The organism is Synechococcus sp. H55.8 (genome assembly GCF_047462375.1).
GTDB lineage: Bacteria > Cyanobacteriota > Cyanobacteriia > Thermostichales > Thermostichaceae > Thermostichus.
Genome location: NZ_JANSJC010000010.1, coordinates 1 through 56,143, shown reverse-complemented (window position 1 = coordinate 56,143; position 56,143 = coordinate 1). Strand labels below are relative to the sequence as shown.

Sequence of the window (56,143 nt, the reverse complement as noted above, 5' to 3'; positions counted from 1 at the left end):
TGGAAGGGGCGGTGGTAGCCGTCTCGGTGGTGGGCAAGCTGTTGGGGGCAACGCCTTTCAACTTGGCCGGCGGAGCCAGCAGCCCCACTGCCCAGCCCCATCCCCTCTTGGCTGATCCGGTGCAGGGGATCACGGCCCAGTTGCTGCGCAACATCGGCCACTCCCTAGACATTCGCGAGCTGTGCCAGCAGACGGTGGAGCAGTTGGGGCAATTGTTTGGGGTGGATCGCTGCCTGCTGGCCCTCTACGAAGTGGGGCAGGATTCCCTCACGGTTAACGCCGAGTACCGCCGCAACCCAGGGGATCCCTCGCTGCTGAACCAGACCTTGCGACTGGCGGATTATCCCCATCTGCTGCAGGCCCTGAGGCAGGAAGAGCCGGTGCTGATGGAGCGCCGTCTGGCCATTGCCATGTCCTATCGCGGCTATGCCAACAGCCTGCTCTGGTTGGAAGTGCTGCCGCCCAACGGCGTTCCCGTTTGGCAGGCCGGCCACCTCCAGGTGCTGCAGAGCATTGCCACCTATCTGGGCACGGCGATTGCCCACGCCATCTTGCTGGATCAAAGCCGCCAACTGGCCACCCGCCTGCAGTTGGCCAACCAGACACTGCGCCAGAAAAACAAAGAGCTGGAGCAGGCCCGTGCCCAAGCGGAATCGGCCAACCAACTGAAAAGTCAGTTCTTGGCCAATACTTCCCATGAGCTGCGCACCCCTCTCAATGGGATCATCGGCTTTATCAAGCTGGTGCTGGACGGGATGGCCGAAAGCCGCGAAGAGGAGCTGGACTTTTTGCAGGAGGCCTATCGCTCGGCCCTGCACCTGTTGGCCTTGATCAACGACGTGCTGGACATCGCCAAGATCGAGGCGGGCAAAATGCAGTTGGAGTTTCAGCCCTGCGACCTGCAAGCTTTGTTTAAGGATGTGGCAGCCAAAACCAGCCTGCAGGCCAGCCAAAAGGGCCTACAACTGAGCTTTCAGTTGCCCAACACCTCAGATCAGATTTTGCTCTTGGGCGATTACCAACGCCTGTTGCAGGTGATGCTTAATTTGGTGGGCAATGCCATCAAGTTCACCCCCAAAGGCTCGGTGACCGTGCGGGCGGATATCCTTCCCGGCAACCCGGGTTTGGCCCGCATCCGCGTCATCGACACCGGCATCGGGGTGTCGCTGGAAAAGCAGCAAAAGCTGTTTCAGGCTTTTACCCAGGTGGATGGTTCCACCACCCGCCAATATGGGGGAACGGGCTTGGGCCTGGCCATCAGCCAGCGGCTGGTGGAGGCGATGGGGGGGGAGATCAATTTCTACAGCTTGGGCGAAGGGCTGGGATCCACCGTTACCTTTACGGTACCCCTCTACCGCCGGCCGCTGCTGGGCGGGGATGCAAGCCCAGAGACAATTGCCGCCGGATCAACCCAAGATAGACCTGAGGATACCGATCCCACCTTGATTTCTGTTCCCCACCCGGCCCAGCGATGATCCGTCCGGCCATTTCTTCTCGATCATTCGCCTAACTATGCCCCATCCTCGCAAACGGTTTGGTCAGCATTGGCTCAAGGATCCCGCTGTCCACGCAGCCATTGTGCGGGCTGCCCACCTGGATGGCTCTCAGGCAGGCGCAGATCCCATTTGGGTGCTGGAGATCGGCCCCGGCACCGGGCAGTTGACGCAGCGATTGCTGGCCCAGGGCGTCCAGGTGGTGGCGGTGGAGATCGACCGGGATCTGTGCCGGCTGCTGCAAAAACGGTTTGCCGACCAGCCGCGTTTTCACCTGGTGGAAGGAGATTTTCTTCGCCTGCCGCTCCCGCCTCAGCCCCGCCTGCTGGTGGCCAACATCCCCTACAACCTCACCGGCCCGATTCTGGAGAAAGTGCTGGGATCCCCGGCCCAGCCGGTCAGACAGTTCGAGCGCATCGTCCTCTTGGTGCAAAAAGAGCTGGCCGAGCGCCTTCAGGCTGGCCCCGGCAGCAAAGCCTACGGTGCCCTGAGCCTGCGGACGCGCTATCTGGCCGATTGCGAGCTGATCTGTAAAGTGCCTCCCACCGCTTTCCAGCCGGCCCCCAAGGTGGAATCCGCTGTGATTCGCCTCACCCCCCGCCCCGCCCCCACCCCTGCTCGGGATCCCCGCTGGTTTCACCAACTCCTTCGCCAAGGGTTCTCCACCCGCCGCAAGAAGCTCACCAATGCCCTGGGGAGCTTGGTGGAGCGAGAGGCGGTCGCAGCAGCGTTGGCTCAGCTCCGCCTCAGCCCCGATGCCCGCGCCGAAGAGCTGGATCTGCCCCACTGGCTGGCCTTGAGCGACCTACTGCTGGAGAAAGCGCCCAAGGCTGCCCCTCAAGAGGAATAAGAATCGCGGTAGGGTGGGAAAAGACGGTGGCTGGATGCCCAGCGCTTTTTGGCTTGAGGAAAGGCTTTTTAAGGGCGAACCTATGCTCGACAACCAAGGCAAACAGATTCTTGTAACCGGTGGCACCGGCGGGCTGGGGTTGGGGGTGGTTCCCGTAGTGCTGGCCAGCGGGGCAGAGCTGACCCTGACCTACCGACAGGAGGAGGAGCTAGCCGTGCTGCGGCAGCGCCTGCCGGCCAGTGCTCTGGATCGGGTGCGCTTTGTGCAAGTGGATTTGTTGGACGAGGCGGCGGTTGCCCGCGCCATTGCCGACCTGCCCCGCGTAGATGGGCTGATCCACTTGGTGGGCGGCTTTGCCATGGGCCCCACCCACGAGTACAGCTTGGCAGACTGGCGGCGCGACTTTGACCTCAACCTCACCACCACTTTCCTAGCTTGCAAGCACAGCCTGCGCAAGATGTGGCAGCAGGGCTATGGGCGGATTGTAACGGTGGGATCCCGCGGCGCAGTGGAGCCGGGCTCGCAATTGGCGGCCTACTGCGCTTCCAAAGCAGGGGTGGTGGCTCTGACCCGCACCATTGCCGCCGAGACCCAAGGCACCGACATCACCGCCAACGTCATTCTGCCCAGCATCATCGACACGCCGGCCAACCGCGCCGCCATGGGATCCGCGCAAGCCGAGCGGTGGGTAAAGCCGGAGTCCATTGGGCAGGTGATCGCTTTTTTGGTCTCGGAAGCGGCGCGGGATCTGAGGGGCGCGGTGATCCCGGTGTATGGCAGCGTCTAAGCGACCGGTTGACCGGGCCACGAGCCGCCATTCATGATACAAATATGTACTTATCCCAATCCAGTTCTTGTCTATGCTGAAGCGATTATTCTGGGGTGGTTTGCGTCGGCAAATTGGTCGCATCGAGGTGGCAGGGGCCATTGATGGCAAAGCCCGCGAGCGCGTTCTCAAAGCCCTAAAAGAGGTGGAAGAAAAACAGCTCCCTGCTCTAGTGCTCCGCATCGATAGCCCCGGCGGAACAGTGGCCGACTCCCAAGAAATCTACAGTGCTCTCTTGCGTTTGCGGGAACAAAAAGGCACCCGCATTGTTGCCAGCTTTGGCAACATTGCCGCCTCTGGGGGGGTTTATATCGCCATGGGAGCGGAAAAAATCGTCGCCAACCCAGGAACGATCACCGGCAGCATCGGCGTGATCATTCGAGGCAATAATATCGAGCGTCTTTTGGATAAAGTGGGGATTTCATTTAAAGTGATCAAGTCTGGCCCCTACAAAGATATTCTCTCGTTTGATCGCGAGCTGACCCCAGAAGAGCGAAACATCTTGCAAGAGTTGATCGATATCACCTACGGTCAGTTTGTGCAGACGGTTGCTGCTGCCCGCAAGTTGAGTTTGAATGTGGTCAGGACTTTTGCCGATGGCCGCATTTTCAGTGGAGAGCAGGCCCTCCACCTAGGCGTGGTGGATCGCTTGGGCACGGAAGAGGATGCTCGCCTCTTGGCGGCAGAGCTGGCGGGGTTGCCGACAGATGCCAAATTCTACGATCTGCTCCCCCGGCGCAGAGGCTGGTCTCGGTTTCTGCCGGCAGCAGAAGCTCTGGCGCGTTTGCAGTTTGAAGTGAGCACCTCGGGCTTGCCCCTATGGCTCTACACCGGTTCTTGAGTCGGAAAAAACTGTATAGTCGTTTCAAGAAGATTGAGGCGCTTCAGCCCCTCTCCCAAAAGAGGAGAGAGGAGCCGGGGATCAGCCAGCAAGCTGTTCTATCACGGCTGGCCACAGGTTAAGCCTGTACCTTGCCGGGCTCGTAGAAGACTTTGGGCAGGGGTCGAGCAAACTTCGAGAAATCGGTCTCCGGCCTAGGCGAACCATAGCCTGCCTTCAAGTTAGAACGATTGAAAGTACTTTTCCCTCTGGCAGGCTCGTAGAAGATCCACCTTCTGAGGGTGTAGTTCACTTCATAGAGAGTTTGCCGAACACCGTTGATCAGCGATGGAGAGCTGAAGCTGCGGGCTCTGGGCGGCTGATACCAGTAGACATCCCCCGGAGATACAGATAAAGGCTCTGGATCGGCAAAGGGAGGATCGTAAAAAATTGCAAAGTTGGGCTGAGGTCGGCACTGAAATTGAACCTGATATACCCCTTGAGAGGTCATTTCCTGCCGGCCCTGTTGCCACGACTGCAGCATTTTGCCAACATCAAAGCCCATAGCTCGCTGAAAATGCCACAGGGATCCCTGGAGGAAAAAGAAGGCCAAATAGAAGTGGGCATTGGCCAGCCAAACCCTCGAGGAATAGTTCCACGCTCCGGTTTGATTTGGATCGAAGTAGTAAGGGGTGAACGCGGATTTCAGCTCTAGGGTGGGGCCGTAAAACTCCACCGGGTAGGCCAGCGAGTTAAACCCACAATAATAAGAGGCCGCAAAGCCGGCCAGAGCAATGCCAAATAGAGAGTAGGAGAGGATCCCGTCTGCCGAGAAAAGAAAGCGAGCTTTAACCCACTCAAACGGCGGAACCAAAATGTGCCACACCCCTCCCAGCAAGAGAAGAGCTGCCACATAAATATGGCCCCCCACCAAGTCTTCCAAATTGTTGACATCGAACAAATGGGTGCGGTAGTCCCAAAGGGTGGCAAAATCCAAAGTTGGAGCCGTAACCAGGCGTACCTGATCGCTATTGGCATCGTACAGCCCCCCAAATAGCATTGCCTTGGCCACCAACAACAGGGATCCCAAGCCCAAAACTAGCAGGTGGTGCCCCAAAATTACCCCCAATGTTTTGGCATCATCCCAAGCAAAGTGAAACTTGGCGGCCCTGCCAAATTCCATATCTAAGCTGGGGGGAAGTCGGGTTTGGTGGAAGTAGGCCCCCCAAGCCAACACGCCCGCAGCCACCAGGTGAATGGCAGCAATGGCCACGTAGGGAAAGGTATTGACAATCTGGCCGCCGCTGCCGACCCCCCATCCCAACGTGGCCAGGTGGGGCAGCAAAATCAGCCCTTGCTCGTATAGGGGCCGCTCTGGCGAGAACTTGGCCAGCTCAAACAGGGTGAAGACCCCTGCCCAAGCCATGATCAAAGCCGCATGAGCCACATGTGCCACAATAAAAGTATTGGAGAGGTTCATCAAGCGAGCATTACCCGACCACCAGGGATAGCCTGATGGGTGCGTCCTTCTGGTGTTCATGGATCGTTCCTCAGTCAGCTACAGGCAGGTTTAGCTCAAACCGGCGATGATATGGTCAAGATAAACGGCCATTTCTTGACCTGCCTCTGTGCCAAGACTTTCCGTCAGCACCTCCTTCATGGCATTCAGGGCTTGAATGACGCGATCGATGGGAACGCCGAGGGTGATGTAAGTTTCTTTCAAACCCTGCAACACCCGCTCATCCAAAATAGAAGTATCGGCAGCCAACATGGCGTAGGTGGCATAGCGCAGAAAATAGGTCAGATCCCGCAGGCAGGCCGCGTAGCGCCGGGTGGGGTACATATTGCCCCCTGGCAGGGTGATATCCCCATAGAGCAAGCTTTTGGCAACGGTTTGGCTGATAATGCTGCTGGCGCTGGAGCTGATGGTTTTAGCCGCCTTGACGCGCATGTTGCCACTCTGGAAATAGCGATTTAACTGTTCCAGAGCTGCGGCATCTAAGTAGGAGCCTTTCTCATCGGCAGGGTTAATCAGGGAAGTAATGGTGTCTTTCATGGCTTTTCCTCCAAGCACTGATATGGACTATTTTTTTGAGGCAATTGGACAAATTCTGCTTGCGTTAGCGGGACGGGATCCTTGCACCGCTTGCTCAGGCATTGCCTATGAGAACTTTTATTGAGTTGCAGCTTAAGACATCAGAGCCTGCAAGCAAGCTTAAACCTCAAACTCGCAAATCTTAAGGGCAACACAACTCAAGTCCTCAACAAAATCGGGCAACCGCGCAGCAAAGTGTCTACTAACTTATCCATTCAAAAAGCGCGAATCAGTCGATCGAAGTAGGGGGCTGCCAAAGCCATTTCCTCCGAAGAAAGAATACCGGCGGCTACTTCTTTTAGACAGCTCATGGCCACCCGCAGGTTCGGCAGCGGCACGCCCAAAGATGTATACATTTCGCGCATTCCGTTCAGGCCGATGTCCTCTAGCGGCTTATCGTTTCCCGCCAAGATGCAATAGCTAACCAAGCGGATGTACCAGCCTTGATCCCGCTGACAGAGGGCTGTCTTTTGAGGATTGCCTTTATTGCTGGGGGTGTTGGGGCATTTGGCCCAAAAACGTTTGCTGCCTTCCTGGACAATTTTTTGCTCGTTCTCCGCTAATTTTTTGGCGGCTCGGATACGCACTTGACCCTTGCTGAAGAAATCTTCTAGCTTGGCAATCTCGGCACTGCTGAGGAAGCGATCAGCCGCATCCGACTGCGCGATGACTTGGGCAACAATGCTCATAGGTTTTTGGCAAGGAACGCTCTACAGGTAACAAAGTAAGCTATATCCTCAAGAATCGAAATCACTTATTAAGAAAAAGTTGTGAATTGAAACTTACTCGCAACAAACCCTCTCTGCCCCGTGTTTTCAGCACCGTGACCAGATCGAGAGGGCTGGGTTGGCGGCCAATCGGGATCCCGGATACAAACGCGACTCACAGGGATCCGCTCAGCACCCCAGTTCCTCGCCGGCGAAGCTTTTGGGCAGTTGGAGGAATGGTGCTGGGCACGAGCCGAGGGGGTTTGCAGGTGCAACTTCCCTTGGGATCCCCTTCGAGTCAGGTGCCCTCTTACCTGGCTGGATCCTTCTCAGCAAGGGAAGCACGAGAGTTTGGGTTCTGTATCAAAGTTGGGGCAGATGGGGCAGGTGAAGCGTAAAGGTCGCCCAGCCGGCAGCGCTGCTCACCTCGATGGATCCGCGCAACTGATCCACCATCTGTTTCACCAAAGCTAAGCCCAGCCCCGTGCCCCCTTCCTTCCAGGGATCCTTGCTGGGAATGCGGTAAAAGCGCCCAAAGATGCGCGTCAGCTCCTCGGCAGGGATCTCTTGGCTGTTGCTGACCTGGATGCGGCTTTGACGATTTTCCGTTTCAATTTGCAAGCGGATGGATCCCTGGGCCGGCGTGTATTTCACGGCATTGTGCAAAAGCTCGCGCAGGATCCTGCTCAACAGCAAGGGATCCGTCGTGAGGCTGCTTTCTAGGGGGACGCTGGCTTGAAAGCTCTGCCCCTTGGCGTGGGCCCGCTCCTCGGTAACGGTCAGCAGATCCCCCAGCAGCTCCCGCCAGGTGAGGGCTTGCACCTGCAGAGCATAGGCCCCCGCCTGCAGGCGCTGCAGATCCAGCAGGTCGTTGATGAGCTCGATTTCCCGCTGGCATTCTCGCTCGGCAATGCTTAGATATTGAGCTCGTTTTTCGGTTGAGGGAGCCATCTGCAGCATCTTCAGAGCCATCTTCAAGCTGGTCAGGGGGGTGCGCAGCTCGTGGCTGACGGTGCTGATAAAGTCATCTTTAAGACGGTTAAGCCGCTCCAGGGCTTGCACCTGCTCTTGGGCAGCTTGGAACAGGCGCGCCTGGCGCAGCCCAATGGCGCATTGGTTGGCCACCTGCTGGATGAGGGCGATCTCCGCCTCATCAAAACAATGGCCGGAACGTCGAAACAGCAATAAATCTCCCAGAACTTGGTCTTTATCACTGAGGGGACAGGCGACCACCACACAGTGATCCTTGGCGGGACGCGGCGAATCTGAGGAGATGACGCAAAATAAACAAGACTGCCTGCGCGTTAGTTGACGATATAGATCGTCGTAGAGGCCCCCCACCATCGGTATGGTAGTGTTGAGTGCAGGATCCCAGCGGGGGCAATACTCGTAGCTGATGGTGGAAAGGGTGAGATCGGCGTTGTAAAGGCCGATATCGCAGGCATCGGCATCCAGGCTCTCCCCCAGCTCGCGCACGGCGGTATTGAGGATCTCGGCTTCGTCGAGAGAATCGCGCACGCGGTCGGTGATGCGTTTTAAGATGGCCTCAAATTGCAAAGCCCGCTCCAGCTCGGCGGTGCGCTGCTGCACCTTCTCCTCCAGCGTTTGGTTCAGGGCTTTTACCTGTTCATAAAGCTGGGCTTGCTGCAAGGCAATGGCCAATTGCTCCGCCAGCTCTTGCAAGAGCTTAATTTCCCACTCCTGCCAAGGACGGCTGGCCCGGCAGTGCTGCGGCACCAAGAGGCCCCAGAGCTCCTCCCCCTGCCGAATTGGGATCACCAAGTTGGCCTGAGCCTGAAAGGATTCCAAAAGCTCCCGATAGCAGGGATCCAAAGGGGCCGTGGCCACATTGTCGATGGCCTGCACAAAGCCCTGCTGGTACTTGCGATAGCAGGGATCCTGATGAAAGTAGGAATCCCACACGGAGCGGCCCAAGTGGCTGGGGCAGGGATCCAGGACGGACTCGGCGGCTACAAATCCCCCTATGCCCTCCTGCAACTGGTAGATCATCACCCGATCCACCTGGAGAAACTCTCGCACTTCCGCCGCCGTGGTTTGTAGGAGGGGCTGCAAGTCCAGCTTCTCGCGGATCCGGCGCAGCAGGGATCCCAGAAGTCTTTCTCGCTCTGCCTCTTGCAGCAGCAGATCCTGGGCTTCTTTGAGAGGGGTTATATCCACAGCAATGCCGCAAACGGCATAGGGATCCCCTTGCCAATCCCGCAGGGCAAACTTGGTGATCCACTTTTCTTGCTTTTTGCCGTCTCGACAAATGGTGCACTCATAGCTGATGGGAGCGGGAGACTGGATGGCTCTTTGATCTTCCTTGCGCAACTCCAGAGCTTCCTCTGGCGAGAAGAGCTCCGTATCGGCCTTGCCGAGAACTTCTTCTGGGAGTTTACCGTTTTTCTGCAGGTAAGCTTGATTGACCTGTAAGTAGCGGCCCTGCAAATCTTTAACAAAGATGGGAAAAGGGATCCCGTCGAGGATGGCCTTGAGGCGGGCCTCGCTCTCTTGCAGGGCCAGCTCCGCCTCTTTTTGCTCGGTGATATCTTCTGTGATGCCGGCAATGCGGATCACTTCTTGCTGCTCATTGAAAATAGGTCGGCAGGAAGTTCGCAACCAGCGCACCCGACCATCTCGATGGAAAATGCGATAGGTAACCGTCTTCTCTCCTTGGATAACTTGAGCTACGGCTTGCAAAACCTGAGGCAGATCTTCGGGGTGGATCCTGTCTTTCCACAGATCCGGCTTCTGGTAAAACTCCTCCGGCGTGTATCCCCAAATCTGTTCACAACGCGGACTTACGTAGGGAAATTGACCAAAATCTGCTGAACTTAGGAAAAAGCTTACAGGAACAACTTCCGCAATTTCCCGGAAGCGGGCTTCGCTTTCCCGCAGCGCCAGTTCCGCCTCTTTTTGCTGGGTAATGTCGCGGGTGCTGCAGACGATTCCTGCCACCGCAGGATCCTGCAAAAGATTAGTACAGCGGCTCTCTAGCCATACCCAATGGCCATCCGCATGCTGCATTCGATAGATAAAGCTGAGCGTTTCGCCAGGTCGAGCCTTGAGGTGTTCAAGAGCACTAGCAACAATCTGCCGATCTTCTGGGTGAACCCAATCCAAAGGTATAGGTTCTCCCTCCTCAAGACAACGACCTAAAATTTTTTCAGCAACCGGGCAATTGAAGGGATAGACCAAGCCTTGGGCATCGATCCAGCACAAAATGTCGTGGCTGTTGTTGAGAAAGGCGCGAAAGCGCTCCTGTTGCTCTTGCACCTGTTGTTCCAGCCGCTTTTGCTCGGTAATGTCCAAGGCAATGCCGAGGCACCCCAAACCTTTGGACTCATCCTGCAGCTTCACAGCCAGGCGATAGACATAGCGCTCTTGGCCTTGAATGATTTCCTTGCCCTCCATCTGGAAAATCTCTTGCCGCTCTAGGTCAGACAAGACTTGCGCGGTGTACTCCAGCCACTGGGGGTACTGCCGAGCCCCCTCTTGCAGGGAAGTGCCCAGCAGGTCGCCAAACCAGGCACGGTCGGTGGCATTTTGCAAAATCAGCACCCCCTGGGGATCCCTGGCCCATATGGCTGCCGGCAGGGCGTCCAAGAGGGCTTGCAATTGGGCTTCCCGCAGCCGCAGATTGTCTTCCAGTTGCTTCTGCTTGGTGATGTCTCGGCCGACCCCGCGAATAAACCGCAGCCGGCCCCGCCGGTCGAAGATGCCCTGGTTGATCCACTCAAACCACCGCACCTGTCCCGCCGCGTCCACCATCCTATCAACCCTCGTGAAAGTGGGCTGCTGAGGGGTGAGCTGGGCTATCTGCTGCCGCACCTGCTCTTGCTCCTCTGGCAACAAGGCCTCGATCCAGCGCCGGCCCCGCCAATTGCCAAAAACCCTCTGGCAGACTTCGTTACACTCCACCAATGTCGTATCGGGCCGCGCCAGGGTGACGATGTCGGGAAAACCAACCTGGGCCTGATGCAGCCGTCGCCTTTGCCAGAAGACAAGCGCCAGGAAAGAGGCTGCCCACAAAAGCAGCCACGGCCAGTTGCGCAAAGCATCCCTGACGACTAGGCTAACGGTTTCTAGAGTCTCCTCAGGAATAGTCATGACGGCTTAGCATTGCCGAAATTCTGTTCTGTGAAGGTTCGCAAAAGCACCTATCCAAATTCACACCCATTCTCGACAGCTTTCCAAGGATTGCCAAGTACTGCAATCAACAGCTTATGAGGCAACCTCACGGGTTCATATAGGCCTGAATCCAGCCTGCCAGCCGCTGCGCCAAGGCAAGGGCTTCCGGCTCGCCTTTTTTGATCGCCGATTGGCTACTGAAACAAGCGATCACTTCTTCAAGCTCTTGTTCAAAAACCTGGGGACGGAACTGCAACCGCACCTGAGCTTGTAGCTGAAAGCTTTCCTGTGCTTCTTTATCCAAGATCTCTTGTCCCAGCCGCTGCAGCCGCACCCCTTGCAATTGGGCGAGAGGATAAGAGAAGACCTGCTGCCGCCAGATCCCCCAAGGGCCACCCAGCCGGGTCAGGGTCACCCGCTGCCGCTCCCGATCCACACTCAAGATCTGCCCCAGCCCCCAAGGGATCCCAATCCCCAGGCCCGCTGCTACAGCCAGTAGCCCCAGCAGAGGGGAAGGCTGCCAGAGCTGGGATCCCAGCGCCAACAACCCCAGCCCCGCCACCACCCGCCAGGCCAGTTGCTCAGGGGTAAACCTTTGCAGGGCAATCCGCAGCCGCCTGGGGGTGCGCTCCAGAACTTGCAGGTAAACCAGCGCCATGGAAGGGGATCCCGTTTTTGGAGCCAGTTTACCAGGTGCCGCGGAACCCTGAAGGCTTTTGTTGCTAAGTTGGCAAAGAACTAAAACTTAGGTTCGGCAAAAAACTCTGACAAATCCAAGGCAAACCCAGGGATCTTTTCTTGTTCCAAAACCTCGATTATCATGACCTCCGCAGTCAGCATGAGGGATCCCCTTATCCAGGATCCACCAGGGATCCCATAAACAGCACAGTTTGCGCCTCGGGGTTGTCGCCGGATCTAGAAGCGACAATGGCAAACCAGAAAGGTCGATCCGCTACGAATTGGAAGGGCTCCTGCCGGTCGCTGGCGGTGCGGGAGACGATTACCCCGGTGGCAGCAGCCGCCTCGGATCCCTTTTCATCCACTTCGATGGCCGCCTTGTGCAAGACTCTGCTGACCTGCGTCGGCTCTGAGGTCATCTGGCTGAAATCGGCCCGGCGAGAAAAGGCGATCCCCATACCCAACTGCTGCAAAGCCGGCACCAGATCGGTTGCGTAGGCCAGCTTAAACTTGGGGATCCGCACCGAGCCGGGGCGGGTGGGCAGGGATCCCGTCCATTCTTGCCAAGTTTCTGGGCTGAGCTCCTGTTGCAGGGTTGCCAAGCTCACCCCTGGTTTGGGCAGCAGGATCAGCAGGGCCAGCTCCCCTTCCCCATAGGGCAGGCGCACCACCTGGAGCTGCTCGGTCTCCCGGTAGCCGTAGCGACCGGATTGGGCCATCAGCGGCACTTGGACACGGCGGCCATCAGCTCGGGTGAAGGGCTGGGGCTTGGTCAGGGCCGGATCGAAGGGCTGGGTCCACTCTCCCTTGAAATGGATGGCGTTGAGCAAAACCATCACGTCCTCGCGGCTGAGGCGATCCACGATGCGGTCGATCTGGCCCTGGGTGCGCTCGGCTACCCAACGGTTAATCGCCTGCACCGTCTGGCGGGATCCCAGCTCCACCCGATTGACCACCGCTTGGTAATAGGTAGCCAGCGCCTGCAAAAAGGGAGGCCGCAGGGTGAGGATTTGATCGACCCAAAGGCCGTTGGCCACTTGCACCTGGATCGGCCCTTCTGCTTGGGATCGCTCCACCAGCCAGCGCGCCATCTGGGCGTTGGTCCAGTTCAACTCATTGAGGGAGAGTTCTTGGGCCTCCAGCACCTCGGCCATGGCCGCTTGGGTCTCTCCAGCGGCGCCGTTGTACAGCATGCTCAGGGCCAGGCGAAGGCTCAAGGGGGAGAAAAAGAGGTTCTCTTGCGGCTGCTGCTGGAGTAGGTGAGCGAATAGCTTTAGCGCAAAGCGACTTTGGGCTTGTTGGGCCACAGCCTCTTCTCCATACCCTTCCCCATAGGTCACGGTCGGCTCAAACGGGATCCGCACCGGGGTTTCCCCGTGCGTGGGCCAGAGACCCAAAAGCAATAGGCCAAACAGAGCCAGAAGCGGGATCCGGCTCACCGAGGATATATTCAAAAGGTCTTTCATTGGGTCTCTCCTGGCCGGGTGGGGAACGATAGATAGACTCTATAGGCTATGGTATCGGGTTGGGGGTGGATGGCTCTTGCCCAGGCCGGCCATTGCGGCTGCGCTTGAGGTGAGATCGACAGGCCAAAGCCCGCAGGAGATCCCGGCAAACTTGCCGCGGATCCCCTCCCTCTTCAGTCCAGAGAGCAGGGTAGGATCAAGCCTGCACAGCTCAGCAGGAGAAAGGGATGAGTTGGTGGGCAAGAGAGCGCCAGGCTGTCACAGCGAGCGGGATCGCCTTGGGCCTGGCTCTGCTGCTGGGATGTACTGCTGGAGGAGAAGCCCAGGAGACGGCAGCCGTTGCCAGCTCGACCCCGGCCAAAGGGCAGCCCCAGCACCTGCCGGTGGAAGCGGAAGTAACCATTGCCGGCAAGCGCTTTGAGCTGGAAGTGGCCCGCACCCCCGAGCAACAGCGGCTGGGCCTGATGTTTCGCACCGATTTGCCGCCTGATCGCGGCATGTGGTTTCCCTTCGACCCGCCCCAGCCGGCTGCCTTCTGGATGTTCAACACCCTGCTCAACCTGGACATTATCTTTCTCCGCCAAGGTCAGGTGGTGTACATCGCTGCCGATGTGCCCGGTTGCCCCGCCCAACCCTGCCCCGTCTATGGGCCACCCTCTGACCAGTTGGTAGATGGCGTGCTGGAGTTCCGCGGCGGGACGGCTGCAGCCCTGGGCTTGCAAGTGGGAGACGCTGTAGAGATCCGCAAGCTTCCGCCCCCCACCCCTTGATCTCTCTCCCCCCTCTCCCTCAGGGAGAGGGGCCGGGGGTGGTCGCGTGAGCGGCGCGGAGCGCTTGGGTGCCTCAGGGAGAGGGGCCAGGGGTGAGGGAAGGGATCCCAAAGGCTGCCGTTGGCCGTCTTGCTCGCGGTCTAGGATGGTCTTTATCAACGATCTTTGCGATGATTTTTGAGGGTCGCCAACTGTGTGAGGTTGATGCCAAGAGGCGACGGCGAGCCCAGGATGGTTCGGCTACTGTCGGCAAAGCCCTATGGATGTTAGCAGCGTAACTCAGTGGCTAGCGGTGGGAGCCATTGCCTTGGCTTCCGTCCTTTGGGCGGAGATCGTGCGAGATGTGCGCCATTGGCTGGCCCACCTCTGGCCCTGGCTGATGCCCAAGCACACCCTGCACCACCGCCTGTTCCGCCCCGATCTCAGCGTGGTAGACCCCAAGTTATACCGAGAATCCCAGTGGCACCACGATGTTCCCGAAGCGGCGACGATGGTTCTAGCCGGGATCCCCTGGGTGGTGCTGTTGGGCCAGGGATCCCTCTTCTACGGCCTGGCAGCAGTAGTGGGAGTGCTCTATTCGGCCAGTTTCTGGGTGGCCGGCATGTTGCGGGGCTATGGGCTGGCTCTGCAGACGGATATCACCCACCAGCCGGGGCCTTTCCCCGCTCCCCCCAGCCAGTGGCATGTGAACCGCGCCTACCACTGGCGGCACCACTTCGACGATACCAACGCCTACTTTTGCGGCACCTTGACCTTGGTGGATCGGATTATGGGCACCAGTCTCTCCCTGAAAGGCAAGCGTGTGGCCATCACCGGCGCCTCCGGCACCCTGGGCCGGGCCCTCTTGCAGCACTGTCACCGCTACGGCGCCAAAGTCATCGCCCTCAGCTCCCATGCGGATTCGGTTGCCATCGAAGTGGACGGCCAGCCCCAGCCGGTGGAGACCGTTCGCTGGCAGGTGGGGCAGGAGGGATCCCTGGCCGAACTCCTGGAGCGGGTCGATATCTTGGTGATCAACCACGGCCTCAACGTGCATGGGGAGCGGGATCCCGAGTCTGTCCGCCAGTCCTACGCCGTCAACACTTTCTCGGCTTGGCGGCTGATGGAGCTGTTCTTCCAGACAGTTCGCAACAACCCAGAGATGGCCACCAAAGAGGTTTGGGTGAACACCTCAGAAGCCGAGGTCAGCCCTGCCTTCAGCCCCCTCTACGAGCTCTCCAAGCGGGCCCTAGGAGATTTGGTTACCCTGCGCCGCCTGGACGCTCCCTGCGTGGTGCGCAAACTCATCCTCGGTCCCTTCAAGAGCCAGCTCAATCCCATTGGAGTTATGTCGGGAGATTGGGTGGCCGCCCAGATCCTGGCCCAGGCCAAACGCGATTGCCGCAACATCATCGTTACCATCAACCCCCTCACCTACCTGCTTTTCCCGCTGAAAGAGTTGGCCGTCAGCACCTATTTCCGCTTGTTCAGCCGCCGCTCTTCTCGCCCAGTTCTTCTTGATCCTGTCGCCGGGATCCCTTTGATTTAGGGGGGCCGGCAAATCCTGCCCGGCTCTATGGCATCAGGCGCAAAACTGGGGTAAGACAAGAGCAGGTTCTTTGGCGTCAGTGGAGGGGATCCCTTGCGCCGAACCGAACTTTTGGGGAGCGAGAGGGCCCTTCTGCTCGATCCCTACTGAGCGTTGGGTGTGAGGAGTGGGAGTGAGCATAAACTATGGTGCGACAGTGGGTGAGCGCAGTCCTCTGCGTGGTGGGTGGGGCTTTAATGCCGGGGCTTTTGTCCGGCTGTGCCATCCCGATGCCTTCGGCATCTGCGGGAGTTTCTGAGGTCCAGGTGCGCTTGGTGCATGTGGCCCCCAATGCCCCTCGGATCGACTTGGAAGTGGGAGGGGTAAGGGCTGCTCGGAGCATAGCCTACGGCGCGGTGAGCGAGTACGTGCGCATGCCGGCGGGCGAGTACGACATTGTTTTGTTTTCAACACCTGAGAACCCCGGCCAGCCCGCAAGTTCTCAAGACTCCGTTCCGCTAGCGCGAACGGTTGCGGCCAGAACTGTGGCTAACCTCAGGGGCGGGGGAGTGTTCTCGGTGGTGGCTGCCAACGAGCCAAATCGCATGACAGCCCTGGTATTGGAAGACAACATCCATCCGCCGTTTGATCAAGCCCTGGTGCGGTTTGTCCACGCCGCCCCTGATGCGCCGGCCCTGCAATGGCAAGGGGAGCAAGGGCGGGTGCTGCTGCCCCAGTTGGCCTTCGGACAAGTATCCACCTTTCAAGCCATGCGCCCCGGCTTTACCCAAATTCAGGTGGCCATAGCTCCTTCAGCCCCCGCGCCAGGTGTGCAGTCGGCTCCCAGCCGGAGCATTCCCTTGCAACGGTTTGACCTCCAGTTAGAGGCGGGGAAAGTCTATACCCTTTACGTGGCGGGGCTGATGCGCAGCAATCCGGGCTTGAACATGGTGCTGGCAGAGGAGACGCGGGCCCGCCGCCTTCTCTAGGTGTCTTCCCTCTATACTTTGGGGAAAGGGTACGGCTTTCTGACAGTGGATGCCTTATTTCAAGTGGTGGTGCTTAGCCAAACTCCAGATCCCGAACGGGTGATCTGGCAGGCGATGCACCAAGATTACAGCCCCGATTTTGTTACCCCAGAGGGCCGGATCCCGGAACAGTATGGAGAGGCCGTGGTGCGGCATCTGCTGGAGGGCAATCGTGGCCACTATGGGCCTCTTGAGCACCCTCAGATCACGTTTGGGGTGGGCTATTTTCCCCATGCTGTCATGCAACAGGCCCGTACTCATCGAGTGGGAGTTTCTTTCGACGTTCAATCTTTTCGATATACAGGCCGGCAAATTGCCGATTTGGGCAAAAGACTCTTGTCTGCGCCTCGGAGCACCAACGAAACCGCTGCTCTTGCCGACAAAACCGGCGCGGAGCCCTCGTTATCTTTGCAAGAGTTGGAAACTCTGTTTTACGTTCCTGCCAGCGTCAAAGAAGGCAAGGCCAAAACCCGCCAAGGCTTCAAGCCCATCTCTCCCGAGGCCCTGAACATCATTCTTGAGCAGTATCGCAGTCAGGCCATTGCCTATTATCGCCTGGTCGAAGAGTGCGGATTGCCTTATGAAGATGCTCGTAACATCATCGGCTACGGGATCCGCCAACATTTTGTAGTCTCTTTTAATTGCCGCAGCTTGATGCATTTTCTGGATTTACGAGCTAAAGAAGATGCCCAGCGAGAAATTCAGTATCTGTGTGAACTGATTTGGCCCCACTTTGAGGCCTGGTGCCCCCACGTGGCCGCCTGGTACCGCAAAAATCGCTGGGGCAAGGCCAGGCTTTCTCCTTGAAACCTAAATCGCGTAAGCGGGACGGAGTTCTCTAACACCGGAAAAGTATAGGATAAGGTCATCTTTCGACCCTCACCCCCAACCCCTCTCCCCTCGTGGGAGAGGGGAGCAAGGGATCAACTAACAAGCTGTTTCCCAATATTTGGAACGACTATTGTATGGATCCCAGAGCTTATGAACAAATGGCGGGCTTAGAAGATCGACATTGGTGGTTTGTGGGGCGCCGCCGCATTCTCAGGCAGGTTATTGCCGGGATCCCTCTTCCGCTCGCGGCTTGTATCTTGGAAGCCGGCTGTGGCAGTGGCGGCAACCTAGAAATGTTGTCTCAATTTGGCCAAGTCTGGGCCATGGAAAGAAGCGAAATAGCATTGCCTTTGGCCCGGGCCCGCGGCATTGGGATTGTGGCCGAAGGTGAATTGCCGCATCGGATCCCTTTTGGTTCCCAGCAATTTGACCTTATTGCCCTACTGGACGTTTTAGAACATTTGGAGGAAGACAAAGCAGCTCTGGAAGCTCTCATCCAGAGGTTAAAGCCATCCGGCTACATGGTGATCACGGTACCGGCCTACCCCTGGCTGTGGAGCGCCCATGACGAGCTCAATCACCACAAGAGACGCTACACAGCAGCACAACTTCTCTCCTTACTCAAGAGTGCCGGCCTGCAAATTCATACCTTTACCTTTTTCAACAGCTTTCTCTTTCCATTAGCAGCAGGGATCCGCCTAGCCCAAAAGAGCCTTCGCCTCAAGGAGAAGCAGGATCTAAACATGCCCTCGCCTTGGATCAATTGGCTTTTAACCGAGATTTTTGCTGCGGAAGCCTATTTAATTTCTAAGTTCTCCCTACCCTTTGGCCTGTCTTTATTGGCGGTAGCCAGCCTTAAGAAAATTGCTCCTCTGAGAAACTGAGCCTCTTAATCCTCAACTTCTCGCCGTTATTACCAGTTTTTTCAGTCAACATCGATTTTGCCGTTCGCGCTAGCGAGACGGAGTCCTTGCATCCTCAAATGGATAACCTTTTCTGTAGGATTGTTTCCAGTCTTAACTGCTGGAGGAGATAGCTCTTGGCCAATCGCGCTGGCGGGACGGGTTTCTTTCGCGGCTACACCCTGAGCTTGGATCCGCATCGCCTGTGGGTGCCCTTGGCTTGTTTGGGGGATGGGCTCTGTATTTGGCTGGCCTTCGGGGCGGCTTATTGGCTGCGCAGCTTGCGCCCCCACCAGCTTTTGCCCTGGGATGTTTATGCTGGCCTGGGGTTGCTGACTGCCCTTAGCTATTGGGGCGTTCAGGCCGGCTTGGGAGGATACGGCGAATCGAAGCGCCTATCTCGCTTTGAGGAATGGGCCAGTTTGCTGCTGGGGCTGGGGGTGACCTTTGGCTTGGTGTTGGCGGGGGCCTTTTTCGTGCGCTCCGTCTCGCTGTCGCGCTTGGTGGTGGGCTATGCCGGCCTGCTGGCCCTGCTCGGCTTGACGGGGATGCGGGCGCTGCTGCGGCTGGGCATGGGTTGGCTGTATGCCCACGGCCAGGGGCGGCGACGGGTCATCTGGGTGGGATCCGGCCTGCTCTTGGCTGAGGTGCTGGAGCGGCTGGAGCGCTGCCCAGCCTTGGGGTTTGAGATTAAGGCTTGGGCCGTGGCCGGGGATCCCTCGGCGCCAGAACCAGAGCCTTTGCAGAAGCTGGAGCGGCTGGAGCCCAGCCACCTGGTGGCCTATGTGCAGGCTCACCCCGAGATCGAAGAGGTGTGGTTTGGGCAGCCGGAGCTGGCCAATGCACCTCTGTTGCTCAGCTTGCAGGCCCTGTCGGTGCAGGTGCGGCTGGTGCCAGATATCCTCGGTTTTTTGACGGTGAACTTCAGCCTCCAGTCCCTGGACGGGATCCCGCTGCTGACGCTGCGCCAGCCCCCTCTGCGCTACGCCCACAACCGTTTCCTCAAGCGAGCGGTAGACATCCTAGGGGCCTCCCTGGGCCTGGTGTTGCTCAGCCCCTTATTTTTGGTCATCGCCCTGCTGGTGGCCTGCAGCAGCCCCGGCCCCATCTTGTATTGGCAGGAGCGGGTGAGCTTGGATGGGCGCCGCTTTTGGATTGCCAAGTTCCGCACCATGCGGGTGGATGCCGAGGCAGCCGGCCAGCCGGGCTGGACGCGCCCCGGGGATCCGCGCCGAACCAAGATAGGAGCCTTTTTGCGCCGCACCAACCTGGACGAGCTGCCCCAGCTTTGGAACGTCTTGAAGGGGGAAATGAGCCTGGTGGGCCCCCGCCCGGAGCGGCCCTACTTCGTGGAGCAATTTAGCCAGGAGATCCCCAAGTATCCGGATCGGCATTTGGTGAAAAGTGGCCTCACCGGCTGGGCTCAGATCCACGGCCTGCGGGGAGACACCAGCATTGCCCGCCGCACCCAGTATGATCTCTACTATGTGCAAAACTGGTCTCTGTGGCTGGATCTGCGCATCCTCGCCATTACCCTTTGGCAAGGGATCCGCGGACGGCTGACCGGCTATTAGGGGTTGCCCATGCCATCCTCGCCCACGTCCCCAGAGCTCCTCTACGAGGGCAAGGCCAAGCGGGTCTACCGCACCGCCGATCCCCAGGTTTACCTCTGCCAATACAAAGACGACGCCACGGCCTTCAACGCCCAAAAGCGGGGATCCATCGCCGGCAAAGGGGAGGTCAACTGCACCGTCTCCAGCCGGGTGTTTGCCTACCTGGCGCAGCAGGGCATCCGCAACCACTTTTTGGCCCAGACCGGCCCCCGAGAGATGCAGGTGCGCGCCCTGCGGATCCTGCCCTTGGAAGTGGTGGTGCGCAACCGCACGGCCGGCAGCCTCTGCCGGCGCCTAGGCCTGGAGCAGGGCCTGCCCATCCAGCCGCCGCTGGTGGAGTTTTACTACAAAAACGACGCCTTGGGGGATCCCTTGGTAACCCCCGACCACATCCGCCTGTTGCACCTGGCCACGCCAGAGCAAGTGGAGAAGCTGGGATCCCTGGCCTTGGCGGTCAACACTCACCTTCGCCACTTCTGGCGGCGCTGCCGGCTGGAGCTGGTGGACTTTAAGCTGGAGTTTGGCCTGGACGAGCAAGGGGAGATCTGGCTGGCGGACGAGATCAGCCCCGACACCTGCCGCCTGTGGGATCTAGAAGGGACTGAGCCGCGGGTGCTGGATAAAGACCTCTTTCGCTTTGATCTCGGCGATCCGGCAGCCGGCTACCAAGAGGTGCTGCAGCGAGTGCTCCGGGCTACCGATTCTAATCTCCCCTCTCCCTCAGGGAGAGGGGCCGGGGGTGAGGGCTGGGAGAGGGGCAGGGGGTGAGGGTGCCATGACTTCTCCCCGCTCCTCTGGCCCCGACGACCGCTTCCGCCGCCAACTGGCCGACCTGTTGGACACCTGGGTGGAGCAGGGGCTGATTCAGCCGGCGCAGCGGGATCGCCTGTGGGAGTACTACCAACTCGATAGCTTGCCGCGAACAGCCGCCAGCCGCTTTACCCTGTTGCTGCTGCTGTTGGGCGCCGTGCTGGTGGGCTTGGGGGTGATCTCCTTCGTGGCTGCCAACTGGGACGCCATTCCCCGCTCGGCCAGAGCCTTGGGATCCCTGGCCCTCACGGTGGGACTGCAGGTGGCCGGCTTGCGACTCTGGCAGCAGGGATCCCCGCGCTTGGGCAGCGCCCTATTGATTGCCGGGGAGCTGGCCCTGGGAGCCGCCATTGCTCTGATGGCCCAGTGGTTCCAAATGGGGGGATCCCTGGCGGGCTTGTTCTTGGGCTGGGGGCTGGGCAGCTTGGCCGTGGCCTACAGCTTGTTCCACACCCCCAGTGGCGTCTTGGCCTGCCTTTTGTTCGCCCTGGCGGGGGTGACTGCCGTCTGGGAAGGGGGCACTGCTCTCGACCCTCTCTACCCCTGGCTGGCCCTTGGTCTCTTGCTGCCCCTTGCCTACGGGTGCCGCTCCCGCTGGATCTTTGCCCTGGCTTTGGTGGACTTCGGCCTGGCGCTACAAAGGTTGGCAGAGCGCTGGGACAGCTCTGGAGAAGGCTTGACCCTCTGGCTGCTGCTTGGCCTTGCCGTTGTCTGGGGGCTGGGCTTTTGGCACCAACGCCATGGTTACCGGCTAAGCCGGATTTTGACCGGAGAAAATGGCCAGGATGGCGAGCAGGAGCAAGGCTTGGATCTGATCCCGACGGCGGAGGGCCTGGCTTTGCTGGGGCTGGGTTTCTTGCTCTACGTCTGGAGCTTCCGTGACCCCTGGGACTGGGATCCCGACCCCTCACCTCTGTTCCAAGCTGTGGATCCCTGGGCAAGCTTGTCGGCGGCAGGGTTGCTGCTGCTGGCCGGCTGGGGCTGGTGGCAGGGGTGGCAGGCCAAGAGATCCCAGCCCATTTCCGCCTGGCTCAAGGATGCCGTCGTTTTCCTCTCCCTGATTACCCTGGCCCTTTTGCTGGTGATCAGCAATGCTGTTTCTAGGAACTTGACCTCAAGAGTGGCCCTGGCCTTCTTGGCCCCCTGGATCCTGACCCTGCTGCTGGTGGGATTGTCGGCGATCCTCTGCTGGGAAGGGTTGCAGCAGGGGCTGCGGGGGCGCTTCTGGCAGGGGCTATTGGGGCTAACCCTGGTGGTGCTGACCCGCTTTTTCGAGTACGAGACCGGCCTCTTGGCCAAGTCGGCGGTGTTGGTGGCCTGTGGGATCGGCGTGATCTGGGTGGGGCTGAAGTTTGAGCAGCGGCTAAACCGATCCCTACCGCCGGCTCCGCGACCCTGAAAACCAGGCAGTCTAGCGGCGAGCCTGGGCAAAAATGGCCTGCAGGATTTCGTCGGCCCCCTGTTGCTTCAGCTTTTCCGCCAGGGAGATTCCCACCGCTTCCGGAGCGGCAGTGGATCCCGTTTGGGTATCGCGGATCAGCCGTCGCCCCTCTAGGTCGGCCACCATGCCGGTTAGGTGCAGCTCTTCCCCCTGGACTTGGCTGTGGACGCCGATGGGCACCTGACAGCCCCCCTCCAGCGCCCGCAAGAAAGCTCGCTCGGCCAAACAGCGGGCTGTGGCCTCCCCATCGGCCAAGGGTTGAATGAGCTCCAGGATCCGCTCGTCCCCCTGCCGGCACTCGATGCCGAGGGATCCCTGGCCAACGGCGTACAAGGACACGCTGGGATCTAGCACCTCGTGGATCCGCTGTGCTTGGCCCAGGCGCTTTAGCCCGGCCACCGCCAAGATCAGGCCGTCGTACTCCCCCCGATCCAGCTTGGCCAAGCGAGTGTTGAGGTTGCCCCGCACGTCCTTAAACTGCAGGTGGGGAAAGGCGTGGCGCAGTTGGGCCAGTCGCCGCAAAGAGGAAGTGCCGATCACCGTCCCTGCTGGTAGGGTGGCCAGGTGGTAGCCGCGCAGCTCCTCCCGCACCACCAAAGCGTCCAGAGGATCCTCCCGCCGGGTGATGGCCCCCAACACCAAGCCTTCTGGCAAGCGGGTGGGCAAATCCTTGAGGCTGTGCACCGCCAGGTCGCTGCTGCCGTTGAGCAGGCTAACCTCCAACTCCTTGGTAAATAGGCCCTTATCGCCGATTTTGGCCAGCGCCACATCCAGGATGATGTCTCCCTGGGTGGAAAGGGTGTGCAGCTCTAGGGGCAACCCCGGATGGTGGGCCTGCAACTGCTCCATGACCCAGTGGGTCTGGGCCAAGGCCAGCTCGCTTTTGCGGGAGGCGATCCGCACCGGCCGGGCAGCCCCAGCCGAGGGTTGCCAGGGAGTTGAGGCCAGTTCGCTCATGGCTGCTGCAAAATCCGAGAACACCGTCTTTCACGCTAGCCGAATCTGCGCCGCCGCAGGGCAGCGGCCTTCAAGATCCTTAACCAAAACCGCCATTTCCCCCCAGCCGAGACTTTACTGCGGGGATCCCAGCCAGTAGGATAAATAGATGGATTCTCCGGCTCGGCGGGGGAAAATTCGTTCTGTTGAGCTCCTCTTCCCCAAACCCAGAGCTTTTAGGGGAGATTTCTACAATCCCAGTTTGGTTGGTCGTCTGCCTGGATAGGTTCTATGGAAGAAAACAACGTCAGCAACGGCACTCAGCTACTGCTTAAGCGCAACATCCCCATCAAGGTGGTGGTCACCCCCCTTTGGAAAAAGGAAATGCAGGAGCAATTGGAGCGGCAGATCGAAGCCACCGATGCTCAGATGCAACAACTGGAGTTTCAGGGCAAGCGGGCCATTGCCGAACTGGAAAAACAGAGCTCTAACCCCAACAGCCCCCAAGTCCTCCAACAGGTGGAAGCGGTGAAAAGCCGCGTGAATGAGCAGAAGATCCGGCTCTTGGATCAGAAAAATCAACTGTTGCAACAGATCAACCAACTGACCACCCTGGAGCTCAACCAAGAAGTGCTGCAGGGCAACGTGGAGAGCTTCTTCCGCGTCCAAAAAGGAGACAACCTGATCCAGAAAATGCAGGTCGAGATCCTCCTGGAAGATGGGGTGATCAAGGAGATTCGCGGCAACCCCTAGGCTCCTCGCCTCTTGCCGGAGAACCGGAGCTAGGGATCCCCAACTTTTCTCGCCTGCAGAAACTCAAGAACTCTGTTTCGCCGGCACAATAGGTGACAATAAGTAACAGCCTCTTAACAGCCTTCGGAATAAAGTCCCGATAGGTTGGCGGGGGTGGTTAACATTGGCGCCCGTGGGAGGATTCCTGTGTCTGAGTTCGTCTGGTCAGAGCCGGAGCCCCTTGAGGATCTGCATCTTCCCGACTGGCTGCTGACCTCGGCCCAACGCCGCCGCCTCAAGGCTCTGCTGGTTCTGGCCATGGTGTGGGGAGTGGTCAGCCTAATGCATGTGCTGCCGACGGCTCGCTGGATCACCATGGGGTTGGCCACGTTCATGGTGATCCACATCAGTCGGTTATTTCGTCTGCAGCCGGCAGCCTCCCCGCCCCCCCTGCGACTTCCTTCTGGCGACGTGACCTGCCGGGATCCTGGATCAACGGATAAGGGCTCCGTCCCACCGAGGCAGCCGGATGCGGAGTTGAGTGGGCTGGCCCTGCCCCGCGTGGCCGTTTTGATCCCGGCCAAAAACGAAAGCGCAGTGCTCCCGCGGCTGTTGCACAGCTTGACCCAGCTCCGCTACCCCACCAGCCATCTGGAGCTGTGGGCCATCGACGACAACAGCAGCGATGCCACCCCTGACGTTCTGCGGGAAGCCCAGAAGCAGATCCCGCACCTACGGGTCTACCGGCGGCAGCCGGGGCAAGGAGGAGGCAAATCTGGTGCCCTCAACGAGGTATTGCCCCTGACCCAAGGAGAGATCATCCTGGTCTGCGATGCCGATGCTGTGGTGCCCTCCGATTTTCTTGTCCGCACTCTGCCCTTGTTTGTTCAAGTGGGAAGGACTCCATCCCGCTTGCGCAGCCGTTTCAGCAGACGGGCAGTGGGCGCCGTTCAGGTGCGCAAGGCCCTGGGCAACCCCAACGTCAACTTCTGGACGCTGGGCCAGGTGGCGGAAATGGCCTCCGATGCCTACTTGCAGCAGCAGCGGGTGGCCGTAAGAGGTATTGGCGAGCTACGCGGCAACGGCCAATTGGTGCGGCGAGATGTCTTGGAAAAGTGCGGTGGTTGGAACGAGGCCACACTCACCGATGATCTGGATCTCACCTTTAAGCTGCACCTGGCGGGCGTAGATATTGCCTTCTTGACGGAGCCGGCCATTGTTGAAGAAGGAGTCACCTCCTGGAAAAGTCTCTGGCATCAGCGCTGCCGCTGGGCGGAAGGAGGCTATCAGCGCTATCTCGACTACTGGCCGGGGATCCTCGGTCGCCGCATGGGCATGGCCAAAACGGTGGATCTCTGGGCCTTTTTTATTTCTCAGTATCTGCTGCCGATGGCCTTGGTTCCCGATACCCTCTGGGTGCTGTTGACAGGCCACTCTTCTGTGCTGCTGCCTTTGAACGCCCTGGTGATGGGCTGCCTGACGGTGGCCTTTTACCGGGGGCTGCGTCACGTGGAAGGCTTGCGCGGACGGCAGCTTTGGTGGCACACTGCCCTTGGCTTGGTCTACATGCTCCACTGGCTGCCGGTGATGATCGCCACAACCGCTCGCATGTGTGTGCAGCCCAAGCGCCTGAGGTGGGTGAAAACCGTTCATCACGGAGTCTGATCTGGGCAACTGGAGTGTTCAGGGATCCCTTGGTTCCTGCTATCCTAGTCAAGCACCTGCTCACAAGACACCCAGTACCCCTGCTCGACCATGGCTCGCCTCTACTACGACCCCGACGCCAACCTGGAGCTTCTGGCCGACAAAACCGTTGCCATCATCGGCTATGGCAGCCAAGGCCATGCCCACGCCCTCAACCTGCGCGACAGTGGTGTCAACGTCCTCGTCGGCCTCTATCCCGGCAGCCCCTCTTGGCCCAAAGCGGAGCAGGACGGGTTGACGGTCAAGACCGTAGCAGATGCTGCGGCTGCCGCCGACTGGGTGATGATCCTGCTGCCCGATGAGGTGCAAAAGGCCGTTTTCCAGAGCGAGATCCGCCCGCATTTGCAGCCGGGGAACGTGCTCCTCTTTGCCCACGGCTTCAACATCCACTTTGGGCAGATCCAGCCGCCGGCAGATGTGGATGTCATCATGGTCGCCCCCAAAGGCCCTGGACACTTGGTGCGGCGCACCTACCAAGAAGGTCAAGGGGTGCCCTGCCTGTTTGCCGTCCATCAGGATGCCTCCGGGATGGCGCGGGAGCGGGCCATGGCCTACGCCAAAGGGATCGGCGGCACGCGGGCCGGTATTTTGGAGACCAGCTTTCGGGAAGAGACGGAAACGGATCTCTTTGGGGAGCAGGTGGTGCTCTGTGGCGGCCTCACGGCTCTGATCAAGGCGGGGTTTGAGACCCTGGTGGAAGCGGGCTACCAACCGGAACTGGCCTACTTCGAGTGCCTGCACGAAGTTAAGCTAATCGTGGATCTCATCGTCGAAGGTGGCCTGGAAAAGATGCGCCACAGCATCTCCAACACGGCAGAGTACGGCGACTACACCCGTGGCCCCCGCATCATCACGGAGCAAACCCGCGCCGAAATGAAACGGATCCTCGCCGAGATCCAAAGCGGTCAATTTGCCCGCGAGTTTGTCTTGGAAAACCAGGCCGGCAAGCCAGGGTTTACGGCGATGCGCCGCCGCGAGGCGGAACACCCCCTCGAGCAGGTGGGCAAGGAGCTGCGGGCCATGTTCAGCTGGCTGAAGAAATAGGTTGGGTATCTGGAGCCGAGGGTAGGCAATCTCTGTGCTGGATCTGAAGCTGCTGCGGGATCGCCCAGAACAGGTACGCCAAGCCCTGGACAAGCGCGGGGCGACGGTCGATCTGGACGGGATCCTACAGTTGGATCGGGAGCGGCGCCAGTTGGAGACTCGCCGCGGATCCTTGCAGGCAGAAAGCAACAGCCTCGGCAAGAAAGTCGGCGAGCTCATCCGTCAGGGAGCGGATCCCCAAGGTTCCGCAGTGGCGGCTCTGCGGCAGCAGGGGGCAGATCTCAAGGCCGAGATCGCCCAACTGGAGCAGCAAGAACGGGAGCTGGAGGAGGAGATGCGCGCCCGGCTGCTCACCCTGCCCAACCTGCCCCTGCCCAGCGTGCCGGTGGGCCGAGATGAGGCCGACAACGTGGAGGTGCGCCGCTGGGGAGATGAGCTGAAACCCGCCCATCCCGTCCTTCCCCACGACGAAATTGCCGAGAACCTGGGTCTCTTGGAGATTGGCCGCGCCGTCAAGGTGGCCCAGAGTCGCTTTGTAGCCATGGTGGGGGCGGGGGCGGCTCTGGAGCGGGCCTTGATCGCCATGATGCTGGAGCGCCACCTTGCCGCCGGCTACACCGAGGTGATCCCGCCCTTGTTGGTCAACAGCGCCGCTTTGCAGGGGACGGGGCAGTTGCCCAAGTTTGCCGAGGAGAGCTTTCGCTGCGCCGACGATGACTTGTGGCTGATCCCGACGGCGGAGGTACCCCTCACCAACCTGTACCGGGATGAGGTGATCCCTGCGGAAGCCCTCCCTCTCTACTTCTGTGCTTACACCCCTTGTTTTCGCCGCGAGGCCGGCAGCTATGGTCGCGACACCAAGGGCCTGATCCGGCTGCACCAGTTTCAAAAAGTGGAGTTGGTCAAGGTCACTCGCCCAGATCAATCGGAAGCCGAACACGAAAAGCTGGTGCAAGATGCCGAGGCCATCTTGCAGATGTTGGAACTGCCCTACCGGGTGGTGGAGCTGTGTACCGGCGATCTGGGATTTTCAGCGGCCCGATGTTTTGATCTGGAGGTGTGGTTCCCCTCCCAAAATCAGTACCGCGAGATCTCCAGTTGCTCCAACTGCTGGGACTTTCAGGCGCGCCGCGCCAACCTGCGCTACAAAGAGGCCGGGCAAAAAGGCACCTACTTCGTCCACACTCTGAACGGCTCCGGCTTGGCGGTGGGGCGCTCCCTAGCTGCCCTGTTGGAAAATCACCAACAGCCGGATGGCTCGATTCGCATTCCCCAGGCGCTGCGCCCCTTTCTCAGCTCTCGCTTTCTCTCGCAAGATGGGATCCTCCAGGCTGCTCCCTCCGGTTGGCCTCACTAGCAAAGTCGGGATGGCGAGCTCAGGAGTTTCTGGCTTCCTTCTTGATGCGGTCTAGTTCTGCCTGCAATTCGGCAATTTTCTGGCGCAGACGGGCTGCTTCCGAAAGTTCGATGGCAGTGCTTGCCTCCACCTCGGCATCGCTGATGTCATCGATGTTAATCCTGCGGGGGCCGGCAGTTTGCCTTTCCTCCCCCTTGCGATTGGCATTGGCAGCAATGGCATCCATGTAGGCCCGCGCCTCTTCAGCAGTCATCGCCCCCCGCTCCACCAGTTCGTCCACCAAAGCTTGTGCCTGCTTGCGCAGCTCCAGCAGACGGCTACCCGCCTTGCCGGCCACCTTTGCGGCGTTGTCTGCCGCCACAGCGGCCAAACCCATGCCGAAGTAGAAAGCCTTCTGTGCCCAATTGGCGAGGGGATTATCTGTCTCGGACATAGCGTGGTGGGCTGCCAGGACAAAAGGAAGAAAAGCTTGACCGAGAATGACCCAGCAGAAAGAAACATGGAGAAGCAAGGGGCGACCCGGGTTGACGCGCCTGCTCTGAGCATCCCGTGGTGCTGCTATCTTCCGATCCTGACACGGTTTGGGCGTCGGAGCTGCACGGACCCAGGTCTTTGATTAGCCTAGCACTTTTCCCCTCTGCCTTGCTCGGCTTTCTTGGGTGAGGATGGATCGGTCGGCGGGGCTAGGGAGTTTCAGGCGGCTCCAGGTAAACCGGGATCCGCTCCACAGCCGCATCGCTGCGCCGCACTTCCTGTTCCTGAACTTGAGGAAGGGTTACCGGCAGGGTAACGGGCTGGGCCACAAAACAACTGGCCACCGGCAGCGCCTGCTCCAACTCGTCGAGGGGGCGCGGGATCACGGCCACCGCGTTCAGCTCGCCGATACGTTCCGCCTCGTACATACCCGCATCGATGGCAATGGCCACGTTGGCCACCGTGCCTCGAATGATGGCCGTACAGAGGCCGTCTCCAATGGTCTCGTAGGCCGCCAACTGGACATCCGCCGTTTTCAGCATCGTGTCGGCAGCCCCCACCATGGCCGGGAAGCCGCGGGTTTCCAACAGGCCCACGGCCAAGTTGCTGAGGCGGCTGTAGCCGCGGTTTTGGGCCAGTTGAGACAGCTTGCTGCTAATCGGCAGCACCGCTTCTAAGTTGGGCAGGGGGCGCGGGATCACCAAACTGGAGATCTCCTCTTGCTCGAACTGGCGGGCCAGCTCAATTCCCTCCTCAATGGCAATGCGCACGTCGGCAATTCCCCCCCGCACAATCGCCGTACAGTAGCCTCCTGAGATCTTCTCGAAGCCGATCAGGGTCACGCCTGCCGATTTGGTCATGGCGTCGGCAATGCGCACAATGACCGGAAAGCTGCGCGTCTGAATCAGGCCCAGAGAGGTTGACATCGGCCTCCTAACCACTCATGCCAGTTTAGCCGTCAGAGCCGGCCATCCCCAGAGGAAAGCACCTGCCGATAGGGATAGATCTTGCCCAAGAGGCGATCCAATTCCGAATGGCCGGGGATCCCGTTGAGCTTGCGCGTCTTGGTCTTGGGGGAGCCGGATTTTTCTTGGGTTTGCTTTTCGACGTTGGCCACCGGAGAACTGGGAGGAACCGGCTCAGGCCGCGTTGCTGGAGCCATTTCCCCTGTTGCTGGCGAGGGCTCTGCCTGGGTGGGCTTGCCGTCCTGGAGAGCGAAACCATAGGTGGGATCCCCAAGCAGGGAGCCGGGAGGGATCACCGCTTGGCTGAGCACCGAACAATTGAGCAGCGTGGTTTCCGAGCCAATGCAGGCATTTTTGCCGATGGTGCCCTGCCCGATCACCAGCACCCCCATTCCCAAGGTTGCTCCCGCCTCCACGATGAGGGATCCCCCACAGGCGTGCAGAACAGATCCCATGCCGATACAGACGCCTCGCCCAATCTGGATCCGACAGCCGGGGTTGGCCCGCAGCAGCACCCCTGCCCCAATGCCTGCCCCCGCCTCCACCTGCACCTCACCACTGACAAGATAGCGAGTTTCGTCGTTCTGGCCGGGCAAGGCGCGGAGCGTCATGGAGTCGGGCAAAGTCGAGGCCAAGGTGCTCCTCATCGCTGGGGGGTTGGGCTTGAGCCAACAGAGGTCAAGAAAAATGGAGATCCCTCAGGGAGTTTGGATGATCTGCTCCAGCACCCGCCGTTTGGCCTTGGGATCGATCCCCAGCAGGCGAACGTATTCGCCGCGATGTTCCTCCAGGCAGGCTTCCAGAGCCGCCACCACCTGGGGCACCTGGGTGGCCTCGATGGGGCTGCAGCTTTGCCAAGAAGACGTGCGAAAACGGCGCTTGTCCGCATGTTCGGTGCCGATGCGGTAGCCTTGGCTGAGCAATTGCTGCACCTGAGCCACCACTTCGCTGCTGAGGCGGGTGCCAGGGGTGGGAGAAAAAGAAGCACCGGGAGCAGCGGATCCTTGAGTTGCGGGGGCGGAAGCCGTCGCCGACCTGCCGCCAGGGGTTTGGATGATGCGCTCGTAGACCCGCCGTTTGGCCTTGGGATCGATCCCCAGCAGGCGCACATACTCTCCCCTATGTTCGGCCAGGGCAGCCGTCAGCTTGGCCAACACCTCCGGCCCGCGGGTGGCACGAATGGCCGGCCCGCTCTGCCAGGAAGAGGTTTTGAAGCGACGCTCGTCGGCATACTCGTAGCCGATGCGATAGCCCTGGGCCAGCAGCCGGTGCACCTCCTCCTGCACCTCCAGATCCAGGCCAGCACTGCCACCTGCCGCAGGAACTGTATCTGTCATCGCGCCCCCGCCTGCAGGACTGCCGCTCACCTGGCCTTGCGGGGTTTGAATCACCTTCTCCAGCACCCGCTGTTTGGCCTTGGGATCGATCCCCAGCAGGCGCACATACTCTCCCCTATGTTCGGCCAGGGCCGCCTGTACAGCGGCCAGGATCTCTTGGGCCGAGCCGCTCCAATTGCCCAAAGTCTGCCAGGAAGAGGTGCGGTAGCGGCGGACATCGGCCACCTCCAGGCCGACGCGATACCCCTGCGCCAAGAGCGTCCGGATCTCCTCCTCCAGCCCTGCGTCAGAGCGAAAGCCAGATGTACCAGAACCTGGGGCAGCAGCTGCCGAGACGCGGCCGGGGATCCCAGAGACCAGCGCCGGCCCAGCAGGGGTTTGGATGATCTGCTCCAGCACCCGCCGTTTGGCCTTGGGATCGATCCCCAGCAGGCGCACATATTCGCCTTGGTGCTCCGCCAGGATGGCCCCCAGCGATTGCACCACCTCCGCCTCGTGGGTGCTGGCAATTGGGCTGCCGCTTTGCCAGGAGGAGGTGCGGAAGCGACGCTCATCGGCATATTCCAGGCCCACGCGATAGCCTTGGGCCAACAGGGCGCGAATTTGCTCCACCACCTCCGGCTTGAGAGCCGATCCGCCGCCGTTCCGGCCATTGGCGCGATGGGAGGAATGGGTCATGGGTGCTGTCTCCGTAGCCGTTGAGTTAGAAGCGCGCGACTGCAGTTCGTTGCGAATGGGGGCGATACAGACGAGGTTTTCGCTGCACTGGTAGCCCTCCCGCAGGGCTTGGTTGATGCCGATCACGTGCTGGGCAAACTTGGCGTCGCTATCTTGGACGTCCGGCAGCCGGTCGGCCTCCGCCTGCGTGGTGATGATGGATCCAGAAGGCACATACTTGCCGGGGGGGATCTCCACATCCTGGATCAGACAATGCAACATGATGATGCAGCCATCCCCCACCCGAGCATTGAACACCGTGGAGCGGAAGCCGATAAAGCAATCGTTGCCCACGTAGGCCGGCCCGTGGATCAAAGCCATGTGGGCAATAGAGGTGTTTCTGCCGATCCAAACCGAGTAGGGCTGGCCGTCTTCTCCTATCACCCGCCCCTGTTCCAGACCGTGGATGACCACCCCATCCTGAATGTTGGATCTGGCGCCAATGTGGAAGGGGGATCCCTCGTCAGCACGAATGGAAGTTCCCGGAGCGATCAGCACCTCCGCTTCCACCCGCACATCCCCAATGAGGTTGGAAAAAGAATGCACGTAGGCGGTGGGATCGATCTGGGGCTCCGCCAGTCGGCGAGACCAAGGCGTTGGCGGTGCAGCATAGGTGTGAGCAGGCATAACCGTGAGCCTCTAGAACACAGTAGGGCGGACAAGGGCAGCAAGAGAGCTAAGGGATCCCAGCTAGCGTTGATCGCGCTTGTTGTAGAGGGAGCGACCGCCAACGCTGACGGTATCGATGATCGCCATCACCACCGCATCCAGCGGGCGGGTCTGGTTTCCCTGCGGCTGGCGAGCGGCGCTGCCTTGGCTGATCAGCACCCACTCGTCGGTGCCCGCCCCCACCGGATCGGCAGCCACTGCATAGTCGGGCTGCGGCTGACCCTCGAGATCGACATACTGCACCAACAAAAACTTCACGCCCGTCAGGCTGGGATCCTTTTGGGTGCTGGTGACGGTGCCCCGCACAATGGCGATACGCATCAGGGACGGGTGAAGGGACGGATGGCATTCACCCCTTCGCGGAACTGGGCCACATCCTCGGTGTAGCGAATGGGCAACACGTACTCGAGGTTTTCGTGAGGACGGGCGATAATGTGCCAAGACAACAACTGGCCGCCGTTTACCCGCTTCACCGAGTCAATGCCGGCAGCCACCGAAGCTTGCACCTCAGAGACATCCCCCCGCACGATCACGGTGACCCGACCGCTGCTGATTTTTTCGTAGCCCACCAGGGTAACGCGGGCTGCTTTGACCATGGCGTCGGCAGCTTCCACCACTGCCGGGAAGCCCAGGGTTTCGATCATTCCAACTGCAATAGCCATAGGTACTCCTTACGCTGAAAATGGGGTGCGAACTCTAGGGATCGGGGGCAGCTTCTGAATCCTCTTCAGAGGAACTAGGTGCGGAACTGCTCCACCGCCTCGGTGTAGCGGATGGGCAGCACAAACTCCAGGTTCTCGTGGGGCCGGGCGATGATGTGGTGGGAGAGAATCTCACCGCCACTCACCCGCTTGGCAGACTCCAAACCGGCAGCCACCGAGGCCTGCACCTCCGAGACATCCCCCCGCACGATCACGGTGACCCGACCGCTGCCGATTTTTTCATAACCCACCAGGGTAACGCGGGCTGCTTTGACCATAGCGTCGGCAGCTTCCACCACTGCCGGGAACCCGCGGGTTTCGATCATTCCAACTGCAATAGGCATATCAACTCTCCACTTTTGAACACTCAGTTCCTGAACGTTGCCGAACCCGGCAATAAGGCCAATCGATCTGCAAATTGATTTGGCTTATTGGGTTCGATCCTGCACTCTCCCTCGGACTCATCTGAGAGATCCTCTGCCCAAACCTCGATGGACAGCTTTTCCCAGAACACCTACCCCCGCCGACACAGACCTCCCCACAGGGAAGGCCCTGCCCAGCCGCCGACCTCAGACCCAATCAGACTGAAGCCAGAAAAGGTCGTAGGAGCCATCAGCGTTAACCGCAACTGTCACTCCGGCGGGCAAAGCTGCCAACTCTAAGCTAAGTCCCCATCTTTCTTGCACAAAATCGATCATACAAAATCGATGAGGACGGCCCAGAGAAGGGATCCCCCGACTTAACAAAATGATATCCCCATTTAATCCTGGACGAAAATCAATATTTTTAATTAGCGCGATAGCTTTTGATTAAGAGAGGCAAAATTGTTATCAATTCAAAAATAATTCTTGACATCTGTTCAATTTTTGCCGTTATCGGCGCAGCGAGGGGGGCACTTCCAAGCCATGGGCTTCCATGAGGTCGGCTTGGCTCATCAGGTGGGCCGGGGATCCCTGGGCCCAGATGCGGCCTTGATCTAGGAGAATCACCTGATCGCACACCGCCAGGATCAGCTCCAGATCGTGGGAAGCCAGCAGAAAAGTGTGGGCAGCCTGTTGCAAAAAGGTCATCAACCGTCGCCGAGCTCGCAAATCGAGGTTGGCCGTTGGCTCGTCGTAGAGCACCAACCGGGGTTGCATCGCCAGGATCCCGGCAATGGCGACCATGCGCTTTTCCCCACCGGAGAGATGATGGGGTGGGCGAGCGGCCAGGTGCAGGGTGCCGGTCATCTGCAGGGCGGCCTCAACTGCAGTCGCGATCTCCGCCTCAGAACGTCCCAGGTTGCGCGGCCCAAAGGCCACATCTTCGGCCACCGATGGGGCAAACAATTGGTCATTGGGATCTTGAAACACCAAGCCCACCTCGGGGCGAAACTGGCCGGGCTGCAGCGGCTGGCCAAACAAGCTCACCTGGCCAGAGCAGAGGGGCAACAGGCCACAGAGGGTGAGGAACAGAGTGGTTTTGCCGGCGCCATTGGGGCCGATCACCCCCAGATGCTGCCCAACCTCGACCCGCAGATCCAGCCCTTGCAGCACCGGCGGATGGCCGGGATAAGCTATCCACAATTGGTTGACCTCCACCGCCGGCACCGGGTTCATGGCAAGGCTAGGGCCTCTGCAGGTGTTTCCAGCGCTCCTGGGTGGCGGCAGGGGTGAGCTGCAGGGTGGGCACGCTGGGGCTGGTCAGGTCGATCTGGAGAATGTCGTCGGGTGTACACTCGCAGTAGCGGCGCAGATCCCGCATTTGGTTAAGGGTCTGAATTTGCAAAGGCAAGCGGTCGGAAATCGGCCCCAGGTAGACCTTGCCCAGCTCGGTATGGAGGGTAATCCCCTCTCCAGACTGCCAATCCACTGCCTGGATCTCAATTTCCGACTGCTGCAGGGCCTGGAGCAACCGCGCCCATTGCTCCGGGGCCTGGTTCTCCCACCCCAGCAACTCCAGCTCCGGCCAAGAAGAGTGAGATCCGCTGGGGCCAGGGGGCCGAAACGGATCGGGAGGCAGCCAGTTGCCCTGCCGATCCACCCAGCCCATCCGGTCGCCCCATCGCGCGCGTGCAACCGGTTGCCGTTCCCGCACTTGGACGATCACCCCCACCGGCAGCAGCCGCCGCCGCACCTGGACGCTTTCGATGGGAGAAGGCCGGGCCGGGGATCCCAGCAGGGCTCTCTCCAAAACAGCCGGCTGCACCTGCCAAATGTTGAGGGGATACCGCAGGGGCAATTGCGCCCGGATCCAGGTGGAATCGACCCAGTGGGCACCTTCGACCTGAATTTGTTCCGGACGACGAATTTGCCAGTAGGGCTGCCGCAGGCCCAGCACCAGCAGCGTCAAGACGGCCATCGAACTGGTCAAGCGCCAGGATCCCTGCCAGAATTGGCTGCGCCGCTGCCGACGCAAAAGTCGCCTGCGCTGCAAAAGTTGCTCACGGGTAGGAGCAGCCAAAAGTGCCATTGAACCCTCTTCACCCCATTACAGGGTGTGGAGCATTCCCTGCTTCTATTCAACCTGCAATCTCCTGAACCTGATCCGCCCGCAGCCAAATGGTAGGAGTGGGAACAGACCCAAACTTAATCTGCAGGTAGTCATCTTTGATATCCACCACTTCTCCGGCGGTCTCGAAAACGTAGTTGGGGATCAAAGAATCGCTTGCCTGGGCTTCTAGGCTGCCCTCCAGTTTCTCGCGGATGGCCCGCACCAGGGTGCCTCGCTTAATCGCCATTGCTCCTTCTCCAGTTCAGTGTGGATTCGATAGCAGTTGTATCACGCCTGTCGCTGCCGCAAATTGGCTTTGACCGGGATCAATCTGAATTCGCCTATTTTCGTTTCAGGCTGCGGGCCATGTTGCGGAACAGATCCATGTCTGATCCGCCCTGGCGCCGCGGGCCGGCTTCGCTGCTGCTCGAAGTCGCGGATCCCTGCTCAGAAGCGGCTTCAGGAGTTTTGGCTGGCTCTGTAGACAGCTTAACTTTGCCAAGAGAGGAGACCTGCTCCACCACCTCCACCTTCTCCTTGCTGCCGAAATCCTGGAAGGTGTGCTTCACAATCCTGGGGGTGCGCATGTACTCGATGTTGCCAAGGGTTTTGGCCTCGTCTGGATCGAGAAAAAAGGTATTGTCGTTCTTCTCTTTCTTGGGGGTTGGCTTGGCAACAGTTTTCGTTGAGGGTGGGGAATCTGCTTGGCCACGAGAGCCAAACAAGCGCTTGAAGATGCCTACCATGGTTGTTTTGCCTGCAACGCGAAGGAAGTTGATCCGGATCCCTGGGCACTGAGTTGGCCGGGTAAGGCCAAGCCCAGTCTTGACTTCTCCCCTCCTTGAAAGAGAGAGGATTCCCAAAGGGCGCTAGGCAACAGGCTGAAGCCACATCGCTTTGCTTGCCCTTTGAGCTGTCACCCACGGATTAAGGTGGGTGGGAGCAGTCAAAAGCCCCCTACCAACTCTGCTTGGATCTAGTCCAAGCATTGTTGCTAATTCGACCTTGCTAGGGGCTAAAGCCCCTTGGGTTGGCTGTATCCCCTCGCTGAAGCAGAGGGGTTTTAGCCTGTCTACTTCATTGATGTTAAGCTAACTTAGAGCGTTATGCTTGCCTGGGCAGACGGTTTTCTCGGCCAAGTGGCCACTCCGAGCAGTTTGAGTTTCCTCGCCAAGCCACCCTCAGCAAGCCAACAAAGCAGAGAAACAACTGGGTTGAGCAAAACTTATTCAGAGCTTATTCATGTGCTTGTGGAGTGTAGTGCACCTCAACCCTAAGGGGAGCGCCCAGGTTCAAGGCAGTGCCGATACAGCGAGCCAAGATTTGAATGTTAAGCCGCTGCTCGGTCGATTCTAGGCTTTTTATAAGGTGGCTCTTGGCTGAGCTAACTATGGGTGAACGCTGTACATTCATCTCAACAAGCTCGCGATTGGGTGAGGACTCAGTAACCGACTGCTTTCAGATGATCTTAAGAGGGCCAGCAAAGAATATCGAAGGGATATAACCAGCAGTATTCAACAACCTGCTCTTTAAGGCTATGACGGTCTGGCCTTCTTTTGCATCGGCAGCCCCACTGATTGCATCGAGCAAAGTAGCCTTGGGCTTTCAGGGATCCCACGGAGAAAGAATCTCTATCTCCAAGGGTTTTCGAGTAGGCGTGAGCGCAACCTGGAAAACTTGCTCTTTGCGGGGCCTAAAGATGGGATCTGGAGTTTCCCTTCCCCAGATCTTGGGGCACTTCCCAACCCGCCCAATCCCACCATTTGAGCCGCCGCCCGTGCCAGCCAGGGCCACGATGTCCCCGGCCCAACAACCGTTTGTTGAACCTGCACCCAACCCACGCCGGCGGGGAAAGCAACTGACCCAACGCGGCATCCACCTGTGGAAGGGTTGTGCTGTTCACGGGTTCGGTCTGCTGCCGCTCCCTGTCAAGGAGGTAACGTTGCTGCCCCCCGGTTGGGCATGCTCTACTTTGCGATGAGCCTAGTTATCAAAGAACCTGGGTCTAAAACCCCACCGTTCATAGCGGCTTTGTGCCAAACTAAAGTTGGAAACAAAAGCTAAGTTTCCAGCTTTCCAACCCAAAGTCGCGGTGGGGCAAAGCGCCGCGCGCCAGCAAAGCCGAACGCCCGACTCCAAGATCGATGTGGAGATCGTGTAGGGCTGGCTTGCCAGCGACGGTCGCTGAAGCTCCAAGAGTCCTCCGGCTATCGCTTGCGGAAGCAAGCTAGAGTTGGGGTAGGTACGTCAAAACTTGGAAAGTGGCAACTAAACTGCAGAGTTTGGGATAACTGCTGTCACGTTTTGAGAGGAATCCATGTTTCTAGTTTTCAACCTGGTGAAGCGTTTGCAGCTCATCCTGCTCAGCCTTGTGGTTGGGGTGGTGGCTGTAGCGTTCTTGTCCAGCCCTGCGGCTGCCGAAACCTACACCGTCAAGATGGGATCCGACAAAGCCCAGTTGGTCTACGATCCGCCCTCTCTGACCATCAACCAAGGGGATACCGTTCGGTGGGTGAACAACAAGGTCTATCCCCACAACGTCGTCTTTGACAAGGTGCCCGGTGGGGATGCCGCTTTGGCGGCCAAGCTCTCCCACAAAGCCCTGCTCACCGCTCCCAACCAAGCAGTAGAATCGGCCTTTGTGGATGTCCCTCCGGGTGAGTACACCTACTACTGCACGCCCCACCGTGGGGCCGGAATGGTCGGCAAGATCATCGTAAACGGCTAGATCGGCACCCTAGCCCCCAGAAGCCTCAGGGATCCGCATTTTGATTTGGCCTTGCTGGCCAGGGATCCCTGCTTTTAGCATGTAAAGACAGCCCTCTCAGGAGTGGGAGGGCTTTTTGGCGAATGGACACGCATTCGACCGGCTTGCCTTGCTGCTGCGCAGCTACAATCCACAAAAATAGTCCACAAACGAGTTCTGTATGACCACCAGCGTTAAAGGTTACCTGCTCTTGGCCGTTTCCTGCCTCAGCGCCATTGCTGCTGTTGGCTCGATTTTCGAGCTGGCTTCTGGCGAGCCGGATTTTGGCGTCGGCCCCACCAGTATCATCTTGGTTGTTGCTGCTCCGTTGGCGGTTTGGCTGTTTCAGTCGGCAGTTGGGGCGGCGCGGTCCAGCGGCGCTGCTGGCAGGGGGGGCAAGAAGCGAAAGTAGGCAGGTAGATAGGGGAAAACTGGGGGCAAGGAGACGGAGTCAGCAGGTTTGCGGTAAAGAGACTTGCGATTCTATCTCGGCTTCTGCTGGCTGATGAAACTCCGGCAACAGCTTTCGTTCTTGCACAGTTCCAAGGGCTGCTTCTAGCTCTGCCGTGGCTAGAGTACAACTGGAGCCAGATCCGTTCAGTACGGTCTCGGTAACCTGTCCGTTTTTGTCGATCCGATATTCCACCTTGATGTACTCAGGCATCGGCACTCCACTCGCTACCGAGTCAGCAACTGACTTTCTTCCCATTTTAGTTTCTGCTTCCTCTTCCTTGGCCAGATCTGGCTAGGCTCTATGGCTTCCTCTCGTATCTTTCGGGCTGCCAAAGGGGATCCCGGCATCCGTCGCGATCTGGGATTGGGTGTGGGGGCGCTGCTGGGCGTTGTCCTGATCGGCACCCTCTGGTACCACGGGGTGGAGCAGTGGCCTTGGGTGGAAGCTTTTTACATGACCGTTATCACCTTGACCTCGGTGGGCTTCATGGAGGTGAGGCCGCTGGGGGAGCGGGGGCGTTTGTTCACGGTGGCCTTGATCCTGATGGGGGTTCTGAGCATTGGGTTCATGGTGAATCGCTTTACGGAGGCCCTCATCCAAGGGCATTTTCAGGAAGGGATCCGGCAGCGGAAGTGGAAGAAACAGATGGAAGCGCTGAACAACCACTACATCGTTTGCGGTTTTGGACGCATTGGGCGGCAGGTGGCGCAAGAGTTTCAGGCAGAGGGAGTGCCGTTTTTGGTGATCGATCAATCTGCCGAGGCAATTCAGGTGGCGCAAGAGCTGGGATATATCGCTCTTCATGGGGACAGCACCCTGGATGCCACCTTGTTGGCGGCGCGGGTGCAGCAGGCCGAGGGGTTGATCGCCGCCCTCTCCAGCGATGCCGAAAACCTCTATGTGGTGCTGTCGGCCCGCACCTTGAACCCTCGCATCCGCACCATTGCCCGCGCCAACACGGAAGAGGCTTTGCAAAAGCTGCAGCGAGCGGGCGTTGCCCACGCCATTTCTCCCTATATCACAGGCGGCAAGCGGATGGCGGCGGCTGCCTTGCGCCCCCGCGTGGTGGACTTTGTCGATGGGATCCTGTCGGGTCGGGATCGCACTTTTTACCTGGAGGAGTACGAACTGGCGGCCCAAGAATGCCCCTATGTCGGCCAAACCTTGGGGAAAGCCAATTTGCGAGCCCGATCCGGCGCTTTGGTGGTGGCGATTCGGCGGGCAGATGGCCAGCTAATCGGTGGCCCCAGTGGAGACACCCTGCTGCAGCCGGGGGATCTATTGCTGTGTATGGGCACGGCCGAGCAGTTGCGCCGCCTGGGCCAGTTGCTCTATCCCCGTCTCTAGAGGGTTTCTCATCAGGGATAGCCTAGCTAGATTCGCCTGAGGATGCTGGGGCCGTGGGAGTCGGTGCCGCAGGTTTTCAAAAGTCCATAGGTCTCGGCCAGCTTTTCCCCGATCGCCGTCTCTTCTGGGCTAGGAGCCCAAATTTCGGGGTTTTTGTAGGCGTAGTAGACCTCAAGGCCATCTAGGCCCAACTCCACGGCTGCCGGAACCAGCTCTTCCGCAGGCAACCCGTAGCGAAAAGGATGGGCCAACACCGCCAGGCCGCCTGCTGCTTGAATAGCCCTGATGGCCTCAGCAGCGGCCAGGCCGGGAACTTGCTCCCCTTGGATGTAGGGATCCAAAACAGGGTCGGCAGGATCAAACCCGTAGCCGAGAATATGCACCTCGCAGCCCAGCAGGTTGGCTGTAATCTCGATCCCCGGCCACAGAATGGGATCCTCGGCGCGATCCAGGTGGGCGCGGGCCTGTTCGTAGCCCTTCAGGGTGTGGTGATCGGTGATGGCCAGGCCCTTGAGGCCGTGCCGGCGCGCCTGCTCTGCCAAGTCTGCCGGATCCATGCGCCCATCGGAGCAGCAGGTGTGCAGATGAAAGTTGTACTGCAAGGGACAAGAAAGAGGGCCGATCCCTTGCAGCACCCGCCGCAGCTCCACCGCAGAAGCCACTCTACAGGGATCCCATTGCAAACCAACCAGCATGGCTACCCTTGCCTCCCCAACAGGCGCTGCTCCAGAGAAGCTAAGCTCCGAAGTTTTATGTTTTGTTAAGGATGTCCACCCATTCTAGCCGGGGTGCAGGAGGGGTGCCAGGTGTGGAGAACTACAGTAGTGGCCAGGGATCCCTAAGGGTTGGTCAAGATCTCTTCAGCAGCCTTGAGGGCTGCTCCAGGAGAGAAGTCGCTGTAGCCCAGTGTGTGCAGGGTTGACTCGAGAGCAGCCAGCGTGGTGAGAATGTCTCGGTCGCTCACAAAGCCCAGGTGGCCGATGCGAAAGATCTTGCCCTTGAGGTGGTCTTGGCCGGCGGCAAGGGCAATGTCGAAATGCTTCTTCAGGGTGCTGCGGATAGTGTCGGCGTTGATCCCTTCGGGAGCCAGCACGGCTGTTACCGAGGGGCTGGCCGCCGACTCTGGGTTGACCAAAAGCCTCAGCCCCAGCGCCTTGACACCGGCGCGGGTGGCCTGGGCCAAGCGGTCGTGGCGACGGTAGATGGCCTCCAACCCTTCCGCCCGCATCAGGCGCAGGGTAACTTGCAAGGCGTAAAACAGATTTACTGCCGGGGTAAAGGGAGTGGTGCCCTGGCGTAGGGCTTTTTGGGCCAGCTTGAAGCTCCAGTAGTACTTGGGAAAGCGAGAGCGCTCGGCAGCAGCCATGGCCCGCGGGCTGACGGCCACAAACCCCAGCCCCGGCGGGATCATGTAGCCCTTCTGGGATCCAGAGGCCACCACATCCAAGCCCCACTCGTCCATGGGCACTGGCATCGCCCCCAAACTGGTGACCGCATCCACAATCACCAGCGCTTCCCCATGCTCGCAGGCGGCAGCCGCAATGGCCTGCACGTCGTTGGCCACGCCGCTAGAGGTTTCCGAATGGGTGAGAATGACCGCCTTGATGGTCTTCTCCCGGTCGGCGGCCAGCTTTTCTTGGAAGACCTCGACGGGATAGGGCACGCCCCAGGGGGTTTCTATCCGCTCGCACTGCAGGCCAAATTGCTCCGACATCTCGGCCCAGCGCTCGCCAAACTTGCCGTTGACCCCCACCAAAACCCGTTCCCCTGGGCTGAGGGTGTTGAGGATCCCGGCTTCCATGGCCCCGGTGCCGCTGGAGGCAAAGACAAACACATCGGAAGTAGTCTGGTGCAGCCAACGCAGCCCCTCCGTCACCTCTTCCAGAATGGCGGTGAACTCTTTGCTGCGGTGCTCGATAGGCCCCCGCGCCATGGCCAGCAGCGCACTCTCGGGAACGGGAGTGGGGCCGGGGATCATCAACATCAACTTGTCTTTCATGCGTGTCCCGCCAGGGAGGTCAGGTTTAAGAGGTGGCGGCCAGATTCGAACTGGCGCATAGAGGTTTTGCAGACCTCTGCCTTACCACTTGGCTACGCCACCCTACTCCTCAATCAGACAAGACATTGTATCCGAAAATGGGATCCCCTAGCCACCGCTGCGCGGGAGCTACAGACGTAGGATGTTACAAAGCAGCCCCTGCTCTTCTGGCGAGCCAGATATCGCTCCAAGCGTCCCTGGAAAAACGACAGAACCAACATTAGTCTTGCACACTTAACAGACGGGATCCCAGCAGGCGTTGCAGCCAAGGGGCAAGGAACTCGCGGTTAGCCGACTGCTGCTCTGGATCCTGGGTTTCCAGAGGAAAGGGGGCAAGGGCCCGCAGGGCGGCAGTGGTAACGCAGAACATGGCCTTTTGGAAGCTGAGGCAGATTTTCACCCTGAGGTCATCTTCCCCGCGCGGCTGGCGGCGGTAGTGCTCCCGCAAAGACTCAGGCAGGTGGCGCATCATATCCTGCATCAAGAGGGTGGGTGGGATCCCGGCGCTCCCCACCGGCAGCGGATCGGCATAGAGGGCTCCATAGGCGAAGTCCGCCTGCTCGACTGGGATCTGGTGCGCCTGGGCGTTGTAGGAGACTGTGCCCATGAAGGGGAAAGAGCGGAAAAACACGGCTTCCACGTAGGGCAGGGCCGTGTCGGGCAAGAAGGTCAGCCCCGCCGACAGGGGGATGATCTCGTAGCGGTGGCCCCAGATGCAGGGAGCGTAGGTGATGGGCTTGTTGGCGGCTGCCACCAACCCCTGCTGGATGTGGGCCACCACGTCGGCAAGGGTGAGCTGGGGTTCGCTCTCGTGGCGCTTGGCCAGGGTCAGGAAGAGATCGCTCATCACCCGCCAAAACTGGCCCAGGCCGCTGTACATGGCCAGCATGCGCACCTGTTCCAGCGCAAAGTCGGGGCAGAGGAAGTTAAGGCCCTGCAGAAGGGGGTTGAAGCGGAACTTGGCCCGAATGGCCACCTTGGCTCGCTCGACAAATTCGGGAGTATCCAGATAGCGATCCAGACCGCCCCCCCCATGCCAGAGCATGGCTTTCATGCAGTATTCGGCAAACTCGTAGTTGATGCGATCGTGCCAGAGGTAGCGCAGCCATTTGCCCGGCGTAATTTCGCCGTTAAAGTACTTAAAAGCGGGGAACAGCTCCAAAAATTGGTGGTCGGCAATGAAGATTAAATTCTGGGAGTAGGCATCCAGCACCCGGCCGTAGCTATGGAGGATGCCGATCACCTCCAGCCGGTTGCTGGGGGAATCCGGCACAAGGGCTCCCCCTGCCTCTAGGCGTTGGACAATAGGAGCCAGTCGCCATTGCTCTAGAGGATCTAAGCCGGCCAGAAAGAAACAGGAAGGAGCGGGAACCAGGGTAGCAGTCATGGGAGAAGCAGCGGTTGAGACAACAACAAAAACCCAGTTGATCTCACCAAATCGTCACAACGAAGATGACCCAGGCCCGAAAGCAGTGATCGGCCTGCCTGCTTCAGCAAGATTGAGGACCACCGGCCTGGCCCAGTGAGCGGCGGTGGACTCCACCCAATGGGTTGCCCAGGCAGGCTGGAGGCCGAGCCACACCACCAGCACTGCTAGAACTACAGCAGGCAGGCGTTCTCCGGCGGCATGTCGTTGCATGGCAATGGCCACCTCCGAGAGGCGCCCGAAAAAGACACGGTTCACCATTAGCAGAAAGTAGGCCGCCGTCAATCCTGTCCCCACCATGCACAGCAGCGTCTGCAGGGGGAAGACGGGAAAGCTGCCCCGAAAGAGGGTGAACTCGGCAATAAAGCCCACCAGGCCGGGCGTGCCGCCGCTGGCCATCACCCCCAACACCGTCAAGCTGCCAATAAGCGGCAAGCCCCGCTCCGGGTTGAGCAATCCCCGCAGCAACCTGAGATCCCGCGTGCCGGTATTGGCGTAGACGGCACCCACCAGCAGAAACAGCAGCGAGGAAATCAGGCCGTGGCTCACCATCTGGAATAGGGATCCCACCAAGGAGAGGGGGGTGGCCGCCGCCGTGGCCAGGAGAATGTAGCCCATATGGGCAATGGAGCTGTAGGCCACCAGCTTTTTCATATCTTGCTGCACCAAGGCGTTCAGGGATCCATACAGCACATTGGCCACCGCCCAACTGGCCAGCCAGGGCCCGGCTTGCTCCCAGGCAGCCGGCAAAAGCTGGAGGCCAAAACGCACCAGGCCATAGGTGCCCAACTTGAGCAAGAGCCCCGCCAAGAGCACCGAAATGGGGGTGGAAGCCTCCACGTGGGCATCCGGCAGCCAGGTGTGGAAGGGCACCAAGGGGATCTTGATGGCCAGCCCCAGCAGGATGGGAACAAGCAACAAAAGCTGCTGCAGCAGGGGCAAGGGGTGGGCCTGCAGAACGGTGTAACTAAAGCTGTGAACCTCGCTCAGCCAACTGAGGCCGAAAAAGCCAATCAGCAGCAGAATACCAGAGACAGCGGTGTAGACCAAAAACTTGGTGGCAGCATAGGTGCGCCGCGGCCCGCCCCAGATGGCAATCAGCAGATAAAGCGGGATCAGCTCAACTTCGTAGAACAGGAAGAATAGCAGCAAGTTCTGGGCCAGAAAAGCCCCCGCAATGGCGGCTGCCAGCAGCAACACCAAGCTGTAGTAGAGGCGAGGCCGCTCCACCTGGCCGCTGGCCCAAAGGGCAATCAACACCAGCAAGCCAGTCATCACCACTAGCGGCAGGGAGATCCCGTCCACCCCCAGCTCATAAACCAAGCCCAACTGCGGGATCCAGGCCACTCGTTCGGCCATCTGGATCCCTTGCTCTTGAGGATCCAAAAGCAGCAGCAATCCCAAGCTCAGCCCCAACAGAGCCAGGCCAAACCCCAAAGCCAAAGTCCGGTGCAGGCCCTTCCCCGCTCGCTCGGGGATCAGCCCCACCAAGATGCTGCCCAACAACGGGATCCCGACCAAAAGGCTGAGCATCGCTTCCTCCCACTCAATAGGCCAATCCCAAATGGGGCGAACGCAGCAGCCAAGCGGTAACCACCACGACCCCAATGACAATGAGCAGCACGTAGAGCTGCATCCGCCCCGACAGGGTGTACTTGAGGGCTTCGCCGCTAAACCAAAAAGCCAGGCTCACCCCGTTCACCAGGCCATCCACCCCGTTGCGATCCAGCCATTCCAGTCCGCGGGAGAGGGCGCTGACCGGCTGCACCAGCAGCGCCTGGTAGAGCTGCCCGGTGTAGAAATCCTGGGCCAAGAGATCCTGCAGCTCCGGCCAGGGCAGGCGCAGCCGCCGCCGGCCTCCCCAGTACAGCCAGGCACCAACACTGGCTCCCAGCAACCCTGCGGCCCCCAGCAAGACAGCCATCTGCTGCAGCTCCGGGATCCAAGCGGGATAAAGCCCCCAGCGCCAGAAGAGCCAGGGCATGAGCAAGTTCTGCACCGTCAGGATAACCATGGGCAGGGCCATCAGCCAGCCCACCTCAGGCGCGCGGCGCGTCTTGGGCTGCGGGGATCCCAAAAAGACCAGACCAAACACCCGCGCCAGGTTCAAAGCCGTCAGCCCGTTAACCAGCAGCAACACCCCCATCAGGGCCGGCTCGCTGTACACCAGCGCCAGGCGAATGAGAGTCCAAAAGCACCCCAGTGGGGCCACCATCCCCAGGGATCCCACGGCAAAGGCGGCCAGGGTAGCCGGCATGCGGCTCCCTAGGCCCCCCAGCTCCGTCAGATCCTGGGTAGCAGTGGTGTAGATGAGGGATCCCACCCCCATAAACAGCAGCGCCTTGGCCAGGCCGTGCATGAGCAGCAGCTCCAGGGCCAAATCCGGCTGCCCCGTCCCCACCGCCACAAACACCAAGCCTAGGTAGGCACTGGTGGAGTAGGAGAAGGTGCGCTTGAGGTCGATTTGCGCCAAGGCCACTAGGGATCCCCCTATAGCCGTAATCGTGCCGATGGCCACCAGCACCCCATCGGTGAGGGGAGAGAGAGCCAAAAGGGGCTGCAGCTTGATCAAGACAAAAGCGCCGCAGGCTACCACCGCCGAGTTGCGCAGGATCGAAGCCGGGTTGGGCCCCTCCATGGCCTCATCCAGCCACAGGTGTAGCGGGAACTGGGCGCACTTGCCCAGCGGCCCTGCAATCAAAGCCAACCCCATCAAGGCCGCCCAAGTCGGATCCAAGCTGGTCGTAGCCGCCCAATCCCGCAGGCCGGAAAAGGTCAAAGAGCCGGAGAAGTTGGAAACCGCCACCACCCCCATCAACAGCAACAGGTCTCCCACCCGTTTGGTGAGAAAAGCATCCCGCGCTGCAGTGACCACCAGCGGCTGGGCGTACCAGAAGCCCACCAACAGATAGGTGGAAAGCGTCAGCATCTCCAGCAGCGCGTAGCTGAAAAACAGGGAATCGCTGAGGGCGATCCCCGTCATCCCGCCCTCGAAAAAGCCCATCAGGGCGGCAAAGCGACCCAGGCCCCAGTCCTTATCCAAATACCCCAAGGCATAGATCTGGGCCAGCAGGCTCAAGCCGCTGAACCAGACAACGGTTCCCAGCGTCAGAGACGAAACCTCCAAAGACAGGGTCAAATCCAGATCGGCCACCCGAAACCAGAGGTAGTTCAGGATCTGGGGATCCCGACCCCAAACCTGCCGCAACAGCCAAAGGCCATGAGCAAGGGCCACAAAGGTCAGTAGGATATTGAGGTAAGCTGCCGGGCGCGGGCCACTGCGCTTGATCCAGCCACTGGCCCAAGGGAGAGCCAGCGCCGTTCCCGCCCACCCGTAGCAAGGGATCCACCAACTGCTCTCCAACCCCAAAAGGTTTGACATTACCCAATAAATTGAACAATGACAACGAACAGAAAACCAACGGAGATCAGTCAGGATTTTTAACTCGTTCTCTGGTTAAGGATTTGAGATCACTATATACCCGGCTCGGACGGTTCCAAAACCGGGTCGGGTGGCTTGAGCCAATCTCGAACCTGGGCGGCAATCCGCCGGGCAGCGCCTGGAGATCCCATGCGGCGGCGTCCGTGGGCCTGCAACTCAGCCGTGTAGTTGGGATCGACGGCCAGACGCTCCAGAATCCGGCCAACCACAGCGGGGGCCTGCTCCACCGAGGTCAAGTGGACGGCGGATCCCAGCAGACGGGTTTGGGCTTCGGCAAAGCGGAGCGTAAACTGTGGCCCCCCGCCCGGCAAAGTGACCACCGGCTTTCCCAAGCCCACACATTGCTCGGTGGCCGTTCCCGCCATGGCCAGCACCACCGTGGCCCGGTGGGCACAGGCGCCGAAGTTCCCCCAAACCAGAAGTACATCGCTGCGCTGAGGTGGGATCCGAGCCTGAAGCTGGTCTGGTTCCAGGTTGGGGCTGAGGGCAGCATAAACTTGAACCTCCCTTGGGATCCGCTCCACCACCTGCATCATCAGGGCCCAGTTGCGGTAGGCTTCCGGCGGACGGGATCCCGGCAAGAGCAGCAAGGCCGGTCGGTGCGGATCTAAAGGTAATGCCCCGCGCGGCTCCAGGCCGTCCATCATCGGGTTGCCCAGGTAGAAGGCCCTCAGGCCCCGTTTTTGCAAAGCGGTTGCCGTCAGCTCATCCCGCAAAAAAGAACCCAGGCAGCGCCGGTGGGCCATCAGCCAGCGTTCCCAGGGCAGGTAATCGGAAACCGGCTGCCCCATCCAAGCGCGGCGGTACGGCCCCCGTTCGTCCCGCCAGTAATAATCCGACTTGGCCGTGCCCACGAAAACATAGGGGATCCCGCTCCACCAGGCCATCGCCAGGGGCACAATGTCTCCCACCGCCAGCACCAGCTTCATCTGAGCCGCCGCCCGCCGCACCAGAGCCAGTTGCCGCCCCGTCAGCCCCAACAGGCCGGCCCGCAGATCCCGCCACAACTGCCGCCAATCTTGATAGATAAACCCCCCCGACGGCATCACTTGAGCAACGGGCAGAAGGGGGATCCCTTGGCGTTGGTAGGCTGTCCCTTCTCCCACAATTGGCAGGGCTTGCACCGGGATCCCCAGTTGGATCAGGGCCAGGGCAAGGCGGCTGCCCACCTCATCTTCCCCGTGTCCATTGCTCAGACACAGCACCGGCGGCGCCAGGCGCAATTGGGTTCCCGGTCTGGGCTGAATCAAGCGGGATCCTCCAGAAATCTCCTCCTACAATAGAGCCAATCCGAGAGGGGAAGCCGGGAGATGATGCGAAATGAGCGACAACGAGCCGAGTTCATTGCGGCAGTAGAGGCCCTCCAGCTCGAAGGCCCCTATTTCGTAGAAGAGCGCCTCACCCGCCATCGTGGCCCTTTCTTACGGGCAGTGAAAGATGTGCCCGTAGGCGGAACTTGGTGGGAGATCCGTTATTTTCCCGCCTGTGAGTGCTACGCTTGGGCCTACCTGCCGGAAGGGGCCGGCCCGCGGGAGTTTGCCTGGGGCCACACGCTGCAGCAAGCTTTTCTCAACGCCTTGTGGCATCAACCCCTTTCTGCCGAAAGCCAAGAACAGCTGCGGAAAAACCATTCCGATTTACAGTAGAGATCAAGATTCTCTTAAACTTCCCTCTTCTTCCCGCGTGCAGGGAACATGAAACCGCAGGCCGTCGCCCGTATTCTGGATGCCAACCTCGACCGCGCTCGCGAAGGGCTACGGGTGCTGGAGGAGTGGTTTCGTTTCGGCCTGGAAGAGGAAAAGCTCTCTGCGGAATGCAAGGCCATGCGCCAAGCCCTGGCCCGCTGGCACAGCGACCCGCTGCGGCTGGCCCGCGATACCCCTGCCGACCCAGGCACCCAGATCTCCCACCCGCAAGAGGAGCAACGGCGGGATCTCGGCCACCTGTTGCAGGCCAATTGCAGCCGTGTGCAAGAAGCGCTGCGGGTGCTGGAAGAATACGGCAAGTTGGCCGAGTCCAGTCGTTGGGTAGCGCCCGGCCTGGCCAAGCTGGCCAAAGACATGCGCTATCGGCTCTATGTTCTGGAAAGTGAGCTGCTGGGGGGATCCCTGCGGCAGCGTCTCCTGGCAGCCCATCTTTATTTGGTTACCAGCCCGGTGCCCCACTGGCTGGAAGTGGTGGAAAAGTCCCTACGCGGGGGGGTAACACTGGTGCAGTACCGCCGCAAAAACCTTCCCGACAGAGAGATGCTCTGGGATCTCAGGCAGTTGCGGCAACTGTGCGACCGCTATCAGGCGTTGATGATCGTCAACGACCGGGTGGACTTGGCTTTGGTCAGCCAAGCGGATGGGGTACATCTGGGGCAGACGGATCTGCCGGTTGCCCAAGCCCGGCAACTGCTGGGAGCGCAGCGGCTGATTGGCCTGTCGACCACCAACGCTGAAGAGCTGGCCCAAGCCCTCAATAGCGGCGTGGACTATATCGGCGTCGGCCCCGTCTATGCCACTCCCACCAAAGCGGAAAAACCCCCTGCCGGCCTGGAGTACGTGCGCCTGGCCGCCGAAAAGGCCCATCTGCCCTGGTTTGCCATCGGCGGCATCGATCTCCACAACCTGGCCGAGGTGCGCCAGGCAGGCGCCAGCCGCGTAGCCGTGGTGCGGGCCCTGATGGAAGCGGCGGATCCCACCCAGACCGCCCGCGCCATGTTGGCCGAACTGCAAGGGATCCCTGCTCTATCCTGAAGATAGACCCCGAATCTTCTCAAGACCCTTCTAACTCCCGATGGCAGAGGCCGCAAAAGATCTCAAAGAGCTCCCCGATCGCAATCGGCAAAGCAGCGGGGATCCCGGCTTGAGCGGGATTGCCACCGAAGTGCAAGGGGAGCTGGTGCGGGAGCTGGACTTGATGATCCGGGCCCGCTACCCCCTGCTCTACCTGGTTTCCCCCGAAGAGGAGCCGGCGGACGCCGTGCTCGTGCAAGTAGCCAAGAGAACCGATCCGCCGCGGCGGCTGCTGTTCTGGGACGTGGTGCGGGGCTGGCAAGATACCGGCGAAGACCGCGGCTCCATCATGGCCGCTCTAGGGCGGGTGTGGCGCTCGGCCCCCCAGGAAGACACCCTGTTTGTGCTGCGGGATCTGCACTTTGTGCTGCGCAACGCCAGCAGCGACAAAAATGCCCCCATCCTGCGGGAGCTGAAAAACCTCAGCCGCGAGCTCAAGCGCACCCGCAAAATGCTGATCCTGCTCAGCCACACTCTGGAGGTGCCCAGCGACCTGGCCGAGGAGATCACCGTCGTCGATATTCCTCTGCCCAACAGCGAAGAGATCAGCCGCCTCATCCAGCTCTACGTGGCCCCGGAAAAACTCAAGCTCAGCCCCCTGGCCCGCGAGCAACTGGTCAAAGCCTGTCAGGGGCTGAGCCGGGAGCGCATCCGCCGCGTCTTGGCCCGCGCCTTGGCCGCCAAGCAGGAGGTGAACGAGGCCGACATCGACCTGGTGTTGGAGGAGAAAAAACAGGCCATCCGCCAGACGGGCATCCTGGAGTTTTTCACCGCCCGCGAGACCCTGAAAAGCGTGGGCGGGCTGGACAACCTCAAGGCCTGGGTGCGGGTGCGCCAGGAAGCCTTTACCGAAGAGGCGCGGCGCTACGGCCTGCCCAACCCCAAGGGCGTGCTGCTGGTGGGGATCCAGGGCACCGGCAAGTCCCTCTCCGCCAAAACCATCGCCAACGAGTGGCGGCTGCCCCTGCTGAGATTGGATGCCGGGCGGCTCTTTGCCGGCATTGTGGGGGAATCAGAAAGCCGCGTGCGGCAGATGATCCAACTGTCAGAAGCCATGGCCCCCTGTGTGCTCTGGATCGACGAAATTGACAAGGCCTTTGGCAACATCACCAGCAGCGCCGACGGGGATTCGGGCACCAGCCGCCGGGTGTTTGGCAGCCTGATTACCTGGATGCAGGAGAAAACCAGCCCGGTCTTCATCGTGGCCACCGCCAACAACGTGCCCCTGCTGCCGCCGGAGCTGTTGCGCAAGGGCCGCTTTGACGAGATCTTTTTCCTCAACCTGCCCACCCAAGCCGAGCGCAAGGAGATCTTCCGGGTGCACCTGCAGCGGCTGCGCCCCAGCCGCCTGCGGGAGTTCGACCTGGATGCCCTGGCGGCAGCCGCTCAAGACTTCAGCGGCGCCGAGATCGAGCAGGCGATCGTGGATGCGATGTACAACGCCTTTGGGGGCGGCGGCAGCGGCGCTCGGCGCGATTTCACCCAAGAAGACATCCTGCAGTCCATCCGGGAAACTGTACCCCTGGCCGCCATCGCCCGCGACCAGATCGAAAGCCTCAAGTGCTGGGCTGCCCAAGCGGGTGCCAGGACAGCTTCTCAAGATGCCCAGGTGCTACAGGAAATGAAGCAGTGCTTTGCTTCCCAGCATCCAGCTTCACCGTTGCCCACCAGCCCTTGATCCCGAAACCACCTTATTCCACAGCCGTCGCTGCGTATTCCAGCTCTTCCTCCGCCACTTCCGCTGGGGCTTTCTCCGCCTGTCCTTGCTTGGCAGCCAGCATTTGCTCGCGGTACTTGGCTGCCATTTCCTCGGCTTTCTCGTACACCAGCTTGGGATCCCGAATCATGTCGCCGGGATTGGGCTCCAGTTGCTTGGTGGACAGCGAGATCCGCCCCCGCTCCGCATCCAGATCGATGATCATCACCTTCACTTCGTCGTTGACGTTGAAGACACTGTGGGGCGTGTCGACATGATCGTGGGAGATCTCGGAAATGTGCAGCAGGCCGGAGACGCCGCCAATATCGATAAAGGCGCCGTAGGGCTTGATGCCTCGCACCGTGCCGACTACCACCTCGCCCACTTCCAGCTTGTTCATCTTCCGCTCCACCAAGGCGCGGCGATGGCTCAGCACCAAACGGTTGCGGTCTTCGTCCACCTCCAGAAACTTCAGGGGCAGCTCTTCACCCACCAGCTCTTCTTTCGGCTTGCGGGTGCTGATGTGGGATCCGGGAATAAAGCCCCGCAGCCCTTCGATCCGCACCAGAGCCCCACCTCGGTTGGTGGCAAAAATGGTTGAGCGGACGGTGGCATCTTCTTTCTGGAGCTGTCGTACCCGTTCCCAGGCCCGCATGTACTCGATGCGGCGGATAGAGAGGGTCAGTTGCCCCTCCTCGTTCTCTTCGGTGAGGATAAAAAATTCGCGGGTTTCTCCGGGCTGCAGCATCTCGTGTGGATCTTCCAGGCGGCTAATCGACATCTCCTGGAGCGGCAGAAAGGCAGCCGTTTTGGCCCCGATATCGATCAAAGCACCGCGCGGCTCCACCGAGAAGACCGTACCCGCCACAATTTCACCGGGGCTAAAGTGATAGTCATACTTATCCAGGAGAGCGGCAAAGTCTTCAGTGGTAAAACCTACATCGGCAGCGGTGAATCGACTCATAGGGGTGCAGTAACAGAATCAGTTGCGCGGAATCAATGGGTAGAAGGCCAGTCGAGTTTGGCAAAGCCCCAGATGAGAGTATGTTTACTCTCCCACTTTCCCACCTGCGGCGGATGTGGCTGGGGAAATACCATAGTAGCTCAGCGGGGCGTCTTTTGTGGCAAGTTTCCCGGCGATCTTGCCAAGCTAGAGCATAGAAGATTTGGGAGAAGAACGATTGCACTTTATTGACCAAGCCGAAATTGAAGTGCAAGGGGGAAATGGCGGAGATGGCATCGTGGCCTTCCGCCGCGAAAAGTATGTGCCGGCTGGGGGGCCATCCGGTGGCAATGGTGGGCGGGGCGGCTCGGTGATCCTGGTGGCAGATCCCGGCCTGCAGACCTTGCTGGATTTTCGCTTTCAGCCGGTGATCAAGGCAGAACATGGGGCCAAAGGGGGGCCCAACCATCGCAGCGGGGCTGGTGGTGCGGATCGGCTGGTGCGGGTGCCCTGTGGCACGATGGTGTTCAACGCTCAAACCGGCGAGCTGCTGGGGGATCTAGTGTGTGAGGGGGATCGAGTGTTGGTGGCCCGCGGGGGCAGAGGCGGCCTGGGCAACGCCCATTTTTTAAGCAACCACAATCGTGCCCCCCGCCGATTTACCAAGGGCGAACCCGGAGAGCGGGTGCGCCTGCGCCTGGAGCTGAAGTTGATTGCCGAGGTAGGCATTGTCGGCCTGCCCAATGCGGGCAAGTCCACCCTGATTTCGGTGGTCTCTTCTGCCCGGCCTAAGATTGCCGACTACCCCTTCACCACCCTGCAGCCCAATTTGGGGGTAGTGCCTCATCCTTCCGGAGATGGGGTGGTGTTTGCCGATATTCCGGGGCTGATCGAGGGGGCCCACTTGGGGGTGGGGCTGGGCCACGAGTTTTTGCGCCATGTGGAGCGCACCAGGGTGCTGATCCATTTGGTGGATGGCACAGCGGCGGATCCCGTCAGAGATTATCAGACCATTCAGCAGGAGCTGCGCGCCTACGGCCACGGGTTGATCGATAAGCCGCAAATTTTGGTTTTGAACAAGATCGACGTTCTGGATCCTCAGCAGGTTGCCGAGCGCACCCAGAGGCTATCGGCTGCCGCCGGCACTTCGGTGGTGGCCATTTCTGCGATTGCCAGGCAGGGGCTGGATCCGCTCTTGCAGCGGGTGTGGCAGTGCCTGGGTCGGGGATCCCCTGCGGAGCTGGATCTCGTGGGGGCAAAATCCATCCAGTCCTGAGGCGGAAGCATCCTAGAATGGGAGAGCCCATGCCTTGCCAAGCTCCAGAGATAAGTGGCTATGTATATCTCGGCGGAGGATCTGCCACCGGATTTGCGTCAGATCATGTTGGCTGTTGAACAGGCAGCCCAGGCGAGGGCAGGAGCGTGTGTGGAGCTGTTGCTGCTCCTGCGGCTGCTGGAGGAGATGCACCGCGCAATCCTGGAGGGTGCCTTTCGGGAGGCTTTGCCCAACACCCGTCAAGCTTTGTATCGGGTGCTGCAGGATCTAGAGGAGGCGGGCGACTGGCCCTACCTGCCACGTCTGCATATCCAAGCCCTGATGCAACAACTGAAGGACTGGCCGCAGGGATCCCTGCCGGTGCCGCCCACTCCCCGTTCTGCAGGGGTTGTGGAAGTGGCGGAAAGCCCTAGCTGCCCCGAATCTTGAGATTTTGCTTTTTTCTCCCGAATGGCCGAGTATTTTAAGCTCCATCCGCAGCATCCCCAGGCCCGCTCCATCCAACGGATTGCAGCCGCTCTGCGGGAAGGGGCGGTCATGCTCTACCCCACTGATACGGTCTATGCCATTGGCTGCGATGTGACCCACAAGCAAGCGGTAGAGCGGGTAAGGCGTCTCAAGCGGCTTTCCAACGACAAGCCCCTCACCTTTTTGTGCCCTTCGCTTTCCCAAATTGCCCAGTACGCCCAGGTGAGCGATCCCGCCTATCGACTGATGCGGCGGCTGATCCCAGGCCCGTTTACGTTTCTGTTGCCGGCCACCAAGCTGGTGCCCCGGTTGGTGATGGATCCCAAGCGGAAAACCACTGGCATCCGCGTGCCCGATTCGGCCATCTGTCAGGCGCTGTTGGCCGAGTTAGGCAACCCCATCGTCTCCACCTCGGCCAAGCTGGGCGGGGATCCCGTTGGCTCTTTGGAGGTGGGTTTTGACTCTGTTGGGGATTGGGAAGAGGGGGGAATCTTTACCGCCGAGGAAATGCGACAGTTGGAGAAACAGGTGGATCTGGTGCTGGATGACGAGGCTCCCTATCGGGCCCAGGTCTCGACGGTCATCGATCTCACGGGGCCGGAGCCCCTGTTGGTGCGGGCAGGCCTGGGGTACGAGCAGGTGGCAGAGCTCAGGCGGGTGGAAGAGCTGACTGGCTGAGGGCCGGGATCCCCCTTTCCCTACTCGGCTGCCACCAACTCCTAAAATAGGGTCGTGCTGCTGCGGTAAGCCCATGCCTGGGTCTTTGGCTGAGCAAAAACTGGCCCTGTTGCGCCTGCTGGAGGTGGCCGACCGAGGCCGGAAGGTTTCCCCTGACCAGAAAGCCCAAATCTTGTCTCACATTGCTGCCCTGGAAGTGCTCAACCCCACCCCCAGGCCAACCTCTGCCCCTGAAAAGTTGGAGGGGAACTGGCTCACCCTATTTACCACCAGCACAGACCTGCTGCGGCTGGCCAAGTTGCCCTTTCTGACCACCGGCGAGATCTACCAGTGCATTCGGGCCAAAGCTGGACGGGTCTTCAACGTGGCGGAGATCCAGGGATCCGGTTGGCTGCCACGGGGAGTTTTGGCGGTGGCGGCCCGCTTCTACCCGGAGTCGGAACGCCGGGTCAGGGTCATTTTCGAGCGCTTTGTGCTCGGCTCCCAAGCGTTGATGAGCTACGAGATCGAGAGTTTTCTCCATTTGCTTGAACGGGCTCCAGAGCGGATCCCGGCGGTGAAGATCGACCTTCGCCGCCGCGAGCCAACAGGCTGGCTGGACATTACCTATTTGGATGAAGACTTACGGATGGGTCGGGGCAGCGAGGGGAGTGTGTTCGTGCTCAAGCGGGTGAGTTGAGGCTGCTAGCTGGAGGTTCCAGAAGGCTCCTTTTCTGGGATCTCAGGGAGTGGCTTCTGGGCTAAGGTAGCGCCTATTTCTTGGAGAACCTGCAAGGCACGGTAGGACTGCCGTAAAACCTGCAGCTCCTGTTGAGTTTGCTCCAGTTGCCGAGCCCATTGGTCATGTTGAGAGCGCAACTGCCGATTCTCGCATTTTGTGCGCTGCAGGAGGCGCTTGAGCTTTTGCTGCTGCTGCTGGAGCTGGGCCCGCTCGGCTTCCGACTGCTGCAGTTGGATCCCTTGGCGTTCCAGCTCTATTTTTAGGGCGGTAACTTGCGATTGAAGCTGGCGGAGCTTTTGGTGCAGTTCCCGCCCTGGTGTGGGTTTGGCCGGTTTGGAGTTTGGGGAAGAGGGCGGGGGTGATGTTTGGAGATTTTGCAGATGCCGTTGCAACTGTTGGGCTTGGGCCTGCAGAACTCGGCACCGCTGCTGCTCGCTGCGCAGTTGCGCTTGGGCGCGTTCGCAGGTTTGGATTTCGGCTTTCACCTGCTGCTTGATGCGGTCGAGGATCTTTTGGTGGCGGAGCTGGGTTTGGCGGATCTCCTCAGCCACTTGCAGAGGACGCGGATCCACCTCGGGTCGCCGCGGCCTGCCACCGTGATCGGCGGGATCGAAGGGGGACACAGCCGCCAGCAGCGAGGCTCGAAAGTCAGGCCAGGAATGCGACTGCAGACCCATCTGAACCAGCCGCCAAACCCCGTAGGAGGCCCCAATTGCCGCTACCAGGCCAGGGATCCCGGCCAAGGACAGGGAAACCTTGGGCAGGGTCGGCAGGATCTGATCCAGCAGGCCCACCACCAATGCGAAGACAAAGATCCCGCTCCCCGCGGCAGCGGCACCTGGGACCCAAGAGGAGCGGGAGGACATCATCGTTTTTGTTTATCAGAACCACCAGAGCGGGAGAACCAGGGCAGAGGTCAGGTTCAAAAATCACCTGTCTGCATCTCAGTTTATCCCACCGGCAACCTCTGTCTCTCATGAACTACCCCACCGCGCAGGCGGGTGGGGTTTCCCCATCCGCTTTACGGCGAGATTTTTGTCTCTTCCTCTGCC

Annotated in this window: 52 protein-coding genes, 1 tRNA gene, 1 other RNA gene and 1 pseudogene (1 of these 55 cut by a window edge); 26 read left to right on the top strand and 29 right to left on the bottom strand. The window is 60.0% G+C overall.

Annotated features, from left to right (window positions below; translation table 11 throughout):
- From NW862_RS06115 to sppA, 4 genes are all read left to right on the top strand, one after another.
- Nucleotides 1-1,475, top strand: partial view of a sensor histidine kinase gene (locus NW862_RS06115; protein ID WP_414335110.1) — the 3' portion only. Its footprint begins 271 nt before the window's first position; 1,475 of the gene's 1,746 nt are visible here — the last part of the coding sequence; the start codon falls outside the window, past its left edge; its stop codon occupies nucleotides 1,473-1,475.
- Nucleotides 1,476-1,512: 37 nt separating this feature from the next.
- Entirely contained in the window at nucleotides 1,513-2,343 is an 831-nt protein-coding gene (gene rsmA / locus NW862_RS06110; protein ID WP_414335109.1) for a 16S rRNA (adenine(1518)-N(6)/adenine(1519)-N(6))-dimethyltransferase RsmA, read from the top strand.
- A gap of 82 nt (nucleotides 2,344-2,425) precedes the next feature.
- The gene (gene fabG / locus NW862_RS06105) at nucleotides 2,426-3,130 is read left to right on the top strand and encodes a 3-oxoacyl-ACP reductase FabG (protein ID WP_414335108.1); all 705 of its coding nucleotides are present in this window, start codon (nucleotides 2,426-2,428) and stop codon (nucleotides 3,128-3,130) included.
- Nucleotides 3,131-3,203: 73 nt separating this feature from the next.
- Complete coding sequence (sppA, locus tag NW862_RS06100) at nucleotides 3,204-4,010, top strand: signal peptide peptidase SppA (protein WP_414335107.1); 807 nt, start codon at nucleotides 3,204-3,206, stop codon at nucleotides 4,008-4,010.
- A gap of 532 nt (nucleotides 4,011-4,542) precedes the next feature.
- Here the strand turns inward: sppA and NW862_RS06095 are convergent.
- The 6 genes and pseudogenes from NW862_RS06095 to NW862_RS06070 form a co-directional block, all read right to left on the bottom strand.
- Nucleotides 4,543-5,529, bottom strand: a pseudogene (locus tag NW862_RS06095) (chlorophyll a/b binding light-harvesting protein); the annotation flags it as partial.
- A 30-nt stretch (nucleotides 5,530-5,559) separates the two neighbouring features.
- Nucleotides 5,560-6,045 carry an allophycocyanin subunit beta gene (locus NW862_RS06090; protein ID WP_414427016.1) on the bottom strand — a complete coding sequence of 162 codons (486 nt, stop codon included), beginning with the start codon at nucleotides 6,043-6,045 and terminating at the stop codon, nucleotides 5,560-5,562.
- A 254-nt stretch (nucleotides 6,046-6,299) separates the two neighbouring features.
- Entirely contained in the window at nucleotides 6,300-6,773 is a 474-nt protein-coding gene (gene apcD / locus NW862_RS06085; RefSeq protein ID WP_414337776.1) for an allophycocyanin subunit alpha-B, read from the bottom strand.
- Nucleotides 6,774-7,154: 381 nt separating this feature from the next.
- Nucleotides 7,155-10,901, bottom strand: a complete 3,747-nt coding sequence (locus NW862_RS06080; RefSeq protein WP_414427015.1) for a PAS domain S-box protein — start codon at nucleotides 10,899-10,901, stop codon at nucleotides 7,155-7,157.
- A 127-nt stretch (nucleotides 10,902-11,028) separates the two neighbouring features.
- Nucleotides 11,029-11,580 carry a hypothetical protein gene (locus tag NW862_RS06075; RefSeq protein ID WP_414427014.1) on the bottom strand — a complete coding sequence of 184 codons (552 nt, stop codon included), beginning with the start codon at nucleotides 11,578-11,580 and terminating at the stop codon, nucleotides 11,029-11,031.
- A 193-nt stretch (nucleotides 11,581-11,773) separates the two neighbouring features.
- Complete coding sequence (locus tag NW862_RS06070) at nucleotides 11,774-13,066, bottom strand: serpin family protein (RefSeq protein ID WP_414427013.1); 1,293 nt, start codon at nucleotides 13,064-13,066, stop codon at nucleotides 11,774-11,776.
- Between the two features lie 227 nt (nucleotides 13,067-13,293).
- Here NW862_RS06070 and NW862_RS06065 point away from each other — a divergent pair, with 227 nt between their 5' ends.
- The 8 genes from NW862_RS06065 (at nucleotide 13,294) to NW862_RS06030 (ending at nucleotide 21,926) form a co-directional block, all read left to right on the top strand.
- Entirely contained in the window at nucleotides 13,294-13,836 is a 543-nt protein-coding gene (locus tag NW862_RS06065; RefSeq protein WP_414347931.1) for a DUF192 domain-containing protein, read from the top strand.
- 259 nt (nucleotides 13,837-14,095) lie between these two features.
- Nucleotides 14,096-15,364 carry a bifunctional sterol desaturase/short chain dehydrogenase gene (locus NW862_RS06060; protein ID WP_414333212.1) on the top strand — a complete coding sequence of 423 codons (1,269 nt, stop codon included), beginning with the start codon at nucleotides 14,096-14,098 and terminating at the stop codon, nucleotides 15,362-15,364.
- Between the two features lie 185 nt (nucleotides 15,365-15,549).
- A complete protein-coding gene (locus tag NW862_RS06055) occupies nucleotides 15,550-16,332 on the top strand; it encodes a DUF4397 domain-containing protein (RefSeq protein ID WP_414333210.1) in 783 nt (260 codons plus the stop codon).
- Nucleotides 16,333-16,377: 45 nt separating this feature from the next.
- The gene (thyX, locus tag NW862_RS06050; protein WP_414333221.1) at nucleotides 16,378-17,178 is read left to right on the top strand and encodes an FAD-dependent thymidylate synthase; all 801 of its coding nucleotides are present in this window, start codon (nucleotides 16,378-16,380) and stop codon (nucleotides 17,176-17,178) included.
- A gap of 158 nt (nucleotides 17,179-17,336) precedes the next feature.
- On the top strand, nucleotides 17,337-18,086 hold the full coding sequence (locus tag NW862_RS06045; protein ID WP_414427012.1) for a class I SAM-dependent methyltransferase: 750 nt from the start codon (nucleotides 17,337-17,339) through the stop codon (nucleotides 18,084-18,086).
- A gap of 155 nt (nucleotides 18,087-18,241) precedes the next feature.
- Nucleotides 18,242-19,678, top strand: a complete 1,437-nt coding sequence (locus NW862_RS06040; RefSeq protein ID WP_414427011.1) for a sugar transferase — start codon at nucleotides 18,242-18,244, stop codon at nucleotides 19,676-19,678.
- Between the two features lie 9 nt (nucleotides 19,679-19,687).
- Nucleotides 19,688-20,485, top strand: coding sequence for a phosphoribosylaminoimidazolesuccinocarboxamide synthase (gene purC / locus NW862_RS06035; protein ID WP_414427010.1), 798 nt, complete (start codon nucleotides 19,688-19,690; stop codon nucleotides 20,483-20,485).
- 7 nt (nucleotides 20,486-20,492) lie between these two features.
- Nucleotides 20,493-21,926 carry a DUF2157 domain-containing protein gene (locus NW862_RS06030; protein WP_414427009.1) on the top strand — a complete coding sequence of 478 codons (1,434 nt, stop codon included), beginning with the start codon at nucleotides 20,493-20,495 and terminating at the stop codon, nucleotides 21,924-21,926.
- Between the two features lie 12 nt (nucleotides 21,927-21,938).
- On the opposite strand, the gene hemC is transcribed toward NW862_RS06030, so the two are convergent.
- Nucleotides 21,939-22,925, bottom strand: coding sequence for a hydroxymethylbilane synthase (gene hemC / locus NW862_RS06025; RefSeq protein ID WP_414333202.1), 987 nt, complete (start codon nucleotides 22,923-22,925; stop codon nucleotides 21,939-21,941).
- Nucleotides 22,926-23,195: 270 nt separating this feature from the next.
- On the opposite strand from hemC, the gene NW862_RS06020 reads away from it, so the two are divergent.
- The 4 genes from NW862_RS06020 (at nucleotide 23,196) to serS (ending at nucleotide 27,741) form a co-directional block, all read left to right on the top strand.
- Nucleotides 23,196-23,657, top strand: coding sequence for a YlqD family protein (locus NW862_RS06020; protein ID WP_414333200.1), 462 nt, complete (start codon nucleotides 23,196-23,198; stop codon nucleotides 23,655-23,657).
- Between the two features lie 186 nt (nucleotides 23,658-23,843).
- Complete coding sequence (locus NW862_RS06015; protein WP_414333198.1) at nucleotides 23,844-25,301, top strand: glycosyltransferase; 1,458 nt, start codon at nucleotides 23,844-23,846, stop codon at nucleotides 25,299-25,301.
- A 90-nt stretch (nucleotides 25,302-25,391) separates the two neighbouring features.
- Nucleotides 25,392-26,384, top strand: a complete 993-nt coding sequence (gene ilvC, locus NW862_RS06010) for a ketol-acid reductoisomerase (protein ID WP_414333196.1) — start codon at nucleotides 25,392-25,394, stop codon at nucleotides 26,382-26,384.
- 34 nt (nucleotides 26,385-26,418) lie between these two features.
- Complete coding sequence (serS, locus tag NW862_RS06005) at nucleotides 26,419-27,741, top strand: serine--tRNA ligase (RefSeq protein ID WP_414333195.1); 1,323 nt, start codon at nucleotides 26,419-26,421, stop codon at nucleotides 27,739-27,741.
- A 19-nt stretch (nucleotides 27,742-27,760) separates the two neighbouring features.
- Here serS and NW862_RS06000 read toward each other — a convergent pair whose 3' ends face one another.
- The 12 genes from NW862_RS06000 to NW862_RS05945 all read right to left on the bottom strand — a co-directional run bounded on the left by NW862_RS06000 (nucleotide 27,761) and on the right by NW862_RS05945 (nucleotide 35,822).
- Complete coding sequence (locus NW862_RS06000) at nucleotides 27,761-28,174, bottom strand: hypothetical protein (RefSeq protein ID WP_414333194.1); 414 nt, start codon at nucleotides 28,172-28,174, stop codon at nucleotides 27,761-27,763.
- A gap of 80 nt (nucleotides 28,175-28,254) precedes the next feature.
- Nucleotides 28,255-28,352, bottom strand: an RNA gene (gene ffs / locus NW862_RS05995) — signal recognition particle sRNA small type.
- Between the two features lie 72 nt (nucleotides 28,353-28,424).
- On the bottom strand, nucleotides 28,425-29,141 hold the full coding sequence (locus NW862_RS05990; RefSeq protein ID WP_414333192.1) for a carbon dioxide-concentrating mechanism protein CcmK: 717 nt from the start codon (nucleotides 29,139-29,141) through the stop codon (nucleotides 28,425-28,427).
- Nucleotides 29,142-29,173: 32 nt separating this feature from the next.
- A complete protein-coding gene (locus NW862_RS05985; RefSeq protein ID WP_414333190.1) occupies nucleotides 29,174-29,815 on the bottom strand; it encodes a hypothetical protein in 642 nt (213 codons plus the stop codon).
- Between the two features lie 63 nt (nucleotides 29,816-29,878).
- Nucleotides 29,879-31,861: a ribulose bisphosphate carboxylase small subunit gene (locus NW862_RS05980; RefSeq protein WP_414333188.1), complete on the bottom strand. Its 1,983-nt coding sequence runs from the start codon at nucleotides 31,859-31,861 to the stop codon at nucleotides 29,879-29,881.
- 63 nt (nucleotides 31,862-31,924) lie between these two features.
- On the bottom strand, nucleotides 31,925-32,224 hold the full coding sequence (locus tag NW862_RS05975; RefSeq protein ID WP_414333186.1) for a EutN/CcmL family microcompartment protein: 300 nt from the start codon (nucleotides 32,222-32,224) through the stop codon (nucleotides 31,925-31,927).
- Nucleotides 32,224-32,565 (bottom strand): carbon dioxide-concentrating mechanism protein CcmK, encoded by a 342-nt coding sequence (locus NW862_RS05970; protein WP_011433395.1) that lies wholly within the window; start codon nucleotides 32,563-32,565, stop codon nucleotides 32,224-32,226. The genes NW862_RS05975 and NW862_RS05970 overlap by 1 nt, the downstream gene beginning before the upstream one ends.
- Before the next feature lie 74 nt (nucleotides 32,566-32,639).
- Complete coding sequence (locus NW862_RS05965) at nucleotides 32,640-32,948, bottom strand: carbon dioxide-concentrating mechanism protein CcmK (RefSeq protein WP_011430450.1); 309 nt, start codon at nucleotides 32,946-32,948, stop codon at nucleotides 32,640-32,642.
- Nucleotides 32,949-33,476: 528 nt separating this feature from the next.
- Nucleotides 33,477-34,202 carry an energy-coupling factor ABC transporter ATP-binding protein gene (locus tag NW862_RS05960; protein WP_414333183.1) on the bottom strand — a complete coding sequence of 242 codons (726 nt, stop codon included), beginning with the start codon at nucleotides 34,200-34,202 and terminating at the stop codon, nucleotides 33,477-33,479.
- Nucleotides 34,203-34,209: 7 nt separating this feature from the next.
- The gene (locus NW862_RS05955) at nucleotides 34,210-35,055 is read right to left on the bottom strand and encodes a cell division protein FtsQ/DivIB (RefSeq protein WP_414333181.1); all 846 of its coding nucleotides are present in this window, start codon (nucleotides 35,053-35,055) and stop codon (nucleotides 34,210-34,212) included.
- Between the two features lie 49 nt (nucleotides 35,056-35,104).
- Entirely contained in the window at nucleotides 35,105-35,323 is a 219-nt protein-coding gene (gene ndhO / locus NW862_RS05950) for an NAD(P)H-quinone oxidoreductase subunit O (protein ID WP_414333180.1), read from the bottom strand.
- 94 nt (nucleotides 35,324-35,417) lie between these two features.
- Nucleotides 35,418-35,822 (bottom strand): hypothetical protein, encoded by a 405-nt coding sequence (locus tag NW862_RS05945; protein WP_414333179.1) that lies wholly within the window; start codon nucleotides 35,820-35,822, stop codon nucleotides 35,418-35,420.
- Nucleotides 35,823-37,411: 1,589 nt separating this feature from the next.
- Here NW862_RS05945 and petE point away from each other — a divergent pair.
- Nucleotides 37,412-37,804, top strand: a complete 393-nt coding sequence (gene petE, locus NW862_RS05940) for a plastocyanin (protein ID WP_414333219.1) — start codon at nucleotides 37,412-37,414, stop codon at nucleotides 37,802-37,804.
- Nucleotides 37,805-38,003: 199 nt separating this feature from the next.
- Nucleotides 38,004-38,234 carry a hypothetical protein gene (locus NW862_RS05935; protein ID WP_414333177.1) on the top strand — a complete coding sequence of 77 codons (231 nt, stop codon included), beginning with the start codon at nucleotides 38,004-38,006 and terminating at the stop codon, nucleotides 38,232-38,234.
- A 39-nt stretch (nucleotides 38,235-38,273) separates the two neighbouring features.
- Here the strand turns inward: NW862_RS05935 and NW862_RS05930 are convergent, their stop codons facing one another.
- Nucleotides 38,274-38,486: a DUF2997 domain-containing protein gene (locus tag NW862_RS05930; RefSeq protein ID WP_414333176.1), complete on the bottom strand. Its 213-nt coding sequence runs from the start codon at nucleotides 38,484-38,486 to the stop codon at nucleotides 38,274-38,276.
- 90 nt (nucleotides 38,487-38,576) lie between these two features.
- Between NW862_RS05930 and NW862_RS05925 the strand changes: the two genes are divergently transcribed.
- Nucleotides 38,577-39,623 (top strand): potassium channel family protein, encoded by a 1,047-nt coding sequence (locus NW862_RS05925; RefSeq protein WP_414427008.1) that lies wholly within the window; start codon nucleotides 38,577-38,579, stop codon nucleotides 39,621-39,623.
- Nucleotides 39,624-39,649: 26 nt separating this feature from the next.
- Here NW862_RS05925 and NW862_RS05920 read toward each other — a convergent pair whose 3' ends face one another.
- From NW862_RS05920 to NW862_RS05890, 7 genes are all read right to left on the bottom strand, one after another.
- A complete protein-coding gene (locus tag NW862_RS05920; RefSeq protein WP_414347183.1) occupies nucleotides 39,650-40,318 on the bottom strand; it encodes a PHP domain-containing protein in 669 nt (222 codons plus the stop codon).
- A 143-nt stretch (nucleotides 40,319-40,461) separates the two neighbouring features.
- Nucleotides 40,462-41,622 carry a pyridoxal-phosphate-dependent aminotransferase family protein gene (locus tag NW862_RS05915; RefSeq protein ID WP_414347185.1) on the bottom strand — a complete coding sequence of 387 codons (1,161 nt, stop codon included), beginning with the start codon at nucleotides 41,620-41,622 and terminating at the stop codon, nucleotides 40,462-40,464.
- Between the two features lie 30 nt (nucleotides 41,623-41,652).
- Nucleotides 41,653-41,724: transfer RNA gene (locus NW862_RS05910), tRNA-Cys, on the bottom strand.
- A gap of 157 nt (nucleotides 41,725-41,881) precedes the next feature.
- Nucleotides 41,882-43,048: a CO2 hydration protein gene (locus NW862_RS05905; RefSeq protein WP_414364134.1), complete on the bottom strand. Its 1,167-nt coding sequence runs from the start codon at nucleotides 43,046-43,048 to the stop codon at nucleotides 41,882-41,884.
- Between the two features lie 54 nt (nucleotides 43,049-43,102).
- Nucleotides 43,103-44,620, bottom strand: coding sequence for an NADH-quinone oxidoreductase subunit M (locus tag NW862_RS05900; protein WP_414427007.1), 1,518 nt, complete (start codon nucleotides 44,618-44,620; stop codon nucleotides 43,103-43,105).
- A gap of 13 nt (nucleotides 44,621-44,633) precedes the next feature.
- Nucleotides 44,634-46,469, bottom strand: a complete 1,836-nt coding sequence (locus tag NW862_RS05895; RefSeq protein ID WP_414333168.1) for an NAD(P)H-quinone oxidoreductase subunit F — start codon at nucleotides 46,467-46,469, stop codon at nucleotides 44,634-44,636.
- 92 nt (nucleotides 46,470-46,561) lie between these two features.
- On the bottom strand, nucleotides 46,562-47,779 hold the full coding sequence (locus NW862_RS05890) for a lipid-A-disaccharide synthase-related protein (RefSeq protein ID WP_414347192.1): 1,218 nt from the start codon (nucleotides 47,777-47,779) through the stop codon (nucleotides 46,562-46,564).
- Nucleotides 47,780-47,839: 60 nt separating this feature from the next.
- Between NW862_RS05890 and NW862_RS05885 the strand changes: the two genes are divergently transcribed.
- From NW862_RS05885 to NW862_RS05875, 3 genes are all read left to right on the top strand, one after another.
- Nucleotides 47,840-48,175, top strand: a complete 336-nt coding sequence (locus tag NW862_RS05885; protein ID WP_414333165.1) for a hypothetical protein — start codon at nucleotides 47,840-47,842, stop codon at nucleotides 48,173-48,175.
- Between the two features lie 48 nt (nucleotides 48,176-48,223).
- Nucleotides 48,224-49,270: a thiamine phosphate synthase gene (locus tag NW862_RS05880; protein ID WP_414333163.1), complete on the top strand. Its 1,047-nt coding sequence runs from the start codon at nucleotides 48,224-48,226 to the stop codon at nucleotides 49,268-49,270.
- Between the two features lie 163 nt (nucleotides 49,271-49,433).
- A complete protein-coding gene (locus NW862_RS05875; protein WP_414333217.1) occupies nucleotides 49,434-50,987 on the top strand; it encodes an AAA family ATPase in 1,554 nt (517 codons plus the stop codon).
- A gap of 13 nt (nucleotides 50,988-51,000) precedes the next feature.
- On the opposite strand, the gene NW862_RS05870 is transcribed toward NW862_RS05875, so the two are convergent.
- On the bottom strand, nucleotides 51,001-51,969 hold the full coding sequence (locus NW862_RS05870) for a 30S ribosomal protein S1 (RefSeq protein WP_414333161.1): 969 nt from the start codon (nucleotides 51,967-51,969) through the stop codon (nucleotides 51,001-51,003).
- A 217-nt stretch (nucleotides 51,970-52,186) separates the two neighbouring features.
- Between NW862_RS05870 and obgE the strand changes: the two genes are divergently transcribed.
- The 4 genes from obgE (at nucleotide 52,187) to NW862_RS05850 (ending at nucleotide 55,049) form a co-directional block, all read left to right on the top strand.
- The gene (gene obgE, locus NW862_RS05865) at nucleotides 52,187-53,224 is read left to right on the top strand and encodes a GTPase ObgE (RefSeq protein ID WP_414333215.1); all 1,038 of its coding nucleotides are present in this window, start codon (nucleotides 52,187-52,189) and stop codon (nucleotides 53,222-53,224) included.
- Between the two features lie 60 nt (nucleotides 53,225-53,284).
- Entirely contained in the window at nucleotides 53,285-53,653 is a 369-nt protein-coding gene (locus NW862_RS05860) for a hypothetical protein (protein ID WP_414333159.1), read from the top strand.
- 21 nt (nucleotides 53,654-53,674) lie between these two features.
- The gene (locus NW862_RS05855) at nucleotides 53,675-54,370 is read left to right on the top strand and encodes an L-threonylcarbamoyladenylate synthase (RefSeq protein ID WP_414333157.1); all 696 of its coding nucleotides are present in this window, start codon (nucleotides 53,675-53,677) and stop codon (nucleotides 54,368-54,370) included.
- 73 nt (nucleotides 54,371-54,443) lie between these two features.
- Nucleotides 54,444-55,049, top strand: coding sequence for a PAP/fibrillin family protein (locus tag NW862_RS05850; RefSeq protein ID WP_414333155.1), 606 nt, complete (start codon nucleotides 54,444-54,446; stop codon nucleotides 55,047-55,049).
- 5 nt (nucleotides 55,050-55,054) lie between these two features.
- Here the strand turns inward: NW862_RS05850 and NW862_RS05845 are convergent, their stop codons facing one another.
- Complete coding sequence (locus tag NW862_RS05845; protein WP_414427006.1) at nucleotides 55,055-55,957, bottom strand: hypothetical protein; 903 nt, start codon at nucleotides 55,955-55,957, stop codon at nucleotides 55,055-55,057.
- Nucleotides 55,958-56,143: the final 186 nt, after the last annotated feature.

Bases quoted from the DNA above. Each gene is read 5' to 3' on its own strand.
- NW862_RS05935 (WP_414333177.1), top strand. From the start codon at position 38,004: ATGACCACCAGCGTTAAAGGTTACCTGCTCTTGGCCGTTTCCTGCCTC.
- NW862_RS06020 (WP_414333200.1), top strand. From the start codon at position 23,196: ATGGAAGAAAACAACGTCAGCAACGGCACTCAGCTACTGCTTAAGCGC.
- NW862_RS05990 (WP_414333192.1), bottom strand. From the start codon at position 29,141: ATGTCAACCTCTCTGGGCCTGATTCAGACGCGCAGCTTTCCGGTCATT.
- NW862_RS05915 (WP_414347185.1), bottom strand. From the start codon at position 41,622: ATGAAAGACAAGTTGATGTTGATGATCCCCGGCCCCACTCCCGTTCCC.
- NW862_RS05885 (WP_414333165.1), top strand. From the start codon at position 47,840: ATGATGCGAAATGAGCGACAACGAGCCGAGTTCATTGCGGCAGTAGAG.
- NW862_RS05845 (WP_414427006.1), bottom strand. From the start codon at position 55,957: ATGTCCTCCCGCTCCTCTTGGGTCCCAGGTGCCGCTGCCGCGGGGAGC.
- NW862_RS05945 (WP_414333179.1), bottom strand. From the start codon at position 35,822: ATGGTAGGCATCTTCAAGCGCTTGTTTGGCTCTCGTGGCCAAGCAGAT.
- NW862_RS05955 (WP_414333181.1), bottom strand. From the start codon at position 35,055: ATGGCACTTTTGGCTGCTCCTACCCGTGAGCAACTTTTGCAGCGCAGG.
- NW862_RS05875 (WP_414333217.1), top strand. From the start codon at position 49,434: ATGATCCGGGCCCGCTACCCCCTGCTCTACCTGGTTTCCCCCGAAGAG.
- NW862_RS06030 (WP_414427009.1), top strand. From the start codon at position 20,493: ATGACTTCTCCCCGCTCCTCTGGCCCCGACGACCGCTTCCGCCGCCAA.
- NW862_RS05930 (WP_414333176.1), bottom strand. From the start codon at position 38,486: ATGCCTGAGTACATCAAGGTGGAATATCGGATCGACAAAAACGGACAG.
- NW862_RS05920 (WP_414347183.1), bottom strand. From the start codon at position 40,318: ATGCTGGTTGGTTTGCAATGGGATCCCTGTAGAGTGGCTTCTGCGGTG.
- fabG (WP_414335108.1), top strand. From the start codon at position 2,426: ATGCTCGACAACCAAGGCAAACAGATTCTTGTAACCGGTGGCACCGGC.
- NW862_RS06070 (WP_414427013.1), bottom strand. From the start codon at position 13,066: ATGAAAGACCTTTTGAATATATCCTCGGTGAGCCGGATCCCGCTTCTG.
- NW862_RS05880 (WP_414333163.1), top strand. From the start codon at position 48,224: ATGAAACCGCAGGCCGTCGCCCGTATTCTGGATGCCAACCTCGACCGC.
- NW862_RS06000 (WP_414333194.1), bottom strand. From the start codon at position 28,174: ATGTCCGAGACAGATAATCCCCTCGCCAATTGGGCACAGAAGGCTTTC.
- NW862_RS06045 (WP_414427012.1), top strand. From the start codon at position 17,337: ATGGATCCCAGAGCTTATGAACAAATGGCGGGCTTAGAAGATCGACAT.
- hemC (WP_414333202.1), bottom strand. From the start codon at position 22,925: ATGAGCGAACTGGCCTCAACTCCCTGGCAACCCTCGGCTGGGGCTGCC.
- apcD (WP_414337776.1), bottom strand. From the start codon at position 6,773: ATGAGCATTGTTGCCCAAGTCATCGCGCAGTCGGATGCGGCTGATCGC.
- ilvC (WP_414333196.1), top strand. From the start codon at position 25,392: ATGGCTCGCCTCTACTACGACCCCGACGCCAACCTGGAGCTTCTGGCC.
- rsmA (WP_414335109.1), top strand. From the start codon at position 1,513: ATGCCCCATCCTCGCAAACGGTTTGGTCAGCATTGGCTCAAGGATCCC.
- NW862_RS05905 (WP_414364134.1), bottom strand. From the start codon at position 43,048: ATGACTGCTACCCTGGTTCCCGCTCCTTCCTGTTTCTTTCTGGCCGGC.
- NW862_RS05850 (WP_414333155.1), top strand. From the start codon at position 54,444: ATGCCTGGGTCTTTGGCTGAGCAAAAACTGGCCCTGTTGCGCCTGCTG.
- NW862_RS05895 (WP_414333168.1), bottom strand. From the start codon at position 46,469: ATGTCAAACCTTTTGGGGTTGGAGAGCAGTTGGTGGATCCCTTGCTAC.
- ndhO (WP_414333180.1), bottom strand. From the start codon at position 35,323: ATGGCGATTAAGCGAGGCACCCTGGTGCGGGCCATCCGCGAGAAACTG.
- NW862_RS05970 (WP_011433395.1), bottom strand. From the start codon at position 32,565: ATGGCTATTGCAGTTGGAATGATCGAAACCCTGGGCTTCCCGGCAGTG.
- NW862_RS06055 (WP_414333210.1), top strand. From the start codon at position 15,550: ATGGTGCGACAGTGGGTGAGCGCAGTCCTCTGCGTGGTGGGTGGGGCT.
- purC (WP_414427010.1), top strand. From the start codon at position 19,688: ATGCCATCCTCGCCCACGTCCCCAGAGCTCCTCTACGAGGGCAAGGCC.
- NW862_RS06065 (WP_414347931.1), top strand. From the start codon at position 13,294: ATGAGTTGGTGGGCAAGAGAGCGCCAGGCTGTCACAGCGAGCGGGATC.
- NW862_RS06075 (WP_414427014.1), bottom strand. From the start codon at position 11,580: ATGGCGCTGGTTTACCTGCAAGTTCTGGAGCGCACCCCCAGGCGGCTG.
- NW862_RS05870 (WP_414333161.1), bottom strand. From the start codon at position 51,969: ATGAGTCGATTCACCGCTGCCGATGTAGGTTTTACCACTGAAGACTTT.
- NW862_RS05860 (WP_414333159.1), top strand. From the start codon at position 53,285: ATGTATATCTCGGCGGAGGATCTGCCACCGGATTTGCGTCAGATCATG.
- NW862_RS05925 (WP_414427008.1), top strand. From the start codon at position 38,577: ATGGCTTCCTCTCGTATCTTTCGGGCTGCCAAAGGGGATCCCGGCATC.
- NW862_RS05975 (WP_414333186.1), bottom strand. From the start codon at position 32,224: ATGCGTATCGCCATTGTGCGGGGCACCGTCACCAGCACCCAAAAGGAT.
- NW862_RS05965 (WP_011430450.1), bottom strand. From the start codon at position 32,948: ATGCCTATTGCAGTTGGAATGATCGAAACCCGCGGGTTCCCGGCAGTG.
- NW862_RS06090 (WP_414427016.1), bottom strand. From the start codon at position 6,045: ATGAAAGACACCATTACTTCCCTGATTAACCCTGCCGATGAGAAAGGC.
- NW862_RS05855 (WP_414333157.1), top strand. From the start codon at position 53,675: ATGGCCGAGTATTTTAAGCTCCATCCGCAGCATCCCCAGGCCCGCTCC.
- sppA (WP_414335107.1), top strand. From the start codon at position 3,204: ATGCTGAAGCGATTATTCTGGGGTGGTTTGCGTCGGCAAATTGGTCGC.
- NW862_RS05980 (WP_414333188.1), bottom strand. From the start codon at position 31,861: ATGCCTGCTCACACCTATGCTGCACCGCCAACGCCTTGGTCTCGCCGA.
- NW862_RS05900 (WP_414427007.1), bottom strand. From the start codon at position 44,620: ATGCTCAGCCTTTTGGTCGGGATCCCGTTGTTGGGCAGCATCTTGGTG.
- NW862_RS06080 (WP_414427015.1), bottom strand. From the start codon at position 10,901: ATGACTATTCCTGAGGAGACTCTAGAAACCGTTAGCCTAGTCGTCAGG.
- NW862_RS06060 (WP_414333212.1), top strand. From the start codon at position 14,096: ATGGATGTTAGCAGCGTAACTCAGTGGCTAGCGGTGGGAGCCATTGCC.
- NW862_RS05960 (WP_414333183.1), bottom strand. From the start codon at position 34,202: ATGAACCCGGTGCCGGCGGTGGAGGTCAACCAATTGTGGATAGCTTAT.